The sequence below is a fragment of the Candidatus Pseudomonas auctus genome, from assembly GCF_048654275.1.
GTDB classification, from domain to species: domain Bacteria; phylum Pseudomonadota; class Gammaproteobacteria; order Pseudomonadales; family Pseudomonadaceae; genus Aquipseudomonas; species Aquipseudomonas pharyngis.
The window spans coordinates 282507-339568 of sequence record NZ_JBJYZK010000005.1 but is presented as its reverse complement, the minus strand read 5'-3'; the positions used below and the strand labels follow the sequence as shown (position 1 = coordinate 339568).

Here is a 57062-nt window from a genome sequence, read left to right as displayed (position 1 = left end):
TGATCCAGAGCGTTCTGCTCAACTTTTTTATCGCTCACACTGCATGCGAAAGCATTTCGCGGTGTTTCCTGGCGACCGTATATCGAGAAAGAGTCGATCGAATCAGTCGGACATTTAGTTTCCGAACGTAGGCTTTTTCCTAAATTTTTCGTCGAAATCACTCGTTCAAAAAATAACCAACCTACGCTGTAATGGCCGGTTCACGGCACTTATGCCTGCCGAAATGTCGTATTCGAACCGGTTGGGACGCCAGTTTCATAAAAAAAAGCTCATGCCGATTCGGCATAGGGTAGGCGTTTACGGCATTAGACGGCGCAACCTTGCATCGGAATAGTTGCGCCTTTTTTCGCCTGCCGGAGAGCCGTAAACACGCGCTTCGGGGCACCTTATACGGAGGCAGATGCACAGACTTTTCCGCTGATGAGCGTTCCAGTTCCTGCATGTGCCTGAGTCAAACGCAAGTAAGGGTAAAGATAATGAAGAAGGCAAAGCTTAGCCTCGCCTGGCAGATCCTCATCGGTCTGGTATTGGGGATTGCAATCGGCGCGTTGCTTAACCATTTCAGCGCCGAAAAGGCCTGGTGGATCAGCAACGTCCTGCAACCGGCAGGCGATATCTTTATCCGTCTGATCAAGATGATCGTGATCCCGATCGTCATCTCTTCCCTGATCGTCGGCATCGCCGGCGTGGGCGACGCCAAGAAACTCGGGCGCATCGGCCTGAAAACCATCATCTACTTCGAAATCGTCACCACCATCGCCATCGTCGTCGGCCTGCTGCTGGCCAACCTGTTCCATCCGGGTGCCGGCATCGACATGAGCACCCTGGGCACTGTGGACATCTCCAAGTACCAGGCGACCGCCGCCGAAGTGCAGCATGAACACGCGTTCATCGAGACCATCCTCAACCTGATCCCGTCGAACATCTTCGCGGCCATGGCTCGCGGCGAAATGCTGCCGATCATCTTCTTCTCCGTGCTGTTCGGTCTCGGTCTGTCGAGCCTGCAGTCGGACCTGCGCGAGCCGCTGGTGAAGATGTTCCAGGGCGTATCGGAAAGCATGTTCAAAGTCACCCACATGATCATGAACTACGCGCCAATCGGCGTGTTCGCCCTGATCGCGGTGACCGTGGCCAACTTCGGTTTCGCCTCGCTGCTGCCGCTGGCCAAGCTGGTGATCCTGGTTTACGTCGCCATCGCCTTCTTCGCCTTTGTGGTGTTGGGCCTGATCGCCAAGATGTTCGGTTTCTCGGTGATCAAGCTGATGCGCATCTTCAAGGATGAGCTGGTCCTGGCCTACTCCACCGCCTCCTCGGAAACCGTGCTGCCACGGGTGATCGAGAAGATGGAAGCCTACGGCGCACCAAAAGCCATCTGCAGTTTCGTAGTGCCGACCGGTTACTCGTTCAACCTCGACGGCTCGACCCTGTACCAGTCCATCGCGGCGATCTTCATTGCCCAGTTGTACGGCATCGACCTGTCGATCAGCCAGCAACTGCTGCTGGTCCTGACCCTGATGGTTACCTCCAAAGGCATCGCCGGCGTGCCGGGCGTGTCCTTCGTGGTGCTGCTGGCCACCCTGGGCAGCGTGGGTATTCCGCTGGAAGGCCTGGCCTTCATCGCCGGTGTCGACCGTGTGATGGACATGGCGCGTACCGCCCTGAACGTGATCGGCAACGCCCTCGCCGTACTGGTCATCGCCCGCTGGGAAGGCATGTACGACGACGCCAAGGGCCAGCGCTACTGGAACTCGCTGCCGCACTGGCGCAGCAAGGAAAAACTGCCGGCCGGTGACGTTTCGAACAACTGATCCCCGCCCGCAAGGCACCCTGACAAACCCCGGAGAAATCCGGGGTTTGTCGTTTCTGGCGACCCCGCTATCATTCGCCGCATCTTCCGGGGGATTTGACTGATGCTTAATGGCCTGTGGCTTGGCTTCTTCATCGTGGCAGCCGTTTCGGCGCTGGGGCAATGGCTGATCGGCGGCAATGCCGGGATCTTCGCGGCGATGGTGGAAAGCATTTTTGCCATGGCCAAGCTGTCGGTCGAAGTCATGGTGCTGCTGTTCGGCACGCTGACCCTGTGGCTGGGTTTCCTGCGCATCGCCGAGAAGGCTGGCATCGTTGAATGGCTGGCCAAAGTGCTCGGGCCACTGTTCCTGCGGCTGATGCCGGAAGTTCCAGCCGGACATCCCGCGCTGGGCCTGATCACCCTGAACTTCGCCGCCAACGGCCTGGGCCTGGACAACGCCGCCACGCCGATCGGCCTTAAAGCCATGAAAGCGCTGCAAGAGCTCAACCCCAGCTCGACCATCGCCAGCAACGCGCAAATCCTGTTCCTCGTACTGAATGCCTCGTCCCTGACCCTGCTGCCGGTGACGATCTTCATGTATCGCGCCCAGCAAGGCGCGCCGGACCCGACGCTGGTGTTCCTGCCGATCCTGCTGGCCACCAGTTGCTCGACCATCGTCGGCTTCCTGTCGGTGGCGTTCATGCAGCGCCTGCGGGTTTGGGACCCCGTGGTGCTGGCCTACCTGATTCCCGGCGCGCTGATCCTCGGCGGCTTCATGGCGTTGCTCGCGACAATGTCGGCCACTGCGCTGGCGGGCCTGTCGTCGATCCTCGGCAACCTGACGCTGTTCGGCCTGATCATGCTGTTCCTGGTGATCGGCGCCTTGCGCAAGGTGAAGGTCTACGAAGCGTTCGTCGAAGGTGCGAAGGAAGGTTTCGACGTCGCCAAGAACCTGCTGCCGTATCTGGTGGCGATGCTCTGCGCGATCGGCGTATTGCGCGCATCGGGCGCACTGGACTTCGGCCTCGACGGCATCCGCCATCTGGTGGAGTGGGCAGGGTGGGACACGCGCTTCGTCGATGCGCTGCCGACCGCCATGGTCAAACCGTTCTCCGGCAGCGCCGCCCGGGCGATGCTGATCGAAACGATGAAGACCTCGGGCGTGGACAGCTTCCCGGCGCTGGTGGCCGCAACGATTCAGGGCAGCACCGAAACCACGTTCTACGTGCTGGCGGTGTACTTCGGCGCGGTGGGCATCCAGCGCGCCCGGCATGCCGTGGGTTGTGCGCTGCTGGCCGAGCTGGCGGGTGTGCTCGGCGCTATCGGCGTCTGCTACTGGTTCTTCGGTTAAGCCTCAAGGCCGGGCAGGTGGGGCAACTTTCTGCCCTTGCTCCACCGCCCACGCCACGACTTTCGCGGTGAGACGATCACTGGCCTGCCCGAATCCGGCCACCACCGCCGGAACCTTCACATCACTGAGCGGCTGACGCTCTTCGAAGCGGCGACTGGCGAGAATCCGTTGGTCATAACCGCGCACCAGCAACGCATCGACCCGCACCACCACGCTGGCCTGCGTGCCCTGATACTCGGTCTGAAACGCCTGCAGGCTGCCGCCCAATTCCAGGTCTGCCTGGAAGTTGCTGTCGTCGGTGCTCAACAGCGATACCCGGCCATCGCGCTGGAATCCATCAAGCAACCGATTACGCATCAGCACCGGTGCCGGATCGCTCCAGCGCGAGGCCTTGTAGCTGCTGATCACATCTCCCTGAGGAATCACCGCAATGCTCGGCCGGTTCAGCGCTTCGCTGGCCTGCAGTTTGTTCAGGCGCAGCGACCAGTGCTGAGCAGCCGCCGAACCGGCCGAGGCGGGTGCCTGTGCCGCCGGCAGGCGATAGACATCCGACGGTTCGGACTTGGGCAGGATCGAGCACGCGCTGATCAGCGTGAAGCCGGCGAGGAGGGCGAGGCGAGTCAGCTTCATGGCGTGAACTCCTTGTTCTTGTCACTGCCCAGCAGGTAACCGCTGGGGTTGGCCTCCAGGCGTTGGGAAATGGCGCGCAGCGAATTCAGAGTCTCCCTCAGTTCGCGAATCGCCGGGGCCAGGCCGTTGAGGCCCTGCATGCCGCTGTCGAGGGAATTCTGATTCTTGCTGAGCAGGCCGTTGATGGTGACGCTGCTTTGCTCCAGGGATTTCATCGCCTGTTCGGCACTGCCGAGCGCCTGTTTGCCCTGATCGTTGAGCAGGCCGTTGGCGTTGCGCATCAGCGCGGACGTCTGTTCGAGCATGTTGCCGGCCTGTTTGCCGACCGTCGCCAGTTGCTGCATGGCCTGACGCAGGTCGCCGCGCTGATCGTTGATCGAACCGGTGGTCTGCTCCAGATGCTCGAGGGTCTTGCTCACGCGCTCGATGTTGTCGGCAGAGAACATCTGATTGGCATTACTGAGCAACGTCGTGACCCCGCTCATCAAATCGTTGCTGTCGCTGAGCAGCCGCGAGATGGGCGAGGGCGATGCGACGATGGTCGGCAGGTTGCCGTCATGGCCCTTGAGTTTCGGACTTTGCGGCGTGCCTCCGCTGAGCTGGATGATCGAGGTGCCGGTGATCCCGGCCAGAGCCAGTTTGGCTTCGGTGTCTTCCTTGACCGGCGTGTCGCCGGCCAGACGAATGCGTGCCAGCACCCGACGTGGGTCCTGCGGGTCGAGGCGCAGGCTGACCACGTCGCCGACCTTGATCCCGCTGTACTGCACCGGGCTGCCCCGGGACAGGCCGCTGACCGCCTCGTTGAACACGACTTCGTAATCCTTGAACTCGGTGTCGACACTGGACTTGGCCAGCCACAGACCGAAGAGCAGGGCGCCTGCCACCACAATCACCGTGAACAGGCCGATCAACACATGATGGGCTCGGGTTTCCATGTCAGACCTCGTTGAGCTGTTTGGCGGCGTCCAGCGCCGAGCGGCCGCGAGGGCCGTGGAAGTATTCGTGAATCCACGCGTCGTCGGTTTCCGAGACCACGTCGATGGGACCGGCCACCAGCACCTTCTTCTGCGCCAATACCGCGACGCGGTCGGTGATGGTGTAGAGCGTGTCGAGGTCGTGGGTCACCAGAAATACGCTCAGGCCCAGGGCATCGCGCAGGGTCAGGATCAATTGGTCGAACTGCGCGGCGCCAATCGGATCGAGGCCGGCGGTGGGTTCGTCGAGAAACAGGATGTCCGGGTCCAGCGCCAGCGCTCGGGCCAGCGCCGCGCGCTTGATCATGCCGCCGGACAGCGAGGCGGGGTACTTGTCCGCCGCCGACAGCGGAAGACCGGCCAGCGCCAGCTTCACCGCCGCCAGATGCTCGGCGTCGTCGCGGCTGAGCCCGGCGTGTTCGATCAGGGGCAGGGCGACGTTCTCGGTGACGGTCAGCGACGAAAACAGCGCGCCTTTCTGGAACAACACACCAAAGCGCCGCTCGATCAGCGAACGCTCATGCTCCGGCAGGCTCGGCAGGTTCTGGCCGAACACCTTGACCATGCCTTCGCTGGGCTGGCGCAAGCCGACGATGCTGCGCAGCAACACCGATTTGCCGCTGCCGGAACCGCCGACCACGGCCAGGATTTCGCCCTTGTACAAATCGAGGTCGAGGTTCTCGTGCACGCTCTGGCGGCCGAAGCGATTGCACAGGCCACGAACTTCGATCACCGCCTCGGAGGGCGCGCGGGGTAGACGACTCACCAGCCCATCTCCATGAAGAACAGCGCGGCGACCGCATCAAGCACGATCACCACGAAAATCGATTGCACCACGCTGGAGGTGGTGTGGGCGCCGACCGATTCGGCGCTGCCGCTGACCTTGAAGCCTTCGAGACAGCCGATGGCGGCGATCAGGAATGCAAAGATCGGGGCTTTGACCAGGCCCACCAGGAAATGTTGAATCCCTATGTCGCTTTGCAGCAGCGACAGGAACATCGCCGGCGAGATATCCAGCGACACCGCGCAGACCACCGCGCCGCCGACGATCCCGCAGATCATCGCCAGAAAGGTCAGCATCGGCAGCGCCACCAGCAGCGCCAGCACCCGTGGTACCACCAGTAATTCCATGGGGTCGAGGCCAAGCGTGCGAATCGCGTCGATTTCCTCGTTGGCCTTCATCGAGCCGATCTGCGCGGTGAAGGCACTGGCCGTGCGGCCGGCCATCAGGATCGCTGTGAGCAACACGCCGAACTCGCGCAGGAAGGCGAAGCCCACCAGATCCACGGTGAATACGCTGGCACCGAAACTGGCCAGCACCGTCGCCCCGAGGAACGCCACCACCGCGCCCACCAGAAAGGTCAGCAACGCGACGATGGGCGCAGCGTCGAGGCCGGTCTGTTCGATGTGGGCGATCATCGGCGTGATCCGCCAGCGCTTGGGCCGGAACAGGCTGCGGGCGATGGTTTCGAGAATCAGGCCGACGAAGCCGAGCAATTGCAGGGTGTCTCGCCAGACCGTGTCGACGGCCCGACCGATGCGCGTCAGCAGTTGCACGCTGACGCTGATTTCCGGTTCCTTGATCGGCACGCAGAAATCGGTCAGCGAGCGATACACGGTCTGCAGCAGGGCGCGGTCGGCGCTGGAAATCGTGCAGTCGGGGTGTTCGGCGGACTTGCCCAGCCGCTCCGAGCCGAGCAGCTCCACCAGCAGCGACGCACCGGCGGTGTCGAGGGCGCCGAGGCCGTTGAGATCGATGGGCGTGTTGGCGTCGTACTGGCCGTGGAGCGTTTCGCTCAGTTGCTTGAGGTCGGCGTAATGGGCAAGCGTCCAGTCCCCGGTGACCCGCAGGCGGGCAGGGGTGATCGAGGTGTCCAGGCGGGCACTGCCGGTCGTTGGGCTGCTGGTCATAAGCTCCGTGCTTGTTCGGCTTTTGAGACGAACCTACGTAATAGCACGAACCCGGTTACTTTTCTTTGGTCGGTGTGCTGTCCGTGACCTCGAAGCGCAGCACGCCAATCACCTGACCGTCTTCGGTCAACACCCGCACCTGCCACTTGCCTGCCGGGTTGCCGGGGAAGTTCTGCTTGTGGGTCCAGGCCCGGTAGCCTTCCTTGCGCCCCCCGTGGATGTCGAGGGCGATGCGGTCGACCTCTTTGCCGTTGAACTGCCAGACGTGATAAATCCGCTCGTCGAGCCCGCGCGGCGCGTTAATCGCGGTGTAGGCGTAGAGGCCGCCGCCACGGATCTGTTCGGCGCTGACTTCCTTGAGGCTGGCCCCCGGCACCCGGTCCTGCACCTGAGTGCTGATCGCCACGTCGGTCATCCACAGCGTCGCCGGCGGCACCCACGAACGCAGGACCCAGCCCACACCACCGATGCCGACCGTAATGCACAGGATCGCCAGGGCATTGCGCACGGTGCGGATCGGGAAGATCGACGCCAGGCTCGGGAACGACAACACCACCGCAATCCCCAGCGCCCATTTGAAGCTCTGCGAAGTGGTCAGGTGCATGATCACCGGCAGCGCCGTGAGCAGGGCGGCGAACAGGGTCAGAGTGTGCAGCGCGAGGAACGCCCAGCGCCGTGGCGCCAGCCACTTGTAGTAGAGCGGGTCGACGATCGAGATCAGCGCCGCGATGCACAACAGCCCGGTGAAAAACAGCTGGCCACTGTTCCAGGTGGTGGTGATGAAGAAGAACGGCAGGACGAAAAACAGGCTTTCCTGGTGAATCATCTGCGTCGCGTAACGCAGCAGCGGCTGGGGGATTTCCCGTTTGAAGATCCGCGTGAACAGTTTGGTCAGGCTGTTTTCCAGCATCAGCCAGATCCAGCTCAGCAGCATGATCGTGGTGATCCAGCTCGCCAGCCCCTGTTGCCGGTCGACCAGAATGAAGCTGCCGACCCCGGAGATGAAACCGCCGAGCGCAATGACCCCGGGGTAGCGCTTCATCAGTTCGAGAATGCGCTGGATCAGGAGGGTCAGTTTAGACATTTGGGCGGTTCACGAGAGTCGAGGAAAAAACCCCGACAGAGTACCGCCCGCCGGGCCGTGTGGCGAGGCTGCCGGTCATTCCGGATGCACGGACTTGCGCCGATGCAGGCGCCAGCCGAGCAGAATCAGCACCAGCACGCCCAATCCGCCCGCGAGCAGCCACAACACCTGATCGTCGCTGAGCAGCGGTTTCTCGATCCGCAGATAACCCGGTTGCAGCAGCAACTCGCGCATGGCCTTGTTCGCCGCCTCCAGCGTCACGCCTTGCAGCTCCCGCGCAGGATCGGCAAAGCGGCCATCCTCGTAGTCCCCCAGCGCGCTCCAGTAATAGTCGGCCATGGCGCTGGTGCCTTGCACGGCCCAGGCCTGGTGGGCGATGTCGGCTTGTTTCAAGCGATTGAAGGTGTCGGCGTCGAGGCCGTTTTTCAGCAGGTCGGCCTTGAGGTCTTTCAGCACCTGCTCGGCTTCGGCGATATCGCCGCGATCCAGGTCGGCGTTGAGGCTCATGAAACCGACGCCGCCGAACACTTCGCGTTCGGCCCATGGCCCGTAGGACAAACCGTGGTTCAGGCGCAACTGGCGGTACAGCGCCCACTCCAGGTATTCCTTGAGCAGGTCGAAGGTTTCGTCGTACTGATCGTCCAGCACCGGCTCCGGCACCAGCCAGTGCAGCTTGGCGCTGTTGCCGATGAAACCGCGAGTGATCGTGCGTTCGTGAGCGGCGCTGGCGCGGATGTCCGGCAACGGGCGGTGTTCGCTCGGCTCGACCGCTTCCAGCGCGCCCCACGCCCGTTCCAGATAGGCCGGCAGCAGTTTGTCGAGGTCACCGACGACGATCAGGGTCATGTTGTTCGGCGCGTACCAGGCCTTGCGCACCTTCTCCAGCTGTTCGCGGGTCAGGCCATCGACTTCAGCCCGCTGCGGACATTTCAGGCCCAGTTCGACCGCCAGTTGGTTGCTCGCGGTGTGGCCCAGGTCCTGCCGGTCGAGGAAGCGTTGCAGGCGGGTGTAGTGACCGCCGTCCTCGCGCTCGACCACGCGTTTGGCGGCGTTGATCGCGTTGTCGTCGAAGCGGGTCTGGGTCAGCAGGTCCAGCAACAGGTCGAGTACCTTGCGCTGGTTTTTCGCCGGGGCTTCGATGACGAACGTGGTGTCGGCGTTGCTGGTGAAAGCGTTCCAGTCGCCGCCGAGTGCCTGCATGCGCTCTTCGAGACCACCTTCACCGGTGGCGTCGATGCCGCTGAACAGCAAGTGTTCGAGCAGGTGCGGCAGCTCCTTTTCATTGCAGTCGAAATCGTCGAGACCGACGCCGATCACCAGCCGGATCGCCACGTGCCCACGCTCGGTGCCGGGCTTGAGCAGCAATTGCAAACCGTTGGGCAGCGCATAGCCTTCGACCTGAAAACGATCCAGGGCGAAGGCGGGCAGGGAACCGAGCAGCAGACAAGCGAACAACAGGCAACGCATAACGAGCTTCCATACGGCTGAATTGGAGATCCGTGTCGTCAGTCCGGCCGCGAGGCCAAACCTTGAGTTACTGACTGACCACAACCCCAGACGTTCAAGGCGAATGCGTGATGTCCGCCATATCGTCCGCCGCCAGCGCGCCGGTATCGGAAGTTTCCAGCACCACATAGGCGCTGCTGCAGAACAGCGAGTTCAAACGTTTCATGTCAGCAATCAGCTCCAGGTGCAACGAACTGGTCTCGATACTCTGCACGATCTTGCGTTGCAATCGGCTGACATGGGCGTGGGCCAGACGCCGTTCCTGGGCGCGAAAGCGACGTTTCTCGCGCAGCAACTGGCGGGCGCTTTCCTTGTCGCCGCTGAGGAACACCGAAAGCCCCAGCCGCAGATTCGCGATCAATTGCTGTTGCAGGCCGGCCAGTTCTTCCAGTCCGTCTTCGGAAAACGACCGGCGTTGCGAAGTCTTCTGCTGCTGCACTTTGCGCAGCATGCGTTCGATCAGGTCGCTGGCCAGTTTGAGGTTGATCGCCAGCTCGATGATCTCCGCCCAGCGCCGACTGTCCTGTTCGCCAAGATCTTCGCGGGGCATTTGCGCCAGGTACAGCTTGATCGCGCTGTACAGCGCTTCGACGTCATCGGTCAGCTTGCGCATTTCCTGGGTGACGGCGGTCTGCTTGCCGCGCAGCACGTCGAGGGTCGCGTCGAGCATGTTGTCGATCAGGTCGCCCATGCGCAGGGTTTCCCGGGCGGCGTTGGCCAGTGCCAGGCTCGGCGTGACCAGCGCGGTGGGATCAAGGTGGCGGGGCTTGGCGGTGCCGTTGACCTCCGGCCGCTCCGGCAGCAGCCAGGCGCACAGCCGCGCCATCGGCCCGACGCTCGGCAGCAGGATCAGGCAGCGCGCGGTGTTGTAGAGCAGGTGGAAACCGATGACCATTTCCTGCGGGCTGAAATCCAGGCTGTCGATCCAGTGCACCAGCGGGTCGAGCACCGGAATGATCAGCAGCAGCCCGATCAGCTTGTACAGCAGGCTGCCCAGCGCCACCTGCCGGCCGGCGGCGTTCTGCATGCTGGTGCTCATGAACGCCAGCACGCCGCTGCCGATGTTGGCGCCGATCACCAGACCGATCGCCACCGGCAGGCTGATCACCGCAGCGCCGGCGAGGGTAGCGGTCAGCAGCACGGCCGCCAGGCTGGAGTAGGAAATCATCGCGAACAGCGCGCCGACCAAGGCGTCGAGCAGGATATCGCCGGTCAACGAGGCGAAAATCACCTTCACCCCTTGGGCATGGGTGATCGGCGCAGCGGCCTCGACGATCAATTGCAGCGCCAGAATGATCAGCCCCAGCCCAATGGACACGCGGCCCATCTGCCCGAGCCGCGTCTGTTTGCGCGACAGAAAAAAAATCACCCCGATAAAAATCAGCAGCGGCGACAGCCACGACAGGTCGAACGTCAGCACTCGCGCCATCAGTGCCGTACCAACGTCGGCACCGAGCATGGTCGCCAGGGCCGGGGTCAACGCCATCAGGCCCTGACCGACAAACGACGTCACGAGCATGGCGGTGGCGTTGCTGCTCTGCACCATCGCGGTCACGAGAATGCCGGCGATGAAGGCGAGCCAGCGTTTGGACATGTTCTGGCCGATCACGTGGCGCAGATTGGTGCCGTATACCCGCAGGATGCCGGTTCGAACGATATGCGTGCCCCAGATCAGCAGGGCCACGGCAGACAGCAAATTGAGCAGGGTGAGCATGCAGACCCCCTGTAATGGCAGCGCCCCAGAGGGGCAAGTTGACGGTACCGCGCAATTTCTACGTTCTGATACTTAAGCTGTAGTTGGCTAACGGTCTGGGCGCCAGCATTGCACAGCTAAAGCGGGGATTGAAACAAAAGTGTCATGAAAACAGGTTCATGCGGCCATGAAAAAAGGGCCCGAAGACCCTTTGATCATCAGCGCTGCGTTCGGGTTACTGACCCGGAATATCCTTGCGCAGCTTCACCGGATTCTGCTGTTTGCGTTTTTTCGCGATGGCGGTGCGCATCTTGATGTTGATCGCTTCGACCGCCAGCGAGAACGCCATGGCGAAGTAGACGTAGCCTTTCGGTACGTGCACGTCGAACGATTCGGCAATCAGCACGGTGCCGACCACCAGCAGGAACGACAGCGCGAGCATTTTCAGCGACGGGTGCTTGTCGATGAATTCGCTGATCTTGCCCGAGGCCAGCATCATCACCAGCACGGCCACGATGATCGCCGCGACCATGACCGGAACGTGGGACACCATGCCGACGGCGGTGATCACCGAGTCCAGCGAGAACACGATGTCGATGATTGCGATCTGGATGATGGTGTAGAGGAAGTTGCCGCCCTTGCCCGAAGGCTCGTCGTCGCTTTCATCTTCACCTTCCAGTGCGTGGTACATCTCCTGGGAGCTTTTCCACAGCAGGAACAGGCCACCGAAGAACAGGATCAGGTCGCGACCGGAAATGCCCTGGCCGAACACTTCGAACAGGTCGGCGGTGAGGCGCATGACCCAGGTGATCGACAGCAGCAACAGGATCCGCGTGATCATGGCCAGGCCAAGACCGAAGATCCGGGTGCGCTGCTGCATGTGTTTGGGCATGCGGCTGACCAGGATCGAAATCATGATGATGTTATCGATGCCCAGAACGATTTCCAGGGCGGTCAGGGTGAAGAAGGCAACCCAGATCTCAGGGTTGGTCAGCCATTCCATGTGTATTCCTTTGAGCGAGTGTTAAACCAGGACGCCAGCAATCAGCTGGCGTCCGGGTGAGTTTGGTGCCGTTACAACGTGCTGAACAGCGGGAAAGTCCCCAACAACAGGGCGGCGACCAGTATGCACAGGCAGACCAGCACTGCCCACTTCAGGGTGAAACGCTGGTGATCGCCGAACTCGATCCCCGCCAGTGCCACCAGCAGGTATGTCGACGGCACCAGTGGGCTCAGCAGGTGAACCGGCTGACCGACGATCGAGGCACGGGCCATTTCCACCGCGGTGATGCCGTAATGGCTGGCCGCTTCGGACAACACCGGCAACACACCGTAGTAGAACGCATCGTTCGACATGAAGAACGTGAACGGCATGCTCACCAGCGCCGTGATCACCGCCAGGTACGGGCCGAGGAAATCAGGGATCACCGCCAGCAGGCTTTTCGACATCGCATCGACCATGCCGGTGCCCGACAGGATACCGGTGAAAATGCCCGCCGCGAAGATCAGACTGACCACCGACAGCACGCTGCCGGCGTGGGCGGCGACGCGATCCTTCTGCATTTGCAGGCAAGGGTAGTTGACGATCATGGCAATACTGAACGCCACCATGAACAGCACCGGCAGCGGCAACAGGCCGGCAATCAACGTGCACATCAGCGCCAGGGTCAGCAGGCCGTTGAACCAGATCAGTTTCGGACGGCGGGCATCCGGGAATTGCGAGACGCTGATTTCGCTGTGATCGATTTCGTCGCCGATCAGGTGCAGCTCACCCAGACGCGCACGCTCACGTTTGCCGTAGAAGTAGGCAATGATCAGGATCGCCACCACACCGGCAGCCATCGCCGGGATCATCGGTACGAAGATGTCCGACGGGTCCACATGCAGCGCACTGGCGGCACGGGCGGTCGGGCCACCCCATGGGGTCATGTTCATCACGCCACCGGCGAGGATGATCAGACCGGCCATGATCCGCGGGCTCATGCCGATGCGGCTGTACAGCGGCAGCATGGCGGCCACGCAGATCATGTAAGTGGTCGCGCCGTCACCATCGAGGGAAACGACGAGCGCCAGTACGGCGGTGCCGACCGAAACTTTCAGCGGGTCGCCCTTGACCAGTTTGAGGATCTTGCGCACGGCCGGGTCGAACAGGCCGGAGTCGATCATCAGGGCGAAATACAGAATCGCGAACATCAGCATCACGCCGGTCGGCGCGAGCTTGGTAATACCTTCGAGCATCATCGGGCCGATCTTCGGAGCAAAGCCACCGAACAGGGCGAACAGGATCGGGATGATGATCAGAGCGATCAGCGCAGACAGGCGCTTGGTCATGATCAGGAACATGAACGTGATGACCATGGCGAAGCCAAGGAAAGTCAGCATGGGAATACTCCAGGCGTAGCGCGGCTAGGTAAGTGAGCGGATCGGGTTGGATCAGCGCAGAACGGGAAGCACAAGGCGTACGAGCGGAGTGTCAGAAAAAAGGCGTGGGAGGAGGCGGGTTGCAGAGGACATCAGAATCACCATTGTTGTTGTTAATTGGGCCTGTCGTGCGAGCAATCACACGCGTTGGCCAACCGGTCTGTTGCCGGCAGTGGGGGCGATCCTAATCGGGGAACCTTTCAGCTACCTTTCGCGCAAGAAAGCTTTGGGCGAACGGCCAACCGGCCGTCGGATGCGGGCTAGAGTCAATGAACACGGGAAGCGGAGGGCAGGGCGATGACTGATTTGCACGGCGGTGGTTGCCACTGCGGACATATCCGCTATCAGTTCAGCGGAGCATTGCACGACATCGCCCACTGTCATTGTTCGATTTGCCGAAAAGTCAGCGGTGGCATCGTCACCACCTGGATCACGCTGCCGGCAGCGAACTTCCAGTGGCTGGCCGGAACACCTTTGCGCTACGACTCTTCAGACAGCTGCGCACGGTTCTTCTGCCCGAACTGCGGCGCACAACTGGCGCTGGTAACGTTGCTCAGCCCCGAGAGCATCGACCTGACGATCGCCACACTGGATCATCCGGAGCAGGCCGCCGCCGAGCGGCATATCTGGACCGACAGCCAGTTGCCATGGCTGCACCTGGACGAGCATTTACCTGGCGAACCCGAAGAAACCATCTGATTAAAAAACAGACAGATCCAGCGGCCGCATCGCGCCCATCCAGATTGCATGGTCGGTGTGGTCGAGCAAGTCATCGCCGGTGTCCGGGTGCAGGAACACCACCAATCCCTTGCGATTGAGCGCCAGCCACGGCAGCACATCGCCGATCAGCTCCGGGCCGAAGGCCAGCTGGCAGCTCCAATCCGGGTGCGGGCCGACCGGGCGTTCATGCACGCGGCCCATCTTCAATGGAAATAATTGCGCGGCCTGCTCACACAGTGCCCGCGCCTGTTCGATCGTGCTGGCGTCGTAATAAACGTGGGCGTGATAACCCTTGATCGTCTGCATCGCAAACCCTCTGAATCGGTTCGAACCCTCGGCGTTGCCCGTATGTCACACGCCATACAAGGGAAAACAAAAGGAACCTCAGCCATGAAAAATGCCGAAACCCCGGCGGTGAAAGTGGTGCTCTATGGTGCCATGAGTAGCCTGGGCAGCGCGTTGATGGCTGAACTGCTGCGTCGCCAGCATGAAGTCATCGCCATCCTCGACGATTTGACGGCGCTCGCACCACGGCCGGGGCTGCGCACCAAAAGCGGCGATCTGCTCGATGCCGAGCGGGTCAACCAGAGTGTCGCCGGCAGCTCGGCAGTGATCTGCCTGCTCAATGCGCCGGGCTTGCCGCTGAGCAGCGATCATGTCGAAAAATCCGTGGTGCTGGGGCCGGTGGAACAGGTGCTGGCGGTGGATGCGCTTATCGATGGGCTACAGGCGGCAAACGTCTCGCGGCTGTTTGTCATCGGCGAATTCGAAGCACTGGATGATCCGGAAAACGCCGAACCGCTGCAACGCCACGCCGCTCTGGAAGTGCGCGAAGCCCTGCAAAGCAGCCCGTTGCACTGGACGCTGGTGAACGCACCGCGCAGCGTCGCCGGACTGACGATCGAGCATTTCAGTCAGGTCGGCCGCACGCTGGAACCGGGACTGGCTGAACCGCTGGAACGCCTGAACCGGGTGGCGGTGGGGATTGCCGATGAGCTGCGACTGAATCTGCATATCCATCAACACGTGGATTTTGTTGCCGCCTCCTGATCGTTATACCGCAATTGACGGCAGCGGCAGCCCGGCCAGGGATTCGGCGCTGCTGGCCTGTTCGGCCATCAGCCAGTCCACGAACGTCTGAATCAACGCGCCCCGGCGCTTGCGCTGTGGCAGCACCACGTAATAACCGAGACGCGACAGGGTGGTTTCGGCGATCGGCCGGCACAATAGACCTTGAGTGAGCAAGTTATCCACAAGGTGCCGCCAGCCAATTGCCACGCCCTGACCGCCAATCGCCGCTTGAATCAGCAGGGTGTAATTGTCGAAGCGCAGTTGGCCCGGCGCTGGCGGCACGCTGATGTTCAGCGCGCGGAACAGACCGCTCCAGTCGAACCAGTTACTGCTGTTTTCTCCGCGCAGGTGCAGCAGCGGAAACTCCATCAATGCCTGGGCCGGCAAGGGCAGGGGGCGATCCTTGAGCAATTGCGGGCTGCACACCGGAAACACTTCTTCACTGAACAACCAGTGACTTTCGCCCTGTTTGAAGCGACCGTCGCCGAACAGTACGGCAACGTCGATATCCGGGCGCAACATGTTGTGATTGCGCTCGCTGGTAACCAGGCTCACGTCCACCTGTGGATAAGCCTCATGGAAACGGTGCAAGCGCGGCATCAGCCAATAGGCGGCAAAGGCGAAATCGGTGGCAACCTGCAGCACTTCATGTTGCTGCTGTGTGCTGATCGCGCTCAATCCTGCATCGATGTTCTGCAACCCGAGGGTAACTTGCTCGAACAGGATCGAGCCAACCTCGGTCAGTTCGATGCCCCGGTAGATGCGATCGAACAGCCGCGTGCCGAGCTGTTTTTCCAGCCGTTTGATTTGTTGGCTGATGGCCGGTTGCGTCGTGCCGAGCTCCACCGCCGCAGCGGTAAAACTGCGATGACGGGCCGCCGCCTCGAAGGCGCGCAGCAGGTCCAGCGACAGATCACCGAGGGCTTCATACATAAGCTGTGCTTATCCTAGTCATTGTCCGGCGCGGGCTTTACCGGATATTGCGTGGAATCCATGCTCGATCGCAGCAATGTCGCATAAATATTCACTATGGAATGCCGCGATCACATGAAGCGCAAGAACATTCTTTTCATCATGGCCGATCAAATGGCCGCGCCAATGTTGCCGTTCTACGGCCCGTCGCCGATCAAACTGCCGAATCTCAGCCGCCTCGCCGAACAAGGCGTGGTATTCGATGCCGCTTACTGCAACAGCCCGCTGTGCGCACCGTCGCGTTTCACCCTGGTCAGCGGCCAGTTGCCGAGCAAGATCGGCGCCTACGACAACGCCGCCGATTTCCCCGCCGACATTCCCACCTACGCCCATTACCTGCGCCGCCTCGGCTATCGCACCGCGCTGTCGGGCAAGATGCATTTCTGCGGCCCCGATCAACTGCACGGTTACGAAGAGCGCCTGACCAGCGACATCTATCCGGCCGACTACGGCTGGGCGGTGAACTGGGACGAGCCTGATGTGCGGCCGAGCTGGTATCACAACATGTCGTCGGTGTTGCAGGCCGGCCCGTGCGTACGCACCAACCAGCTCGACTTCGACGAAGAGGTGGTGTTCAAGGCTCAGCAATACCTGTTCGACCATATCCGCGAGGATGGCGATCAGCCGTTTTGCCTGACCGTGTCGATGACTCACCCCCACGACCCGTACACGATTCCCAAGGCGTTCTGGGATTTGTACGACGATGCGGATATCCCGCTTCCGACGACGCCGGATCAGCGTTCACTCGATCCGCACTCCCAGCGTTTGCTCAAGGTTTATGATCTGTGGGACAAGCCGCTGCCTGTGGATAAAATCCGCGACGCCCGTCGGGCGTACTTCGGTGCATGCAGCTATATCGACGCCAATGTCGGCAAACTTCTGCAAACCCTCGAGGACTGTGGGCTGGCGGACGACACCGTCGTTGTGTTCTCCGGTGACCATGGGGACATGCTCGGCGAACGCGGCCTCTGGTACAAAATGCACTGGTTCGAGATGGCTGCGCGGGTGCCCCTGTTGATAAGTGCACCTGGCCAGTTCCAATCAGGCCGTGTCAGCGCCGCGGTGTCCACCGCCGATCTGTTGCCGACCTTCGTCGAGCTGGCCGGCGGCAGCCTGGAGCCTGACCTGCCGCTGGACGGCCGTTCGCTGGTTCCGCACCTGCAAAGGCAGGGCGGTCACGACGAGGTGTTCGGCGAATACATGGCCGAGGGCACCGTCAGCCCGCTGATGATGATCCGTCGTGGCGCCTACAAATTTATCTACAGCGAATCCGACCCTTGCCTACTCTTCGATGTGGATAACGATCCACGCGAGCAGGAAGAACTCAGCCAATCACCGCAACATCGCCGGCTGTTCGACGATTTTCTCGCCGAAGCACGGGCCAGGTGGGACATCCCGGCAATCCACCGCGAAGTCCTCGAAAGCCAGCGTCGTCGGCGTTTCGTCGCCGAGGCGCTGACGATCGGCAAGCTGAAGAGCTGGGATCACCAGCCGCTGGTAGACGCCAGTCAGCAATACATGCGCAACCACATCGACCTCGATGACCTGGAGCGCAAGGCCCGTTATCCACAACCCTGCCAAAACCAATAACGTTAAGGGGAAGTCCATGGTCAAGTTATCCACAGTCCTGACGGTCAGCCTGCTGGCACTGGGCAGCGCATCCGCGTTCGCCGAGAGCTGCGACACGGTGAAAATGGCCGACCCCGGCTGGAGCGACATCGCCGCGACCAATGCCATCACCGGGTTTCTGCTGGATGGCATGGGCTACAAGGCCAAGGTCGACACCCTCGCGGTGCCGATCACCTTCGGCGGCTTGAAGGATGGCCAGGTCGACGTGTTCCTCGGCAACTGGATGCCGGCGCAGCAGGGTTTCTACGACAAGTTCGTCGCCACGGGTGATGTCACCCAACTGGCGAAGAACCTCGACGGCACCGAATTCACCCTGGCCGTGCCGGATTACGTGTGGGACGCGGGTGTGCATAACTTTGCCGACCTGAATAAGTACGCCGATAAATTCGAGAAGAAGATTTACGGCATCGGCTCCGGCGCGCCAGCGAACATCTCGCTGCAAGAGATCATCAAGAAAAACGACTTCGACCTGGGCCAGTGGAAGCTGATCGAGTCCAGCGAACAGGCGATGCTGGCTGAAGTCTCGCGGGCGGTGAAGAAACAGAAATTCGTCACCTTCCTCGGCTGGACCCCGCACCCGATGAACGTGCAGCTGAAAATGCACTACCTCAAGGGCGGCGAGAAGTACTTTGGCGACACCGGCAGCGTCTACACCCTGACCCGCAAGGGCTACGCCGAGGCCTGTCCGAATGTGGGTAAATTGCTGACCAATCTTTCGTTCACTCAAGAGATGGAGAACAGCATCATGGCCGAGGTGGTGAACAAGAAAGTCAGCAATGCGGAGGCGGCGAAGGCCTGGATCAAGGCGAATCCGGCGGTGTTGGATAAGTGGCTTGATGGCGTGAAGACGGTGGATGGCAAAGATGCGTTGGCGGCGGTTAAAGCGAAGCTTTGATCGTGCGGTTGCTGGAATTGTGCCTGGCTTGAGATTTTTGCCCCCTCACCCCAACCCTCTCCCCCAAGGGGGCGAGGGGGAAAGGGAGCCGATTTTCGTTGGCTTCAGAATTTGAGTTCGACTCAGGACTTGCAGGTCGATGTATTCAAACCTAACACCTCGGTCAGTCCCCTCTCCCTCCGGGCGGTCCGACGTTTCGGGAGGGTTAGGGTGAGGGAAGGATTCAACTGACACACAACGACATCCGAAACTACCCTGTTACCCTTGCACCATTCCCGCAAACCGAGAGGATCCATGGCCCTCCCCAGCCGTCGCTCACTTTTCCCCTTCCTGACCTGGCTGCCCCGGCAGACCCGCGCCAGCGTCGGGCGGGACCTGGTCGTCGGACTCAGCGGTGCGATTCTCGCTTTACCCCAGTCGATTGCCTACGCGCTGATCGCCGGTCTCCCACCGGAATACGGGCTCTACGCCGCCATCGTTCCGGTATTGATCGCCTGCCTGTGGGGCTCGTCGTGGCACTTGATCTGCGGCCCGACAGCGGCCATTTCGATTGTGCTGTTCGCCAGTGTCAGCCCACTGGCGGTGCCTGCGTCACAGGACTACATCACCCTGATTCTGTTGCTGACCTTCCTCGCCGGGATTTTCCAGTATTTGCTTGGGCTGCTGCGCTTCGGCGCGCTGGTGAATTTCGTCTCACATTCCGTGGTGCTGGGTTTCACCCTCGGCGCTGCGGTGGTGATTGCCATCGGTCAATTGCCGAACCTGCTGGGACTGGATCTGCCGGCCAAGGCCACGGCGCTGGCCAGCCTGATGGATCTGCTGCGCCATCTCGGGGCTGTGGATAAACCGTCGCTGGTCCTCGGTGTCGCCACGGTGGTGGTCGGTGCGCTGCTCAAACAATGGCTGCCACGCTGGCCGACGCTGTTGATGACCTTGGTGCTCGGCAGTCTGGTGGTGTGGCTGTGGCCGGCGATGTTCGGCCACGTTCAGTTGGTCAGCGCGTTTGTCGGGCGCTTGCCGCCGTTCAGTGGACTGCCGCTGGATATGGATCTGATCCTGCGCCTGCTGCCCAGCGCCGTGGCGGTGGGCATGCTCGGGCTGGTCACCAGCCTGTCGATTGCCCGTTCGATTTCCGCGCGCTCGCAACAGCTGCTCGATGCCAATCAGGAAGTCCGCGCGCAAGGGCTTTCGAACATTGTCGGGGCGTTCTTTTCGGGATCGTTGTCCGCCGGCTCGTTCACCCGTTCCGGGCTGAGCTATGAAGCCGGGGCGTGTTCGCCACTGGCCGGGGTGTTTTCGGCGTTGTGGGTGGCACTGTTCGCGATATTCGGTGCGGGGCTGATCGCGCATATTCCGATCCCGGCCATGGCCGGCAGCATTCTGCTGATCGCCTGGGGACTGGTGGATCATCGCGGCATTCGTGCACTGCTGCGGGTCAGCCGGGCGGAATTCGTGGTGATGGGCCTGACCTGCATTGCCACGTTGCTGCTGGAATTGCAGACGGCAATCTATGCCGGCGTGCTCGCCTCGCTGTTTTTCTACCTCAAGCGCACCTCGCAGCCGAGAGTACAACACTGGCGTGATGGCGAAGATGATGTACTGCGGGTCGGCGGCTCGATCTTTTTCGGCGCCAGCCACTACCTGCAAGTGCGCCTGCAACGGATGCACGGCGCGCGGGTGGTGATCGAGGCGCAACAGATCAACTTCATCGACTATTCCGGCGTGGAAATGCTCCATCAGGAAGCCCGGCGCCTGCTGCGCCAGGATCGCAGCCTGACCTTGCGTCAGGCGCGACCGCAGGTGGTGGAGGAGTTGCGCAAACTCGAAGGGCCGGAGAAATGCCCGATCCGCTTTGAAGATTGAAGAAGAACCCGTTGTGGGAGCGAGCTTGCTCGCGATGGCGGCCTGTCTGTCAGATTGATGCTGGATCTGGCGACGTCATCGCGAGCAGGCTCGCTCCTACAGGGTTTACTGCGCCAACTGCCGACGCAATTCCGCCAGGACCGGCGCAGTGTCCGGACGTACGCCGCGCCACAGGAAAAAGGCTTCGGCAGCCTGTTCGGCCAACATGCCCAACCCGTCCATCACCACGCCCGCGCCATGCTCGCTTGCCCAGCGGCAGAACGCGGTCGGTTCCTTGCCGTACATCATGTCGTAGCACAGTGTCTTGCCGGGCTCGATCAGGCTTGGGGCAATCGGCGGTACATCGCCGGTGAGGCTGGCGGACGTGGCGTTGATGATCACATCCACCGGCTCGCGCAACCAGTCGTAACCACTGGCCGACACCGGCCCCAGATCACAGAACAGTTCGGCCAGTAGCTCGGCCTTGTCCACCGTGCGATTGGCGATGATCACCGAGCCTGGTTTCTCCGCCAGCAACGGCTCCAGCGCACCGCGCACCGCGCCACCGGCGCCGAGCAGCAGAATGCGTTTGCCGGCGAGGCTGACCCCGGCGTTGACCGTCAGATCGCGCACCAGCCCGGCGCCGTCGGTGTTATCGCCGAGCAGGCTGCCGTCGGCCAGTTTGCTCAAAGTATTCACCGCACCCGCGCGTTTGGCGCGGGCAGTCAGGCCGTCGGCCAGGCGATAGGCGTCTTCCTTGAACGGCACGGTCACGTTGGCGCCGCGACCTTCCTGGAAAAACGCCGTGGCGCAGCCGGAAAAGTCCTCGAGCGGCGCCAGCAGGGTGCTGTATTCGAGACGCTGCCCGGTCTGTTCGGCGAACAGTTTGTGAATCATCGGCGACTTGCTGTGGCCGATCGGGTTACCGAAAACGACGTAACGATCCATCACAAGTCCTCAGGCCTGAGCCAGCCAGTCGCGGTCTTGCAGGAAGTACTCGGTCAGGCGCGCTTCTTCGCTGCCCGGCTCGGCTTTCCAGTCGTAGGCCCAGCGCACTTGCGGTGGCAGCGACATCAGGATCGACTCGGTGCGCCCGCCCGATTGCAGGCCGAACAAGGTGCCACGGTCGTAAACCAGGTTGAATTCGACGTAGCGGCCACGGCGGAATTCCTGGAACTCGCGCTGTTTGGCGGTGAAGGCGTCGTTCTTGCGCCGTTGCACGATCGGCAAGTAAGCGTCGATGTACGCATCGCCGATGGCGCGCATGAAGGCGAAACTGGTGTCGAAGTCCCACTCGTTCAGGTCATCGAAGAACAACCCGCCGATGCCGCGCGGTTCGTGGCGATGCTTGATGTGGAAGTAGGTGTCGCACCAGGCCTTGTAGCGCGGGTAGACGTCCGGGCCGAACGGCGCGCAGGCCTGCTCGGCGACGCGGTGCCAGTGGATGCAGTCTTCTTCGTTGCCGTAGTACGGGGTCAGGTCGAAGCCACCGCCGAACCACCAGACCGGTTCTTCACCTTCCTTCTCGGCAATGAAAAAGCGCACGTTGGCGTGGGACGTCGGTACATGCGGATTGTGCGGGTGGATCACCAGCGACACGCCGAGGGCTTCGAAGCCACGCCCGGCCAGCTCCGGCCGATGGGCACTGGCGGACGGTGGCAGGCCACTGCCGAAGACGTGGGAAAAGTTGACGCCGCCCTTTTCGATCACCGTGCCATTCTCGATCACCCGGGTCCGACCGCCACCGCCGGCCGGACGGGTCCAGGCGTCTTCGACGAAGCGCGTGCCACCGTCTTCGGTTTCCAGCGCGGCGCAGATGCGGTCTTGCAGGTCGAGCAGATAGGCCTTTACGGCGTCGGTGCGGGTCGTCATGGCTTCACCTTGGATCGGGCGGAACTGCGCGGCGCCCCGCGCAAATGGGCGCGTAGCATACCATCGCAAACCGGCACGCCGCAGTTGACGAAGATCAAGCATGAGCGTTCGATAGGGACCTTCCCAAATGACCCAAGGAGTAGGCAGATGGCCAAGCGAATCCAGTTCCGCGCCCACGGCGGCCCCGAAGTGCTCGAGTACGTTGACTATCAACCGGCCGAACCCGGTCCGCAGCAGGTTCGCGTGAGCAACAAGGCCATCGGCCTGAACTTCATCGACACCTACTACCGCAGCGGTCTGTACGCGCCACCGGCGTTGCCTTCGGGCGTGGGTGCGGAAGGCGCCGGCATTGTCGAAGCAGTGGGCAGCGAGGTCACCCGGTTCAAGGTCGGTGACCGTGTGGCGTACGGCAGCGGCCCGTTGGGCGCGTACAGCGACGTTCACGTTCTGCCGGAAGCGAATCTGGTGCACCTGCCGGACGCCATCAGCTTCGAAACTGCCGCCGGCGTGATGCTCAAGGGCCTGACCGTGCAGTACCTGCTGCGCCAGACCTACGAACTCAAGGGTGGCGAAACCATTCTGTTCCACGCAGCGGCCGGCGGCGTCGGTTTGCTCGCCTGTCAATGGGCCAAGGCCTTGGGCGTGAAGCTGATCGGCACCGTCAGCTCGAAAGCCAAAGCCGATCTGGCCAAGGCCCATGGCGCCTGGGAAACCATCGATTACAGCCACGAAAACGTCGCCCAACGAGTGCTGGAATTGACCGATGGGAAAAAAGTCCCGGTGGTCTACGACGGCGTTGGCAAGGACACCTGGCCGGCTTCGCTGGACAGCGTGGCGCCCCGTGGCCTGCTGGTGAGCTTCGGCAATGCGTCGGGCGCGGTGGACGGGGTGAACCTGGGGATTCTGGCGGCGAAAGGTTCGCTGTACGTCACCCGTCCGACCCTGGCGACCTACGCCAATAACGCCGAAAACCTGCAGCGCATGGCCGACGAGCTGTTCGGGATGATTACCAGCGGCAAGCTGAAAGTGGATATCAGCCAGCGTTATCCATTGGCTGACGCGGCGAAAGCGCAGACCGAGCTGTCGGCGCGGCGCACCACGGGCTCCACTGTCCTGCTGCCCTGAACACCAATGACCTCGGCGCATCTTCATGACGGTACCGGGGTCTTTTCCGTCGTCACGAAAAACGGCGTCTTGCCGGCCAGGGTAGTTTCGAATTCCTGACGGGCAAGACGCTTCACCTCCAACCCCAAAACGCCCGGCAGCCTGAGCAATGCACTGGCCTGTCCTTCGACTTGCAACGCATCTTCAATGACGCTCTGTGTGTTGGCTGTCAGTGCGTCCTCGGCTATGACCAGACGCATGCGTGCCCCCTCGGGCTGTCGATCAATCTGCACCTGGACATCGGTGTTCTGCAGCTGCGGCAAAAGCTGTCGGAGTACGTGCAACACCTGTGACTGAGTGATGATCGCGCCCCCCAGTTTGATCGATGTTTCCACCCGCCCCTCAAGCGCCAGTACCGGCATGGAACTGCCACAGTCGCACTTCGTCACTGTGCGCAGGATTCGCCCACGATCGCCGATCCGGTAACGCAACAACGGTACATGATCAGGAAGCAATGGCGTCAGCAGAAACTCACCGGCTTCCCCTTCAGTTACAGCTTGCAGGGTCAGAGAATCAACCACCTCGAGCAGCATGGCGTCCGCATGCAGGTGAAAAAAACCGTGCTCCAGATGGGCACACTGAAAACCGATGGGACCGGTCTCCGTCGAGCTGTAGCCCAGCGAGCGGATCTTCAGCATCGGCCAGTCCCGGGCCAACTGGTCGCGCAGCGTTTGACTGCAAGGTTCTCCAATGTAGTAAAGCCACTTCAGGCTGCACAATTGCACAGCGCCGACTTTCTCATGATTGAACAACGCGGCGGCGAAGGAGGGAGTGCATATCAACGCATCAGCCTTGTGTGCCTCAATAAGCTCGGCAACGCGCTGCACGCCCATCTGTGAACCGGCAGGCAGCAGGCGTGCGCCAATGTGCTGGACGATAGCTGCCGCGTATTGAAAGGCACCCTGCATTTCCCCGGCTGTCAGGCAGTTGACGACCACCTCGGGGCGTTCGTCCGTCGAACCGACCATCCGTGCCCCCAAAGGCACGATTGCAGCGTTGAACGCCCAGGAATGGGTGATCTGTTTGCGATTGCCGGTGCTGCCTCCCGAGGTCAGGGTCAGCCCGCCGCCCGGTGCTCGATGGGAGGCTTCACCGAGGGTGGAAAACAATACGCCGCCGGACTCGTCTTCCACCGCCAGAACCGGCAATCGATGGAGATCGGCCAATCCCCGCACTTCCAGGATTCGCGGATACAGCGCACGGAACCACGACAGTGAGCGTGCGTGAGCCAATTTATTCGCAAACGCCTCGGCCAAAACATCGGTGATCGGTTCATTGCTCATTACCGCGCCCTCCCTGACGAATGCCCAACTCATCGAATCCGCTACGGACGGCGTTCGCCAGAGACTCCAACTGGAGCTGACTGTGGCTCGCGCTGATGGCCAGACGCAAAATGGCCTCGCCCTTGGCCACCACCGGAAACACCGCGGTGGTGACCGCCATGCCCTGCCGGCGCAAATGCTGCGCCAGGCTTATCGCATCTCTCTCGGCCCCGACACGGATAAAACGAATGGAAGACGCGACGTGATGATTGCCCAGCACTGGCCCCAGCAACCTGTCGACCGTGGCGATGTTTCGCCACAGCGCTACCTGCAAATGACCCAGCTCCGGCGACAAATGGATTTTCCCCGAAGCGACTGCCGCGCCCACCCCGCCAACGGATAATGGTCCGCCAAACGTATAGGTCGATGCATGGCGCCGAATCATCTCGGCATCGGCTTCGGTACGCACAGTGATTGCCCCACCGGTTGCGCCGAACGCCTTGGACAGCGATGACAGGAGGATCAGTCGGCCGCGGTGTCGTTCATCTGCCGCGTCCAGCGCGTAACCTCCTCCGGCCACGCCATGGATCGAGGTACCGTGGGCATCATCCGCATAGAGATAACCGTCGAAACGCTCCGCCAGTTGCAACAGGCGATTGATCGGGTAAACACCGCGCATCGAGCCAATGCTGTCGGTCAGGATGATGGGCGTATTACCCGCCGCGACTGCCGTTGAACACGCTTCTTCGACCTGCTCTACATCGCTGCAATCGCGGCGCTGTATCGGGCCGAATTGCCAGAGAATGCCTTGCAGCACTTGCATCGAAGCATGAGCGGCACGGTCGACAATCCAGCACGGGCCACGACGCATGGGATAGGAGGGCATCTCACCGGAACCAAGCAGCGGCAGACAGCCAAGATGTGCACTGCCCACCGAGTTGAAGGTGACTGAATGCCCCTGAAATATCCGGTTCAGCAGTTCATCCAGCTCACGCATGGGTGGCAACAGCGCTCGGGTCCGTGCGGCGGCGAATTGCACGCCGAAGGACTCGACGGAGTGCATCGCCCCCTGAATCAAGCGAGGATCACACTCCAGCCCCAGATAAGAACACGAGAGAAACTCGGTCAGCCGCTCGCCGCTTTCGAGTTCGATCTCTTTGCCTTCACGTTTAGCCAGCTTCAGGCCATTCAGCCCTGCATCGAACAGCTGCTGCTGATCGTCACGCGCTTGCCGGACACGGTTTTTGACCCAATTGACGGTCGGTTGAAAGGTGTTCATCGAGATACCTGCAAAGAGGGAGAGCGGCGATAGACCTGGACATGCCAAAGCTGGGTTCTTTCTCGTGCAATGTCTGCCTGGTACTGGTGGGTGATATCGCAGAAGCCTGCGCAGTCAGGCCGCACTACATGCAAATGCCCCCGCATGACCACCTGTGCGTTTTCCGAAAGGACCGGTGCCAGGCGCAGCAAAACGTTCTTGCCGGCCACTTCGGGCATGAAGGAAGGCACGTCCGACAGCGATACGAAATCGATGGCTGTTTCCCCGGCAACGCAGTCGAGGATGTCAGCCTGCACCACGCGTAACTCGCACTGCCGAAGCCCCTCACGGGCCTGCTGGAAAATTGCCGGATCACACTCCAGCGGAAAGCCTTGTGGATAACGCAGCTCACCAAAAAACAGCATTTGCAGGAAAAAGCTCTCTCGGACCACCTGAGTGGTGAACAACGTATGGAAAATTTCCAGATACGCCGCGCGGGAACTGATCCCCAGGTTGTTGGGTGGAAACGCGCCCTTGTACAGCAGCGAATTGAGGACTGCTGCGTTTCCCAGCAACGCGATCACGGCTTTCCAGCGCTTGAGCGGAAAGCGGTTTCGGTAATATTCCGTTTGTTCGTCAAGCTGACTGAACTGAAAAATGCCCCGGCCGGCCTTGCCGGTGAACAGTCCGGTGATCTTCGCCAAGCGCTTCAGGGTCTGCTCGAATGCGCCCATGTAGATCGGCGCTTCCCAACTTCGGGACTGAAAAAACACGGACAGCCAGCGACGATCCGCCGGCGGTAAAACCAGTTGCTGGAAGATGGAGCGGCGTCGCGCCCTCATACTTTCCATTCGATAGCCCATGAACGCCATGAACGACTCGTGATCAGTCTGTTCCAGCAGGGCAAAACGCAATCGGGTAAACGCCAGTTGCGGCGCGCTGATATCGGTACAGGTCATGCGTGCCGGGGCGGCGGCCAATAACGGCAAGAGCCGGCCGCCGCATCCGGCGATACCCAGCACGTGACCGGCATGTCTGGGCAGGATCGCGTACTCAAGCGCGGTGTCCTCATCGCCGAGCGTGTAGTTGAGCCGGTCGAAATAATCAGCCATGTCTGCCCCCAGCCTTCTGATCTGAACATGGGTGTGAGGCTGTCATTGGTTGTCCAGCGCATGGAGGAAGTCATAGCGGGGCGCCAGCCCGTTTTGCCAGGCCTCGAACTGCTCATAAACCGCCTCGAGCATGTTGCCGGTCAGACGCAGGCTGGTTTCCATCACAGTGGCTATCGCATCCCAGTCTTCCTGACGCTTGCAGGTGCGTTGCAGCATCAGTTTGATTTCGTTGAAGTGCTCGATATCAATGTCGGAATGTGCAATGAAGAATGTAAGTTGAGCGGGTTTTAGCGACAGTGTTTCACTCAGGCTATCAATGAGCGGAGTAATGAACTGATAGGCATTTTCTGCCCAATAACTATAACCAAGCCGTTGTAACGGGTTACCGGTAAAGGAGATCCAATATAAATAAGCGATCAGCACATCAGTAGCCGGAAGTGCAGGCGGAATATCAAACACTTCATTCTTCAAACCAAGACTCATGACATCGTGCAGTGCCATTTTTTCATGGCCGACTTCCTGTGCCGCATGTTCAAAACAGAACTTGGCATACACCGGATTATCCGCATGTCGGACACCGACCAATCCTTGATTTCGCGCATTGTGCGCCGTGTAGTGAAAAGTCTGAATCATATAGATCGCGTACAAGGCTTTGGAAACGCTGCCCTCACGGATGGCTTTCACCAGCCGCGAACTTTCCAGAATATCGGTCCATGACTTTTCGATTCGCTCATCGAGCAGGCTTAATTGTTGTTCAAAACTGAGAGGCGTATTCATCAATGGGGGTCTCCAATGGGTTGGCGAGCAGGTGGGCAGACTGTTGAAGTGCCGTGAGGATTTGCTGCCATTGAGCCGAGAGCAGCCAGTAATCGCCGCGTTGACGCTGTTCGATGCGAAGGGCGTCGGTGGTGATGGGCGTCAGGCCGAAGCGCTGGAACAGTCGCCGCTGCGGTGATCGGCAGAGCGCGGTAACGCCCTCATAACCCCGCGTGACCGCCCATTCCGTGGCAGCGGCCAGCAGGCCGTTGATCGACATGGGGAACTGAGTTTGCGAGTGACTGATCAAGCGACTGAACTCGACATGGCGCGACAGCGTCGTGGCGGGAGACAGTTGCTGCTGCGCCAGTGAGGCCCATTCGAACGGCGCAGGGGTCACTCTCAATACGGCCGTGGGCCTGTCGTGCTGATACAACAGAAAGTGGGTACTGCGCGAAATAATCGCCAGGCGTGTTTCAAGTGACCTGGCTCTGGGTGTCAACATGTAGTGTTGCAATCGCAATCGAAAATGACGGGAAACAAACCGTTCAAACTCTCGTGTGTCTGATCCTGCTTCAAGAATAACGATGCGATAGTTTTCATGACGCCTTTTAAAGGTCGTCTGAATCTCCTGCAGATAATCCGTTAATTGCGAATCCCTGATATCCATTTCTTCTCCGCAGCCGTTAACTTTTCGAAGTTTTCTGAGAGCATTGAAATAATGAATGGTTTTAGAAAAATCGCCACTGTGTGGCTTCTGAGAATAACGTCGGAAAAATTACAACAATTGAATACTTAAAGATTCATCTGACGTAGAAAGGAAAAATTCAAACAAAACGCGGGGCTATAACTTCAGCTAAATGAAGGAAAAATCGCAGGCACGCGTAGTACCCCTCGCCGTGAAAGCCGAGGAGTACTCACGAAATCAACCAAGGGTGATATCAGGCCGGGCGCACGATCTTGCCGGTGGCCAGATCCCGAATCAGACTCGGATTCTTGCGACCGCCCAGCGATCCGCCAAGCACCAGATCGACCTGACCACGGAAATACTGCTCGACCCGCAAGCGACTCTTCGCCGCCGGCCGCCCTTGCGGATTGGCCGACGTCGAAATCAACGGCCCTACCAGCGAGCACAGATCCCGCACCTGCGGATGATCGCTGACCCGCAGCGCCACGGTGTCATGCACCCCGGTCACCCACTCCGGCAACAGGTTCTGATGCGGCACCAGCCAGGTGTTCGGGCCCGGCCAGGTGCTGGCCATGCGGTCGATCCAGTCCTGCGGGAAATCCTCGAACAGAAAATCGAACTGACGAATGTTGTCGGCGACGAGGATCAAGCCCTTGTCCACCGAACGGTTCTTGATCGCCAGCAGGCGATCCACCGCTTCTTCATTCCAAGGATCGCACCCCAGCCCCCAGACGGCTTCGGTTGGATAGGCAATCACCGCCCCGGCGCGAATCTCTCGTGCGGCTTGTTGCACACGCCAACTGTTGACCATGAAAAACTCTCCGCAAACAGGTTTCGCGCAGTTTACCGATCTTCAATGTAAAACCTAGCTTACGCGCGCAAACCAGCGGCCGTTTTCGCACACGGCGCGGCCATCCATCTCCAGTTCGGTCAATGCGGCCAGCACTTTGGGCAACGCCCAGCCACTGCTGTCGGCCAGACCCTCGCTGGTGTGCGGTGCGGCGTGCAACAGATCCAGTAGAGGATGATCGGGATCCGGCGCCGAGGCGGACAGCGGCAACTGCTGCCAGCCGCGCAGGGCTTCGAGAATATGCTCGATGGTTTCCACCAACACGGCTCCGTCGCGTATCAGTTGATGACAGCCCCGAGCGCCGGGGTGATGGATCGAACCCGGAATGGCGTACACCTCGCGCCCCTGTTCCGCCGCCAGCCGTGCGGTGATCAAGGAACCGCTGGCGACACTGGCCTCGACCACCAGCACGCCGAGGGACAAGCCGCTGATGATGCGGTTGCGTCTCGGGAAGTTGCTCGCCGTCGGCCCGGTGTCCAGAGGAAATTCCGAAAGCACCGCACTGCCGGACGCAATCATCGCGTCCGCCAGCCGACGGTTGCGCTGTGGATAAAAGTTTTCCAGGCCGGTACCGAGCACGCCGACCGTTTGCCCACCGACATCCACAGCGGCTTGATGCGCCGCCGCATCGATGCCCAGCGCCAGGCCACTGGTGATGACAAATCCGGCCCCCGCGAGACTGCGGGAAAACGCAGCGGCAGTGTCCATGCCCGGGCGAGAAGCGCGGCGACTGCCGACCATCGCCAGTTGCGGTTTTTCCAGAATCCGCGGGTCGCCAGCGACGAACAGCAGGGGCGGAGGGTCAGGAATCTGCGCCAGCAAGGCCGGGTAATCCGCTTGGTCCCACATCAGTAAATGTTGATCCGGACGCTCTAGCCAGCGCAATGCGTGGCTGGCGCCGTCGCGAACTTCAGAACAGCGTCGGGCCTCGGCGCAAGCCGCCGGCAAACCCAGCGAGCGCCAGGCGCTGGCCGGCGCGCCGATCGCCTTCGAGGCGCAGCCGAAGGCTTCGAGCAATTTGGTGAAACGCTTGGGACCGATTTCCGGCAAGCGGTGCAGGCGCAGGCGCGCTTCCAGTTCTGCCGGCGAAACCGACGGGGAGACAGGCATCATCATGGATCATCCTTGATCGTTATAAGGCCCGAACCTTTCGGAACAAGCTGTGGATAACTCTGTTGGTAACTTGTGAAGCCAGCTAAGGATTTCGCACCTTGTCCAGCACCGCCAGCGAGCGCGATGCGTTCAGCACGAGGCCGTAACTGAGTTTGTCGTAGGTGCGGAACACCATCAGCAATCCGGCACGTTCATCCGGGATTTTCAGCGGCTGGCCGGTGATCCGGTCGCGCACGGTTTCCCCGGTTTTCATCACCACCAGCACGTTGCCTTCGGCCAGACCGTCGCGTTTGCCTTTGTTCAGGGTCACCACGTCCATCGCGCCGATCTGCGTGACGCCGCGCGGCACATCGATGATCAGGCCGTTGATGTCGGTGGAGGGCGCGCTGGGCATGAAGGTCGAGTTGATCGAACGCTCTTCGCCGCTGAACAAGCGGTCGCCGAGGCGCACTTCCTGGGTCGTGCGTTGCAGGGCGAGGGTGGCGACGTCGCCTTCGGTTGCGACGATCTCACCACCGCCGATGTCGTCGGCGTTGATCCCCAGAAACTCCTTGCTCTGCGGATCGGTGTAGACCTTGCCCTGGCGGAAGATGCCGTAGACCGGCTGGTTCGGATCGAAATGGCCACGGGCGAAGATCCGGTCACCGGTGCCGCTGAGCACCCGTTCGGCATCGCCGGCGACGATGTACGGCGCCTTGTCGAAGTCCTCGACCTTGTCGACGATGCGGTTGCTCAGCAGAAAGCTGTTGATCGATTTGAGCGGAATGCTCGGAATCGCATCGGCCACCGGACTGGTGCGGATGCGCGGCGACAGCTTGATGGTGCCGCGTGACTCGCCGCGATTGACGGTCAGGCGCGGCTGGCCGTTGACGTAACTGAGCGTCAGCGTGTCGCCCGGATAGATCAGGTTGGGGTTTTCGATCTGCGGATTGGCCCGCCACAACTGCGGCCACTGCCAGGGTTCGCGCAAATATTTACCGGAGATGTCCCAGAGCGTATCCCCCGAAACCACCGTGTATTGCTGTGGAAAACCTTCCTTGAGTTGCACTTGCCCGTGCGCGGTACTGGCCGAGGCCAGAAACAGCAGGGCGAGTAGTGATTTCCTCATGCGGTGAATCCCTTTATTATGTGCGTTCGCGTGAAACGCCAGAGCCCCCGTGGCTCGCTCCCTGCTCTATGCTGAAAATCAAGGAGCTACGTTTCACAACGGTAGCCTGCATCTTCGGACCCGCCAGGCCATCGCCCGACTTTACCTCACACGTGCAGCAATCAAGCTTATGGCCATTTTGAACATCCTCGAATTTCCGGACCCGCGTCTGCGCACTATCGCCAAACCTGTGGCTGTAGTGGACGACGAAGTGCGTCAGCTGGTCGATGACATGTTTGAAACAATGTATGAAGCGCCGGGCATCGGCCTTGCCGCGACCCAGGTCAACGTGCACAAACGTATCGTCGTGATGGACCTTTCCGAAGACCGCACCGAACCGCGGGTGTTCATCAACCCCGAGTTCGAATCGCTGACCGACGAAATGGAGCAATACCAGGAAGGCTGCCTCTCGGTGCCGGGTTTCTACGAAAACGTTGACCGCCCGCAGAAGGTCAAAATCAAGGCTCTGGACCGTGATGGCAAGCCTTACGAACTGATCGCCGAAGGCCTGCTCGCAGTATGCATCCAGCATGAATGCGACCACCTCAACGGCAAGTTGTTCGTCGATTACCTGTCCACGCTCAAACGCGACCGGATCAAGAAGAAACTGGAAAAGCAGCACCGCCAGAACGCTTGATGCCCCTCTCCAAAGGCTTGCTGCGGCAAGCCTTTTTCTTTTTATGAGACTCCCCCATGACTGAGCCACTGCGCATCGTTTTTGCCGGCACCCCGGAATTCGCCGCCGAACACCTCAAGGCCCTGCTGGACAGCCCTTACGAGATCGTTGCGGTCTACACCCAACCGGATCGTCCGGCCGGTCGTGGGCAAAAACTGATGCCGAGCCCGGTCAAACAGCTCGCCCTGGAAAACAATATCCAGGTGTTGCAGCCGCCGACCCTGCGCAACGCTGACGCTCAAGCCGAGCTCGCTGCGCTGAAGCCTGACTTGATGGTGGTGGTCGCCTACGGCCTGATCCTGCCGCAAGCGGTGCTGGATATTCCGCGCCTGGGCTGCATCAACAGCCACGCCTCCCTGCTGCCACGCTGGCGCGGAGCGGCGCCGATCCAGCGCGCCGTGGAAGCGGGCGACGCCGAGAGCGGCGTGACCGTCATGCGCATGGAAGCGGGCCTCGATACCGGGCCGATGCTGCTCAAGGTCGTCACCCCGATCAGCGCCGAAGACACTGGCGGCAGCCTCCACGATCGCCTGGCCGAAATGGGCCCGCCAGCCGTCGTGCAGGCGATTGCCGGTCTGGCCGCCGGCACCCTGGAAGGCGAAGTGCAGAACGATGAGCTCGCCACCTACGCGCACAAACTGAACAAGGACGAAGCACGCCTCGACTGGAGCCGACCGGCCGTTGAGCTGGAACGTCTGGTCCGCGCCTTCAATCCATGGCCGATCACCCACAGCACGCTCAACGGAGAAGCGCTGAAAGTGCTGGCGGCGACACTGGCCGAAGGCAAAGGCGCACCGGGCACCATCCTCGGCGCCAGCAAGGACGGTCTGCTCGTCGCTTGCGGCGAACAGGCGCTGTGCCTGACCCGCCTGCAATTGCCCGGCGGCAAGGCGCTGAACTTCAGCGATCTGTTCAACAGCCGCCGTGAGAAATTCGCCACCGGCACCGTGCTGGGCACAGCGGTGGACGCGCAATGAACCCGCGTCTGGCCGCCGCCAAGGCACTCGCCGCTGTCCTCAGCGGCAAGGCTTCGCTCAACAGTTCCCTGCCGACGCAACTGGACAAGGTCGAGGATCGCGATCGCGGTTTCACCCAGGACCTGGCGTTCGGCACCGCCCGTTGGCAGCCACGCTTGTCGGCGCTTGCGGAGAAACTGCTGCAGAAACCGTTCAAGGCGGCGGACGCCGATGTCGAGGCGCTGCTGCTGGTGGGTCTCTATCAACTGCTCTACACCCGCGTCCCGCCGCACGCCGCCATCGGCGAAACCGTCGGTTGCGCCGACAAGCTAAAAAAACCGTGGGCCAAAGGCTTGCTCAACGCCGTATTGCGCAGTGCGCAGCGCGAACATGAGGCGATCTTCGCCGAACTGGAACGCGATCCGGTGGTGCGCACCGCTCACCCGCGCTGGCTGCAAAAATCCCTGAAGGCCTTCTGGCCTGAGCAATGGGAAGCGATCTGCGAAGCCAACAACGCGCATCCGCCGATGATCCTGCGGGTCAATCGCCGTCATCACAGCCGCGATGCCTACCTGAGTCTGCTGACTGAAGCGGGTATCGCCGCACAGGCATGCACCTTCAGCCGCGACGGCATCATCCTCGACACTGCCGCCGACGTACGCAGCCTGCCGGGCTTCGCCGAAGGCTGGATCAGCGTACAGGACGAAGCCGCGCAACTGGCCGCCGACCTGCTCGACCTCGCGCCGGGCCAGCGAGTGCTGGACGCCTGCTGCGCGCCGGGCGGCAAGACCTGCCACATCCTCGAAGCCGAACCGGCACTGGCCGGCGTGGTGGCGGTGGACCTGGAAGCCAAGCGGCTGGTGCGAGTGAAGGAAAACCTCGAACGTCTCGGTCTGAACGCCGAACTGATCGCCGCCGACGGTCGCGACACGGCAGCGTGGTGGGACGGCAAACCGTTCCAGCGCATCCTGCTCGACGCGCCATGCTCGGCCACCGGGGTGATTCGCCGTCATCCGGACATCAAGCTGACCCGTCAGGCCGACGACATCGCCGCCCTCGCGCACCTGCAAGGCGAGTTGCTCGACGCGATGTGGAAAACCCTCGAAGTAGGCGGCATCCTGCTCTACGCCACCTGCTCGACCTTGCCGACCGAGAACACCGAAGTGATCGCCGCGTTCCTTGAGCGTACGCCGGGCGCGCGGGAGCTGGATCTGGCCACCGCCGCCGGGATCAAGCAGCCCCATGGTCGCCAATTGCTGGCCCAGCAGGGCGGGCATGACGGGTTCTACTACGCCAAGCTGATCAAGATCGCTGCCGCGCGCGGCTAAACGGATTCAATGGAGTGACTGGATGAAAATCATCATCCTCGGTGCGGGACAGGTCGGCGGTTCGCTGGCTGAACATCTGGCCAGCGAGGCCAATGACATCACGGTGGTCGACACTGACGGCGACCGTCTGCGCGATCTTGGCGATCGCCTCGACATCCGCACCGTGCAGGGCCGAGGCTCGCTGCCGAACATTCTGCGTCAGGCCGGTGCCGACGACGCCGACATGCTGGTCGCGGTGACCAACAGCGACGAAACCAACATGGTTGCCTGCCAGGTCGCTCACACCCTGTTCCACACCCCGACCAAGATTGCCCGGGTGCGCGAAGCGTCTTATCTGACCCGCGAGGAGCAGCTGTTCCAGAACGAGGCGATTCCGGTCGACGTGCTGATCAGTCCCGAGCAGGTCGTCACCAACTACATCAAGCGTCTGATCCAGCATCCCGGCGCATTGCAGGTGATCGATTTCGCCGAAGGCCAGGCACAACTGGTCGCGGTGCGCGCCTACTACGGCGGGCCGCTGGTAGGCCAGCAGCTGCGCCAGTTGCGCGAACACATGCCGAATGTGGAAACACGGGTGGCCGCGATTTTCCGCCGCGATCGACCGATTCTTCCCCAGGGCGACACGGTGATCGAGGCCGACGACGAAGTCTTCTTCATCGCCGCCCGTGCGAACATTCGCGCGGTGATGAGCGAAATGCGCCGGCTAGACGAAAGCTACAAGCGCATCGTCATCGCCGGTGGCGGGCAGATCGGCGAACGGCTGGCCGAGGCCATCGAAAGCCGCTATCAGGTGAAGATCATCGAGATGAATCCGGCGCGCTGTCGTTATCTCTCCGATACCCTCGACAGCACCGTGGTGTTGCAGGGCAGCGCGTCGGATCGCGACCTGCTGCTGGAAGAGAACATCGCCGACGCCGACATCTTCCTCGCCCTGACCAACGATGACGAAGCCAACATCATGTCGTCGCTGCTGGCCAAGCGCCTGGGCGCGAAGAAGGTGATGACGATCATCAACAACCCGGCCTACGTGGACCTGATCCAGGGCGGTGACATCGACATCGCCATCAGCCCGCAACTGGCAACCATCGGCACCTTGCTGGCGCATGTGCGGCGCGGCGATATCGTCAGCGTGCACTCATTGCGCCGTGGCGCGGCGGAAGCCATCGAAGCGGTGGCCCACGGAGATTCGAAGTCGAGCAAGGTCATCGGCAAGACCATCGAAAACATTGCGCTGCCGCCGGGAACTACCATTGGCGCGATCATCCGCGATGAAGAAGTGATCATCGCCCATGGCGACACGGTGATTGCCGCCGGCGACCATGTGATTCTGTTCCTTGTGGATAAAAAGCATATTCGCGATGTGGAGAAGCTGTTCCACGTGGGCCTGAGTTTCTTCTGACCGACCAAGAGGCGAGACAGATGATCGAATCACTGGAAAAAATGCTCGCCAAGGGTGTGGATAACTCGCTGCTGCGCTTCGGCTTGGGCAAGGGTTATCTGGATCAGGGGGAGAACACGAAGGCGGCCGAGCATTTCCAGCATTGCGTCGGCTTTGATCCGAAGTATTCGGCGGCGTGGAAGCTGTTGGGCAAGGCGCAACTGGCGCTGGGTGATCTGGCGGCTGCTCGCCAGGCGTGGGAGCAGGGGCTGGAAGCGGCGCGGGCCCATGGCGACAAGCAGGCCGAAAAGGAAATGACGGTGTTTCTGAAGAAGCTGGATCGGCGGAAGCCATGACGGCTGTGGATAACCCGTTTGTTCAGGTTATCCACAAACGCCCATCGCCGATCAGTACCAGCGCGCCTCGCCCGGCGGACGCTTCTTGAAGCGTTTCATGCTCCACATGTACTGGCTCGGATAAGCCGCCACATAACGCTCGACTACCTGACTCATCGCCGCGCAGGACGTTTCGGTGTCGGTGCTGTACATGGCTTCTGGGGCTGCTTCCAGGATCACCTTGTAGCCGGAACCGTCCGGTAGACGCAGGGCATGCAGGAACACGCCGACAGCTTTGCCACCGGCGAGCATGTTCGGCACGAACTTGCTGGTCAGGGCCTGGGTGGCGAAGAACGGCACGAAGATCCCGGCGGATTCGGCCGGCTCCGGGTCTGCTGGAATCCCCACCTGACCGCCCTTGCGCACTTCCTTGATGACACTGAGGATGCCTTCCTTGGTCGACGCGGCGACTTTGTTGCCCAGTTGCACGCGCTGTTTGCGCAGCAATTCATCCACAGCCTTGAGCTTCGGCGGCCGGTAAAAAATGATCGGTTTGCACTGGCTGCAATAGAAGTGGTTGAGCACTTCCCAGTTGCCCAGGTGGCTGGTGATGCCGACCACGCCCTTGCCCGAGGCCAACGCGTCTTTCAGCACCTCGAGGCCTTCGACTTCGCGCACCAGGTCGATGGAACGCTGGGCCGGCCAGATCCAGGCGCAGGCGCTTTCGGTCAGGGACTTGCCGATGTCTTTCAGGGTCTGGCCGACCAGACGCTCGCGTTCGGCCGGGTCCATCTGGGGAAAACATTTGGCCAGGTTGATCCGCACCACATCGCGGGAACGATTGGGGGTTTTCCACATGATCCAGCCGATCGCCGAACCCACGGCCTGTACGGCCCGCCAAGGAAGCAGGGCAAACAGCCGCAGAGCGCCAACCAGCATGGCGCCTTTAAACTTTTCCACAGGTCACTCCTGATCTTGTGCTGTGCGCGAGGCGGCCATTCTAACCGCCGTTGACGAGCTGCGCGTAGCGGTCGCAGTCCTGAGTGTGATCCATGACCATGCCCGAGGCCTGCATCAGCGCGTAGCAGATGGTCGGGCCGACGAAGGTGAAACCGGCCTTTTTCAGGCCTTTGCTCATGGCCACGGCTTGCGGGGTGATCGCCGGGACTTCGCTGCGATCCTTGAAATGATTGATCACCGGGCGGTTATCCACAAACGACCAGAGGAAGGCCACCGGATCCTCCAGCGCCAGCCAGGCCTGGGCGTTGCGCCGGGCGGCATTGAGTTTGAGGCGATTGCGGATGATTCCCGGATCGAGCATCAATTCATCGATTTCCGCGTCGCTCATTTGCGCCACGCGCTGTACGTCGAAGCCGAACAACACCTCGCGATATCGCTCGCGCTTGCGCAGCACGGTGATCCACGACAGCCCGGCCTGGAACCCTTCGAGCAAAAGCAACTCGAACAAACCCTGCGCATCGCGTAGCGGCGTACCCCACTCCTGATCGTGGTAAGCCATGTACAGCGGATCTTCGTTGCACCAAAAGCAGCGTGGCATAAGGCTCCAGGGGGTGGAGGTGCGACTGAATCGGGTATACTCCCGCTCTTTAAATCGCAGCCCAAGAAACAGGTGAATTTCGTGAGCCAGCCTACGCCAGCCGTGCGTACCTTCCAAGACTTGATCCTCGCGCTCCAGCAGTACTGGGCCGAGCAAGGTTGTGTGGTACTTCAGCCCTACGATATGGAAGTAGGCGCCGGCACTTTCCACACCGCGACATTCCTGCGCGCCATCGGCCCGGAAACCTGGAACGCCGCCTACGTGCAGCCAAGCCGCCGTCCGACTGACGGCCGTTACGGCGAAAACCCGAACCGTCTGCAGCACTACTATCAGTTCCAGGTGGTTCTGAAACCGAACCCGGACAACTTCCAGGAACTGTACCTGGGCTCCCTCAAGCATGTCGGCCTGGACCCGCTGGTCCACGACATCCGCTTCGTCGAAGACAACTGGGAATCGCCGACCCTCGGCGCCTGGGGTCTGGGCTGGGAAGTCTGGCTGAACGGCATGGAAGTGACTCAGTTCACCTACTTCCAGCAAGCGGGCGGCATCGAGTGCTACCCGGTGACCGGCGAGATCACCTACGGTCTCGAGCGTCTGGCCATGTACCTGCAAGGCGTGGATTCGGTCTACGACCTGGTCTGGGCTGACGGTCCGTTCGGCAAAGTGACCTACGGCGACGTGTTCCACCAGAACGAAGTGGAGCAGTCCACCTACAACTTCGAACACGCCAACGTCGACAAGCTGTTCGAACTGTTCGACTTCTATGAAAGCGAAGCCAAGCGCCTGATCGAACTCCACCAGCCGCTGCCGTTGCCAAGCTATGAAATGGTCCTGAAGGCCTCGCACACCTTCAACCTGCTGGACGCACGCCGGGCGATCTCGGTGACCGCGCGTCAGCAATACATTCTGCGCGTACGCACCCTGGCGCGTTCTGTCGCCCAAGCCTACCTGCTGGCCCGCGCCAAGCTGGGCTTCCCGATGGCAACCCCGGACCTGCGTGACGAAGTACTGGCCAAGCTGGAGGCTGCACAATGAGTGCTCAAGATTTTCTGGTTGAACTGGGCACCGAAGAACTGCCACCCAAAGCCCTGAACACCCTGGCCGAAGCGTTCCTGGCCGGTATCGACAAGGGCCTGCAAGCCGCTGGCCTGAATTACGAGAGCAAAACCGTTTACGCCGCGCCGCGCCGTCTGGCTGTGCTGATCACTGCGCTGGCCACCCAGCAGCCGGATCGCAGCATCAACCTCGACGGCCCGCCGCGTCAGGCCGCGTTCGATGCCGAAGGCAACCCGACTCAAGCGGCACTGGGTTTTGCCAAGAAGTGCGGCGTCGAGTTGAGCGAAATCGACCAGAGCGGTCCGAAACTGCGCTACAGCCAGAACATCGCCGGCAAGCCGACCGCCAGCCTGCTGCCGACCATCGTCGAAGACTCGCTGAACGACCTGCCGATCCCGAAACGCATGCGTTGGGGGGCGCGCAAGGAAGAGTTCGTGCGTCCGACCCAGTGGCTGGTGATGCTGCTCGGCGATCAGGTCATCGACTGCACGATCCTCGCGCAGAAGGCTGGCCGTGAATCCCGTGGCCACCGTTTCCACCACCCGCAAAGCGTGCGCATCGGTTCGCCGTCGAGCTACCTGGCCGACCTGCGTGCCGCCTACGTGCTGGCCGACGCCAACGAGCGTCGCGAAATCATCAGCAAGCGCACCGAAGAGCTGGCAACCCGTCAGGAAGGCACCGCGATCGTGCCCCCTGCGTTGCTCGACGAAGTGACCGCGCTGGTCGAGTGGCCGGTGCCGCTGGTGTGCTCGTTCGAGGAACGCTTCCTCGACGTGCCGCAGGAAGCGCTGATCACCACCATGCAGGACAACCAGAAGTATTTCTGCCTGCTGGATGCCGACGGCAAGTTGCTGCCACGTTTCATCACTGTGGCCAACATCGAATCCAAAGACCCGCAGCAGATCATCGCCGGTAACGAGAAGGTGGTTCGCCCACGCCTCACCGACGCCGAGTTCTTCTTCAAGCAGGACAAGAAGCAGAAGCTCGAAGCGTTCAACGATCGCCTGCAGAACGTGGTGTTCCAGGAAAAACTCGGCAGCGTCTACGACAAGGCCGAGCGCGTGTCGAAACTGGCGGCCTACATTGCCGCACGCATCGGCGGCAACGCTTCGTGGGCTGCCCGTGCTGGCCTGCTGTCGAAGTGCGACCTGGCGACCGAAATGGTCGGCGAGTTCCCGGAGATGCAAGGTGTCGCCGGCTACTACTACGCCCTCAATGACGGCGAGCCGGAAGACGTCGCCCTGGCGCTGAACGAGCAGTACATGCCGCGCGGTGCCGGCGCTGAACTGCCTGCCACCCTGACCGGTGCGGCCGTGGCCATCGCCGACAAGCTCGACACCCTGGTCGGCATCTTCGGCATCGGCATGCTGCCGACCGGCAGCAAAGACCCGTATGCCCTGCGCCGTGCGGCATTGGGCGTGCTGCGGATCCTGATCGAGAAACAACTGGATCTGGACCTGAACGACGCCGTGGCATTCGCCGTGAATGCCTTCGGTGCCAAGGTCAAGGCTGCCGGCCTGAACGACGCGGTGCTGGAATTCATCTTCGACCGTCTGCGTGCGCGTTACGAAGACGAAGGCGTGGATGTCGCCACCTACCTGTCGGTGCGTGCCCTGAAGCCGGGTTCGGCGCTGGACTTCGACCAGCGTGTGCAAGCGGTTCAGGCCTTCCGCAAACTGCCGGAAGCGGCAGCACTGGCGGCGGTGAACAAGCGCGTATCGAACCTGTTGAGCAAGGTAGAAGGCTCGGTGCCGACCGAAGTCCAGGCCAAGTACTTCGATAACGCCAACGAGTTCTCGCTGTACTCGGCGATCCAGCAAGCGGACCAGGCTGTACAGCCAATGGCCGCGGCGCGTCAGTACAACGAATCGCTGGCACGCCTGGCTGCACTGCGCGAGCCGGTGGACGCGTTCTTCGACGCGGTGATGGTCAATGCCGACGACGCCAATGTGCGGGCCAACCGTTACGCGCTGCTGGCGCGTCTGCGGGGCCTGTTCCTGGGCGTTGCCGACATTTCGCTGCTGGGTTGAGGGATTGCTGTTGAAACTGCTGATTCTCGATCGGGACGGAGTGATCAATTACGACTCCGACGCTTACATCAAGTCGGTGGAGGAGTGGATTCCGCTCCCCGGCTCGATCGAAGCGATTGCGCAGTTGAGCAAGGCCGGCTGGACGGTGGCGGTCGCCACCAACCAGTCGGGCATTGCTCGCGGCTATTACGACCTCGCCACCCTCGATGCCATGCACGCGCGCCTGCGCGAACTGGTGGCGGAGCAGGGCGGTGAAGTCGGGCTGATCGTGTATTGCCCGCATGGGCCGGATGAGGGTTGCGACTGCCGCAAGCCGAAACCGGGGATGTTGAAAACCATCGCACAGCATTACAACGTCGCGCTGACGAGTGTCTGGTTCGTCGGCGACAGCCTTGGTGACCTGGAGGCCGCCAAAGCCGTCGATTCACAGCCCGTTTTGGTAAAGACCGGGAAAGGCGAAAAGACTCAGGCCAAGACCTTGCCGGTGGGCACCCTGATTTTTGACGATCTCGCGGCGATTGCCGCAGAACTTATCCACAACTAGAGTGCTTCTGAAGTTCCTGACCAGGGATTGATCGGGAGTGCGCTTGAACAGTCGGGCATTGCCCGTAACGGTAAACGTCGCCATGTCGATACTGCAGGCCATCAGAATCTTCCTCTTTTACCTGCTGCTGGGTACCACCGCTCTGCTGTGGTGCAGCCTGAGCTTTTTTATCGCGCCCTTTCTGCCGTTCAAGGCGCGCTATCGTTTCATCAACGTGTACTGGTGCCGTTGCGCCTTGTGGTTGACCAAGGTGTTCCTCGGTATCCGTTACGAAGTCAAAGGCGCGGAAAACGTGCCTGACCGGCCCTGCGTGATTCAATCGAACCACCAGAGCACCTGGGAGACGTTTTTTCTCTCCGCTTATTTCTCGCCCTTGAGCCAGGTGCTCAAGCGCGAATTGCTGTATGTGCCGTTCTTCGGCTGGGCCATGGCCATGCTGCGGCCGATCGCGATTGACCGCGACAACCCGAAAGCCGCCCTCAAGCAGGTTGCGGCGAAAGGTGACGAGCTGCTCAAGGACAATGTCTGGGTGCTTATCTTCCCTGAAGGCACTCGCGTTCCCCACGGCACCATCGGCAAGTTCTCCCGCAGTGGCAGCGCATTGGCGGTGAATGCGGTGCTTCCGGTACTGCCGATTGCACACAATGCCGGCAAGTTCTGGCCGAAAATCGGTTGGGGTAAAAAGCAGGGTGTGATCACCGTGGTCATCGGTGAGCCGATGTACGCCGAGGGCAGTGGCCCGCGCGCCATCGCCGATCTGAATGACCGGGTGCAGGCGTGGAACGAGAAGACGCAGCGGGAAATGGGCTCGCTGCCTCCGGCCCCTCAGGCACCGGCTGCGAACGATCAGATCGCTGTCTGAGATTTGTGGATAACCTGTGTACGGTTTGTTCGCAAAATCCCGAATTATCGAATTAACTTACTGATTTACTTATATATTTCCGAAGCTGATAAAACACCGTAAAAGGTGCATAAGTTTTTTTCGGAAGTAAGGAAACCGGCTGATATAGCCGGTTTTTTTATGCCTGCTCTTCAGGAATCAGTGGCAGTTCCAGACGGAACGTCGTGCCTTGATCGACCACGCTCAGGCATTCGATTCGGCCGCCATGGTGATCCACAACGGCTTTGACCATCGACAGTCCAAGCCCCACGCCATCGATACCCTGCGCAGAGGAAAACCGCCGGTACTGGCTGAACAGGTCAGGCAGTTCTTCTGCAGCGATGCCTTTGCCTTGATCGGACAGCTCACAACGCAGCCAGTCGTTGTCGCAACTGACATGCAGATTCACTGTGGATCCGGCCGGGCTGTACTTGATCGCATTTTCCAGCAGGTTGAACAGGGCCCGGGTCAACAAGCCTTGATCGGCCAGAATCAGACGCTCCTGTGATTGTTCGTCCATGTCGCTCAAGAGCTCGATGCGTTTTTGCTGAGCGATGGGCAACGCCTGATCCAGAACGTCCATGACCAGCATCCCGAACAGGCTCGGTTGAAACTGGTACGCCTCGGATTCCGCACGGGCCAGCAAAACGAAGCCGTCGGTGAGTTCCAGCGCCCGGCGTACCTGGCGCTCAATCTGTTCGAACAGCGGCGAATCCGTTCCTGTCTGATGCCGGTGCACCTCGAGCAGGGCAAGAATCGCCGAATGGGGGGCACGCAGGTCATGGGACAGAAAACGCAGCAACACACCGCGCTGCTCCTCGGCGGCGCGTTCGGCGCTCAGGTCAGTGAGGCTCAGCAGCCAACCGATCGGCAAGTCGCCATCGACCGGCAATAAAGCGGCGCGCTCCAGACGCAGGCTACGTTCCTTGTGGTCACGAAACTCCAGCAGAGGCAGCTCGGAGAGCGGTGGGCGCGACTCTGTGGACAACTCCGGATAGCCCAGGCTCGCCAGTTGATCGAGCACATCCTCGCCCACCAGATTGTGATCGAACAGGCTCCGGGCCTTGCGGTTGCCCAACAAGACTTGACCCCGTGGATCGCTGATCAGCGTCGCGACCGGCAGATACTCCAGCCCGTCGGCAATGAATCGGCGGGTATCGCGGGTACGGCTCATGGCTTGCTCAAGCGCCATGATCTGCCCCTGCAAGCGGTCGGCGCTGGGAAACTGCGCCCGACGCCGTTCGGGAAAGACTTTCGGTTCACTGTCCAGCCGCGCCAGCTCCCAGCCGAAGTAGGTCAGCACCACACTCAGGCGTCGCCAGTTCCAGATCAGATAACCGAATAACATGCCCAGCACCGCCGGCGTGGGTGACCACCAACGCCGCATTTCAGCCAGGCCTGCACTGGTCAGCAGCACACAGGCCATCCCGCCCAATGTCAGCCAGAGTGCCAGACGCGGGCGCCACAGCAACAACCCAAGTACGCACGCGACCAAGGCAACTGAAAGTCCCGCGCCCATCAAGGGCGCCGGATCATGCAAATTGATCTGCGCACGCCAGGAAAGCAGTGCAGTCAGCGGCAACAGCACTAGACTTATCCACACCCACTCGCGCACCAGTTGCCGGAACAAACGCTGAACCTGGCTGGGTACGCGGCTTTCGCGTCGGCGGTGGTTATTCATGGGGAACAGGGCAGGGCGGGTTGAATGGTTTCATAGGCGGCCGGTCTGAGGACGTAGACCCGAAGAATCATAGCGGCTCACCCCTCGGCGTGCCGCTTACTTTCAATGCATGGAGTGAGCCGATCCGGTCGGCACCCATTGCCCGAGCGACAAGGAACCACCGCGTATGCGCGTTGCGATACTGGACGATGAACCCGCCGAACTGCGCCGGGTCGAGCAGACCCTGCAACAAATGGCCGAGGCCGGAGGACAGCCCTGGTCACTGCACAGCTTCGAAAGCGGTGAAGACCTGCTGCGACAGTTGCGCCGGAAAACCTTCGACCTGCTGATCCTCGACTGGCAACTGCCCGACCTCACCGGCCTGGCGCTGCTGCGCTGGACCCGCGAACACATGGAAGCCCCACCAGCCGCCATCATGCTCACCAGCCGCGATGGTGAGAGCGATATCGTCCAGGCCCTGAATGCGGGTGCCGACGATTATGTCAGCAAGCCGTTTCGGCCCAATGAACTGAAGGCGCGCGTGGCGGCGGTATTGCGCCGGCACAGCCTGCAACGAAGCGCACCGGCCGAGGTTCTGCGTTTCAACGACCTGGTGTTCGACGACGCCGAACTCACCGTTACCCGCGACGGGAAACCGATTGTTATGACTGAACGTGAGTATCGCCTCGCCCATTGTCTGTTCAGCAACCTCGGCCGACCACTGTCACGGGATTACCTGTACGAACGATTCTGGCCCCACGAAGAGATGTCCACCTCGCGACCGCTGGACACGCATATCTATCGCCTGCGCAACAAGCTCGGGCTGACGGCGGATCGAGGTTGGCAATTGCTGACGATTTATGGGTATGGGTATCGGTTGGAGAGTGTGGCGGCGGGGGAGTGAATCGCAGGCAATAAAAAAAGGCCAACGCTGGTGCGTTGGCCTTTTCGTTGGTGCTGACCGGGATCAGAAGTCCAGGTTGGACACCGCCAGGGCATTGCTCTCGATGAAGTCACGGCGAGGTTCGACCGCATCACCCATCAGGGTGTTGAAGATCTGGTCTGCGCCAATGGCGTCTTCGATGGTGACTTTCAGCATGCGGCGCACGCTTGGGTCCATGGTGGTTTCCCAAAGCTGATCCGGGTTCATTTCGCCCAGACCTTTGTATCGCTGGATGGTGTGGCGCTTGGTGCTTTCGGCCATCAGCCAGTCCAGGGCTTCCTTGAACTCGGTGACCGCTTTCTTGCGCTCGCCGCGCTGGATGTACGCGCCTTCGTCGAGCAGGGTGCTCAGTTGAGCGCCGAGGGTGACGACGGTCTTGTAGTCGTTGCTGCCGAAGAAATCGCGGTTGAAGGTGACGTAGTTCGACAGGCCGTGGGAGATCAGTTCGACCTCTGGCAGCCACACGCCACGCTCGCGGTCTTCACGCAGGCTGGCCTTGTAGACCAGGCCCGACTTCTCGACGGTGCGCAGACGGACTTCGTACTGGGCCAGCCAGTCCTGCATCTTTGCGTGATCGCCGAGCATTTCCAGGCTGACGGCCGGCAGGTAGATGAAGTGCTCGGTCAGCTCCTGCGGGTACAGGCGCGACAGACGCTTGAGGGTCTTCATCACCATGCGGAAGTCATTCACCAGACGTTCCAGCGCTTCGCCGGAAATGCCCGGGGCGTCTTCGTTCAGGTGCAGGCTCGCATCTTCCAGGGCCGACTGCGTCATGTACTCTTCCATGGCGTCGTCGTCTTTGATGTATTGCTCTTGCTTGCCTTTCTTGACCTTGTACAGCGGCGGCTGGGCGATGTAGATGTAGCCGCGTTCGATCAGCTCAGGCAACTGACGGAAGAAGAAGGTCAGCAGCAAGGTACGGATGTGCGAACCGTCGACGTCAGCATCGGTCATGATGATGATGTTGTGATAGCGCAGCTTGTCGATGTTGTACTCTTCACGACCGATGCCGCAGCCCAGCGCGGTGATCAGGGTGCCCACTTCCTGGGACGAGATCATCTTGTCGAAACGGGCTTTCTCGACGTTGAGGATCTTGCCCTTCAGCGGCAGGATGGCCTGGGTCTTGCGGTTACGTCCCTGCTTGGCAGAGCCGCCCGCGGAGTCACCTTCCACAAGGTACAGTTCGGACAGCGCCGGGTCTTTTTCCTGGCAGTCAGCGAGCTTGCCTGGCAGGCCGGCGATGTCCAGCGCGCCTTTACGGCGGGTCATCTCACGGGCCTTGCGCGCCGCTTCACGGGCACGGGCGGCGTCGATCATCTTGCCAACGACCAGTTTGGCTTCGTTCGGGTTTTCCAGCAGGAAGTCGGAGAAGTACTTGCCCATTTCCTGTTCGACCGCGGTCTTCACTTCGGAAGACACCAGCTTGTCTTTGGTCTGGGAGCTGAACTTCGGATCCGGCACCTTCACCGAGATGATCGCGGTCAGGCCTTCACGGGCATCGTCACCGGTGGTGGCGACTTTGTGCTTTTTCGCCAGACCTTCCTGCTCGATGTAGTTGTTCAGGTTACGCGTCAGCGCGGAACGGAAGCCCACCAGATGGGTGCCGCCGTCGCGCTGCGGAATGTTGTTGGTGAAGCACAACAGGTTCTCGTTGAAGCTGTCGTTCCACTGCAGGGCGATTTCCACGCCGATGCCGTCTTCACGCTGGATGTTGAAGTGGAACACCTGGTTGACCGCAGTCTTGTTGGTGTTCAGGTATTCAACGAACGCACGCAGGCCGCCTTCGTACTTGAATAGCTCTTCCTTGCCGCTGCGCTCATCCTTGAGGACGATGCCGACACCGGAGTTGAGGAAGGACAGTTCACGAATGCGCTTGGCCAGGATGTCCCAGCTGAAGTGAATGTTCTTGAAGGTTTCGCTGGAAGCCTTGAAGTGGATCTGGGTACCGGTGGTTTCGCTGTCGCCAACGATCGCCATCGGTGCCTGAGGTACGCCGTGGACGTAGGTCTGTTCCCAGATCTTGCCGCTGCGGCGAACGGTCAGGACCAGCTCTTCGGACAGCGCGTTCACAACCGAAACGCCTACACCGTGCAGACCGCCGGATACCTTGTAGGAGTTGTCGTCGAACTTACCGCCGGCGTGGAGGACGGTCATGATGACCTCGGCGGCGGAAACGCCTTCCTCTTTGTGCACGTCTACCGGGATGCCACGGCCGTTGTCTTTAACGGTGATGGACTCATCCGGGTGGATGATGATGCTGATGTCGTCGCAATGGCCGGCGAGGGCTTCGTCGATCGAGTTGTCGACCACCTCGAACACCATGTGGTGCAGACCGCTGCCATCGTCGGTGTCACCAATGTACATACCGGGACGTTTGCGCACGGCATCCAGGCCTTTCAGCACTTTAATGCTCGATGAGTCGTACGTATTTTCTTCGCTCAATGCCTTCACTCCCGATGGTCGTGGGTCTGGGTGATACGGCCCTGTTCCACGTGGAACAGAGCGACTGGCGTTTCCGTCTGCCAGCCTTCCCTCAATAATTCGTGATCTACACAGGTGATAAAAACCTGGCAGCGTAAGTCTTCCAGCAAGCGGCACAGCGCGCGACGGTGGCTCTCGTCCAGCTCGGACGGCAAGTCATCCACCAGATAAATACACTGGCCGCGTCGGGCCTGGCTCACCAGATGCCCCTGGGCAATCCGCAAGGCACAGACCACCAACTTCTGCTGACCCCGGGACAAGATGTCCGCGGCGTTGTGTGCGCCCAACCTAAGACGCAAGTCAGCCCGTTGTGGCCCAGCCTGGGTGTGACCCATCTGCTGGTCCCGTTGCAAGGATCCAGCGAGTACAGCGCTCAATTCCCGGTCTTTGTCCCAGCCTCGGTAATAGCTGAGCGTCAAACCTTCGAGCTCAACCAGTTCGCTCAAGGTTTGTTCAAAGACTGGTTTCAAGGCTTTGATGTAAGCGCGGCGGTATTCATCGATTTCAGCGCTGGCCTGACACAGTTCCCTGTCCCAAACCGCTTGCGAAACGGCGTCAAGTGTACCATGCCGCAGCCAGGAGTTTCTCTGGCGCAAGGCCTTCTGCAAACGCTGCCAAGTGGCCATGAACCGCGGTTCGACGTGGAACACGCCCCAGTCGAGAAACTGCCGGCGAATCTTCGGCGCGCCTTCCAGCAGGCGGAAGCTGTCGGGGTTGATCAACTGCAGCGGCAGGATCTCCGCCAGTTGTGCCGCACTGCGGGCATTCTGACCGTCAATGCGAATCTGGAACTCGCCCTGACGATCGCGAGATATCCCCAATGCACTATGGCCACCCTCGGCAAGTTCAACCTGACCGAATACGGTGCAGGCGAGTTGTTCGTACTGGATGACCGGCAACAGCCGCGTGCTACGAAACGAACGGGCAAGCCCCAGCAGGTGAATGGCTTCCAGAACACTGGTTTTGCCGCTGCCGTTGGCGCCGTAAAGAATGTTGATTCGGGGAGAGGGGGAGAAGGTCACCGGGTGCAGATTGCGCACCGCGGTGACCGAGACGCGACTTAGCGACATCCAGAGTCAGCTGATTACAGACGCATCGGCATGACAACGTAAGCCGAATCGTCGTTGTCGGACTCCTGCACCAGCGCACTGCTGTTGGAGTCGGACAGGATCAGACGAACCTGCTCGGTGGTCATCACGCCCAGCACGTCGAGCAGATAGCTGACGTTGAAGCCGATTTCCAGGGAGCCGCCGTTGTATTCCACGCCTACTTCTTCTTCCGCTTCTTCCTGCTCCGGGTTGTTGGCCTGGATCTTCAACTGACCGCTGGCCAGTTGCAGACGGATACCGCGGTACTTCTCGTTGGACAGAATCGCGGTACGGCTGAACGCTTCACGCAGCGCCTGACGATCGCCCAGTACCAATTTGTCGCCGCCTTTCGGCAGAACACGCTCGTAGTCCGGGAACTTGCCGTCGACCAGCTTCGAGGTGAAGGTGAACTCGCCGGTGGTCGCGCGGATGTGGTGCTGGCCCAGCACGATGCTGACATTGCCATCCGGCTCGGTGAGCAGACGTGCCAGTTCGAGAATACCTTTACGCGGCACAATCACCTGATGGCGATCCTGCTGACCGATGTCGGCTTGCATCGAGCACATGGCCAGACGGTGACCGTCGGTGGCCACGGCACGGATCACACCGGTCGACACTTCCAGCAACATACCGTTGAGGTAGTAACGCACGTCCTGTTGAGCCATGGCGAAACTGGTGCGTTCGATCAGGCGACGCAGCTTGCTCTGTTCCAGGCTGGTGGTCAGCGAACCCGGGCCTTCTTCCACAGTCGGGAAATCGTTGGCCGGCAGGGTCGACAGGGTGAAACGGCTACGGCCGGCTTTCACCACCAGCTTCTGCTCGTCGACCTTGATGTCGATCAGCGCATCGTTCGGCAGGCTCTTGCAGATGTCCATCAGCTTGCGCGCCGGCACGGTGATGGAACCTGTTTCAGCCGGCTCCTCGAGTTGCACGCGACCGACCAGCTCGACTTCCAGGTCGGTACCGGTCAGCGACAGTTGCTGGCCATCGACAACCAGCAGCACGTTGGACAGTACCGGCAAGGTCTGTCGGCGCTCGACGACGCCTGCGACCAGTTGCAGGGGTTTCAACAGGGCTTCGCGTTGAATGGTGAAATGCATGGTCTAGTCCCTTGCCTTAATAAGCTGCGCTGGTGTTCATCAAGTGGTCAGTGTACGCAGCAGGTTCTTGTAGTCCTCGCGGATGTCCGCGTCGGATTCCTTAAGTTCATTGATCTTGCGGCAGGCGTGCAACACGGTCGTGTGGTCGCGACCGCCAAACACATCGCCGATTTCCGGCAAGCTGTGGTTGGTCAGTTCCTTGGACAATGCCATGGCGACCTGACGCGGACGAGCGACCGAACGCGAGCGGCGTTTGGACAGCAAGTCGGAGATCTTGATCTTGTAGTACTCGGCGACGGTGCGCTGAATGTTATCCACAGAGACCAGTTTGTCCTGCAACGCCAACAGGTCTTTCAGGGATTCGCGAATCAACTCGATGGTGATGTCGCGGCCCATGAAGTGCGAGTGGGCGATCACGCGTTTCAGCGCGCCTTCCAGCTCACGGACGTTGGAGCGAATGCGCTGGGCAATGAAGAACGCCGCATCGTGTGGCAACTCGACTTTGGCCTGGTCGGCCTTCTTCATCAAGATCGCTACGCGGGTTTCCAGCTCCGGCGGCTCGACGGCAACCGTCAGGCCCCAGCCGAAGCGGGATTTAAGGCGCTCTTCAAGGCCTTCGATTTCTTTCGGGTAGCGGTCACTGGTGAGGATGACCTGCTGGCCACCTTCAAGCAGGGCGTTGAAGGTGTGGAAAAACTCTTCCTGGGAACGTTCCTTGCGGGCGAAGAACTGAATGTCGTCGATCAGCAGGGCGTCCACCGAACGGTAGAAACGCTTGAACTCGTTGATCGCGTTCAGTTGCAGCGCCTTGACCATGTCGGCCACGAAACGCTCGGAATGCAGGTACACGACCTTGGCATTCGGGTTCTTCTTTAATAGATGGTTACCCACCGCGTGCATCAAGTGCGTCTTACCCAGACCCACGCCCCCATAAAGGAAGAGCGGGTTGTAGCCGTGCTTCGGGTTGTCTGCCACTTGCCAGGCCGCTGCTCGGGCGAGCTGGTTGGATTTACCTTCGACGAAGTTCTCGAAGGTGAAAGTGCGGTTCAGGTAGCTGGTGTGCTTGAGCGCGCCTTCGACCTGCACAGTGCGCTGTTCGGCACGAACCGGGGCCTGTTGCGAAGCGGCACCGGCCATCGGATCGAAGCTGTCGCGGGACGGCTCTTCACTGATTTCTTCGGTTTTCTGCGTCGAGCGCTTGGTCGGTGCAGGCGTGGGAGCTGGCGCTGGAACGCTGGCCGGCGCGGCATTGGCCTGAGCCTGGGACACTTGCGCAGCAGCCAATGGCGCATTCGGTGCGGCACGCGGCGCTGAACTGCGTTTGCTGCCTATTAATAAGGAGAGCGACGGTGCCAGACCGTTGCCATGCTCATCCAGCAGTTCAAGGACGCGCCCCAGGTACTTTTCGTTGACCCAGTCCAGAACAAAACGGTTCGGTGCGTAGACGCGCAACTCGTCGCCTTCGGCTTCGACCTGTAGTGGACGGATCCAGGTGTTGAATTGTTGGGCAGGCAGCTCTTCGCGCAAAAGCTCCACGCACTGCTGCCAAAGTTCCACTGACACGGATATCCCCTAAGTTGAAAGCCGGTGAGGCAAAAACAAGCGGCCATTGTAGCGGCCAGTCGTCCACTTATCCACATGCAGGTTGCCCGGTGGACATGATTTATCAATGCGTTAAAAGAGAAAAAGGCGACCGACGGTGTGTGCATAAGCTTTGTGGATAACCCTATCTGAGCACACTGGACAACTAGGGGCGAAACTCGGTGGATAACCAGCCTGTGGATAACAACCCATTCCACACACAGGTTATCCGACAGCGCAGCACAGGCTGAACACGGTTTTCCACTGTAGTTGTCATTCTCTGTACATCGCTTGAAACAAGGCCTTGAGCTACTTATCCACAGAAGACGGTGGTCCTAGCTTTTACAAGCTTTACAGAAAAGCTTTAAATAATTCCCTTCTTTATTTTTATTTCTGGCAAACGGGTAATCAGGTCCTGGACGCTCTGAAGATCTATTTATAAGTAAACGTTGGTTGGAAATTGACCTATTGGCTTGCTTTCTCTAGAATCCCCGGTCTCTTAAAACGGGGGCCATTCCGGCCCGTTGTGGACGAACCAGGTAACACGACATGAAACGTACTTTCCAACCAAGCACTATCAAACGCGCTCGTACCCACGGTTTCCGTGCTCGCATGGCTACCAAGAACGGTCGTGCCGTACTGTCGCGTCGTCGCGCCAAAGGCCGCGCACGTCTGGCAGTTTGATAATCCGGCACTGGAGGTGAGTCAGGACTTCAGTCGGGAAAAGCGTCTGCTTACACCCCGGCATTTCAAGGCAGTCTTTGACTCCCCTACCGGCAAGGTTCCGGGGAAAAATCTCCTGCTCCTTGCGCGCAACAACGATCTCGATCACCCCCGTCTCGGGCTGGTTATCGGGAAAAAGAGCGTCAAGCTCTCCGTCGAGCGCAATCGCCTCAAACGTCTGATGCGCGAATCGTTTCGCCTGCACCAGGATTCACTGGTCGGCTGGGACATCGTTATCGTCGCGCGCAAAGGTTTGGGTGACGTAGAAAACCCCGAATTGATTCAGCATTTCGGCAAACTCTGGAAACGTCTGGCACGCAACAAGCCGGTACCAGCAGTCAAAACCGAAACTGTAGGGGTAGACAGTCCAGATGCGTAAACTGGCACTCGTTCCGATCCAGTTTTATCGCTACGCCATTAGTCCCCTGATGGCCAGTCACTGTCGTTTCTACCCCAGTTGTTCTTGCTACGCGTATGAAGCCATCGAAAATCATGGCCTTCTGCGCGGTGGCTGGCTGACCTTTCGTCGTTTAGGTCGCTGTCATCCGTGGAATCCCGGTGGTTATGACCCGGTTCCACCTATCCCTACCTCCCGTTCTTCTTCGATGGCCGAGTAATCATGGATATCAAACGCACGATCCTGATCGTCGCCCTGGCAATCGTGTCCTATGTCATGGTCCTTAAATGGAACCAGGACTATGGCCAGGCTGCCCTGCCGACTCAGAATGTTGCTTCCAGTACGACTACATCCGGTTTGCCGGACACCGCCACTGGCAATAACGCTGCCGCCAGTGACGATATTCCGCGCGCCGCAAGCGATACCAGCGCACCTGCCGAAACGCCGGTCGCCGCCAGCAAGGATCTGATCCAGATCAAAACCGACGTGCTCGATCTGTCGATCGATCCACAAGGTGGTGATGTTGCCCAGCTGACCTTGCCGCTGTATCCACGTCGTCAGGATCGTCCGGACGTTCCGTTCCAGCTGTTCGACAACGGTGGCGAACGTACCTATCTGGCACAGAGCGGTCTGATTGGCACCAATGGTCCGGATGCAAACCCGGCCGGCCGCCCGATCTACTCTTCGGAGAAGAAGACTTATCAACTGGCTGACGGTCAGGACCAACTGGTCGTCGACCTGAAATTCAGCAAGGACGGCGTCAATTACATCAAGCGTTTCACTCTGAAACGTGGCCTGTATGACGTGACCGTGACCTATCTGATCGACAACCAGAGCGCTCAGCCCTGGTCCGGTTCGATGTTCGCCCAGCTGAAACGCGACGCCAGCGCCGATCCTTCGTCGACCACTGCTACCGGTACCGCGACTTATCTGGGCGCCGCCCTGTGGACAAGTTCCGAGCCGTACAAGAAAGTGTCCATGAAGGACATGGACAAAGCTCAGCTCAAGGAAACCGTCACCGGTGGCTGGGTAGCCTGGCTGCAACACTACTTCGTGACTGCATGGGTTGCTCCGAAGGGCGAAAACAACATCGTCCAGACCCGTAAAGACAGCAAAGGCAACTACATCATCGGTTACACCGGTCCTTCGTTGACCGCTGCACCGGGTGCGAAAGTCGAGACCAGCGCTGTTCTTTACGCCGGTCCGAAAAGCCAGGCGGTGCTGAAAGAGTTGTCCCCAGGTCTGGAACTGACTGTCGACTACGGCATTCTGTGGTTCATTGCTCAGCCAATCTTCTGGCTGCTGCAACATATCCACAGCATCGTCGGCAACTGGGGCTGGTCGATCATCTTCCTGACCATGCTGATCAAAGGGATCTTCTTCCCTCTGTCGGCCGCCAGCTACAAGTCGATGGCCCGCATGCGCGCCGTGGCTCCGAAACTGGCTGCACTGAAAGAGCAACATGGCGATGACCGGCAGAAAATGTCGCAAGCCATGATGGAGCTGTACAAGAAAGAGAAGATCAATCCGCTGGGTGGCTGCTTGCCGATCCTGGTGCAGATGCCGGTTTTCCTTTCCCTGTACTGGGTTCTGCTGGAAAGCGTGGAAATGCGCCAGGCGCCATTCATGCTGTGGATTACCGACCTGTCGATCAAGGATCCGTTCTTCATCCTGCCGATCATCATGGGCGCGACCATGTTCATCCAGCAGCGTCTGAACCCAACACCTCCGGATCCGATGCAGGCCAAGGTGATGAAAATGATGCCGATCATCTTCACCTTCTTCTTCCTGTGGTTCCCGGCAGGTCTGGTGCTGTACTGGGTTGTGAACAACTGCCTGTCGATTGCCCAACAGTGGTACATCACGCGTAAGATCGAAGCGGCGACGAAAAAAGCCGAGGCGTAACTTACTCTGTGGATAACACCACTCAAAACGCCCCCTAGTGGGGCGTTTTGCTATCTGCCATTTTTGTCTGGATACCGGTTTATGAGCGCACCTCGTGAAACCATCGCAGCTGTCGCCACCGCCCAAGGCCGTGGTGGTGTGGGCATCGTTCGAATTTCCGGGCCGCTGGCCAGCGTTGCTGCCAAAGCCATCAGCGGCCGTGAACTGAAACCACGATTTGCCCACTACGGCCCGTTCTTAACTGACGATCAACAGGTGCTGGATGAAGGTCTGGCGCTGTATTTCCCCGGGCCGAACTCGTTCACCGGCGAGGACGTACTGGAACTGCAGGGCCACGGCGGCCCGATCGTTCTGGACATGCTGCTCAAGCGTTGCCTGGAACTGGGCTGCCGTCTGGCCCGTCCTGGAGAGTTCAGCGAAAGAGCATTCCTCAATGACAAACTCGACCTGGCTCAGGCCGAGGCGATCGCCGACCTGATCGAAGCCAGTTCTGCACAGGCTGCGCGCAATGCCCTGCGCTCTCTGCAGGGGGCATTTTCCCAACGTGTGCATAACCTCACCGAACAGCTGATCGGTCTGCGGATCTATGTCGAAGCGGCCATCGACTTTCCGGAAGAAGAAATCGACTTCCTTGCCGATGGCCATGTCCTGAGCATGCTCGACAAGGTGCGCGACGAGTTATCCACCGTATTGCGTGAAGCCGGGCAGGGCGCGTTGCTGCGGGACGGCATGACCGTGGTGATCGCCGGTCGTCCGAATGCCGGCAAATCCAGCCTGCTCAACGCTCTGGCCGGTCGTGAAGCCGCCATCGTGACCGAAATCGCCGGCACCACCCGGGATATCCTGCGCGAACATATCCACATTGACGGCATGCCGCTGCACGTTGTGGACACCGCCGGTCTGCGCGATACCGATGACCATGTGGAAAAGATCGGCGTTGAACGAGCATTGAAAGCCATTGGCGAGGCTGACCGAGTGCTGCTGGTAGTCGACGCCACTGCGCCAGAGGCCGCCGATCCGTTCGCCCTGTGGCCGGAATTCCTCGAAACCCGGCCGGATCCGGCGAAGGTCACATTGATCCGGAACAAAGCCGATCTGACTGGCGAAGCCATTGCCCTGGAAGTCAGTGACGATGGCCATGTGACGATCAGCCTGAGCGCCAAATCTGCGGGAGAGGGGCTGGATCTGCTGCGTGATCACCTCAAGGCCTGTATGGGTTACGAGCAAACCTCGGAAAGCAGCTTCAGTGCGCGGCGCCGGCATCTGGAGGCCTTGCGTCACGCCAGTGCGGCGTTGGAACACGGTCGCGCCCAGCTGACGCTGGCGGGCGCTGGCGAATTGCTCGCTGAGGATTTGCGTCAGGCCCAGCATTCTCTGGGTGAAATCACCGGGGCCTTCAGTTCCGATGATCTGCTGGGAAGGATCTTTTCCAGCTTCTGTATCGGCAAATGACAAAATGGGCTGTGGACATTTTATCCACAGCCCCTTTTTTGTCTTACCAGTTATAAGAAACCGTACCGAGCAAGGTGCGGTCCTCGCCCCAGTAGCAGCGGCCGGCATCGTTGCATCCAGACACATATTCCTTGTCGAACAGGTTCTTCGCGTTCAGGTCGACGCTCCAGTGCGTGTCGATCTGATAACCGATCGCCGCATCCACCAACGTCACATCGCCGGCGTCCAGCTTTCCGTATAGCGAAGGCGAGGTGTAGGCGAACGCACTGTCGAAGTAACGCACACCACCCCCTACGTACAATCCTTTCAGATCGCCATCAAGGAAGCGGTATTTGGCCCAAACCGAGGCCTGATTACGCGGCACGCCCGTCATCTGGTGGCCTTTGACCAATGATGTCGTCGCGTCTTTGGTGATTCGGGCGTCGGTATAGGTGTAGGCCGCAGTGAGATTCAGGTTCTGTGTCAGATTGCTGTTGAGTTCAAGTTCTACACCTTTGGAACGGCTTTCGCCCACCTGACGGTAACTCGACGTCGTGGCATCGAAGTAGGTGTCGTCCTTTTTGCGCAGGTCATACACCGACGCCGTGAATGCGGTGTCCCAGCCGATCGGTTCGTACTTGAGACCCACTTCGTACTGGCTGCTGGTGATCGGATCGAGAGGCGCGCCGGCGTTGGAGATCTGTTGCACTGGCACGAACGAGGTGGAATAGCTGACATACGGCGTCATACCGTTGTCGAACTGGTACATCACTCCGCCCTGATAGGTGAACTTCTTGTCCTCGGAACTGATGTCGCTGGAGCGGGCCACCTTGTCGCGGAAACCACTGTCGACCCAGTCCTGACGACCACCGAGCAGGAACAGCCAGCGGTCGTATTTGCTCTGGATCTGTGCATAAACACCTTTCATCTGTTGTTCGAGCAAGGTGTTTTGCACCGCGATCGGCGTGGTCGGATCGCGCAGGTAGACGGGGTTATACACATCAATCGACCCGACCAGCCCTGCATTCCAGTCCTGATTGAAGGAGGTACGATCATAGCTGGCGCCGACCAGCACCGTATTCTCCAGGCCACCGACCTGGAATTTGCCCTCCAGTTGGTTATCCAGCGAGTACACCATCGACTTATTGAAGCGATCGTAGGCGGTCATGTTCAGACGCGTGCCGAACCCGGCGTTGTTAAGGTTGCCCGGCCAGGTCTCATGTCGGGTGATGCGCGACTGCATGTAGCGAGAGTTCTGACGGAACTGCCAGTCATCGTTGAACGAGTGGCTGAATTCATAGC

At 60.4% G+C, this 57062-nt stretch carries 52 protein-coding genes (1 of these 52 only partly in view); 23 read left to right on the top strand and 29 right to left on the bottom strand.

Annotation, left to right across the window (positions count from 1 at the left end):
• Positions 1-476 precede the first annotated feature (476 nt).
• Positions 477-1808, top strand: coding sequence for a glutamate/aspartate:proton symporter GltP (gltP, locus tag ACKUG4_RS12920; RefSeq protein ID WP_064592462.1), 1332 nt, complete (start codon positions 477-479; stop codon positions 1806-1808).
• 102 nt (positions 1809-1910) lie between these two features.
• Complete coding sequence (locus ACKUG4_RS12915) at positions 1911-3140, top strand: spore maturation protein (RefSeq protein ID WP_085647178.1); 1230 nt, start codon at positions 1911-1913, stop codon at positions 3138-3140.
• A gap of 3 nt (positions 3141-3143) precedes the next feature.
• Here the strand turns inward: ACKUG4_RS12915 and ACKUG4_RS12910 are convergent, their stop codons facing one another.
• The 9 genes from ACKUG4_RS12910 to ACKUG4_RS12870 all read right to left on the bottom strand — a co-directional run bounded on the left by ACKUG4_RS12910 (position 3144) and on the right by ACKUG4_RS12870 (position 13320).
• On the bottom strand, positions 3144-3770 hold the full coding sequence (locus tag ACKUG4_RS12910; RefSeq protein ID WP_064592458.1) for an ABC-type transport auxiliary lipoprotein family protein: 627 nt from the start codon (positions 3768-3770) through the stop codon (positions 3144-3146).
• Complete coding sequence (locus ACKUG4_RS12905; RefSeq protein WP_039764886.1) at positions 3767-4705, bottom strand: MlaD family protein; 939 nt, start codon at positions 4703-4705, stop codon at positions 3767-3769. The genes ACKUG4_RS12910 and ACKUG4_RS12905 overlap by 4 nt, the downstream gene beginning before the upstream one ends.
• Position 4706: 1 nt before the next feature.
• Positions 4707-5510, bottom strand: a complete 804-nt coding sequence (locus tag ACKUG4_RS12900; RefSeq protein WP_064592457.1) for an ABC transporter ATP-binding protein — start codon at positions 5508-5510, stop codon at positions 4707-4709.
• Positions 5507-6655, bottom strand: a complete 1149-nt coding sequence (locus ACKUG4_RS12895; RefSeq protein WP_085647177.1) for an ABC transporter permease — start codon at positions 6653-6655, stop codon at positions 5507-5509. The genes ACKUG4_RS12900 and ACKUG4_RS12895 overlap by 4 nt, the downstream gene beginning before the upstream one ends.
• 55 nt (positions 6656-6710) lie before the next feature.
• Positions 6711-7739, bottom strand: a complete 1029-nt coding sequence (locus tag ACKUG4_RS12890) for a DUF5924 family protein (protein WP_039764894.1) — start codon at positions 7737-7739, stop codon at positions 6711-6713.
• Between the two features lie 75 nt (positions 7740-7814).
• Complete coding sequence (locus tag ACKUG4_RS12885) at positions 7815-9206, bottom strand: M16 family metallopeptidase (protein ID WP_445434144.1); 1392 nt, start codon at positions 9204-9206, stop codon at positions 7815-7817.
• Positions 9207-9300: 94 nt separating this feature from the next.
• Positions 9301-10959 carry a Na/Pi cotransporter family protein gene (locus tag ACKUG4_RS12880; protein WP_445434143.1) on the bottom strand — a complete coding sequence of 553 codons (1659 nt, stop codon included), beginning with the start codon at positions 10957-10959 and terminating at the stop codon, positions 9301-9303.
• A gap of 214 nt (positions 10960-11173) precedes the next feature.
• Positions 11174-11941: a TerC family protein gene (locus ACKUG4_RS12875; protein ID WP_445434142.1), complete on the bottom strand. Its 768-nt coding sequence runs from the start codon at positions 11939-11941 to the stop codon at positions 11174-11176.
• Between the two features lie 71 nt (positions 11942-12012).
• Positions 12013-13320, bottom strand: coding sequence for a CitMHS family transporter (locus tag ACKUG4_RS12870; protein ID WP_007954069.1), 1308 nt, complete (start codon positions 13318-13320; stop codon positions 12013-12015).
• A 336-nt stretch (positions 13321-13656) separates the two neighbouring features.
• Here ACKUG4_RS12870 and ACKUG4_RS12865 point away from each other — a divergent pair, with 336 nt between their 5' ends.
• Positions 13657-14058: a GFA family protein gene (locus ACKUG4_RS12865; protein WP_445434141.1), complete on the top strand. Its 402-nt coding sequence runs from the start codon at positions 13657-13659 to the stop codon at positions 14056-14058.
• Here the strand turns inward: ACKUG4_RS12865 and ACKUG4_RS12860 are convergent, their stop codons facing one another.
• Positions 14059-14385: a DOPA 4,5-dioxygenase family protein gene (locus ACKUG4_RS12860; RefSeq protein ID WP_039764906.1), complete on the bottom strand. Its 327-nt coding sequence runs from the start codon at positions 14383-14385 to the stop codon at positions 14059-14061.
• An 84-nt stretch (positions 14386-14469) separates the two neighbouring features.
• Between ACKUG4_RS12860 and ACKUG4_RS12855 the strand changes: the two genes are divergently transcribed.
• Positions 14470-15129 carry an NAD(P)-dependent oxidoreductase gene (locus tag ACKUG4_RS12855; protein WP_064592438.1) on the top strand — a complete coding sequence of 220 codons (660 nt, stop codon included), beginning with the start codon at positions 14470-14472 and terminating at the stop codon, positions 15127-15129.
• Between the two features lie 3 nt (positions 15130-15132).
• Here the strand turns inward: ACKUG4_RS12855 and ACKUG4_RS12850 are convergent, their stop codons facing one another.
• The gene (locus ACKUG4_RS12850) at positions 15133-16083 is read right to left on the bottom strand and encodes a choline sulfate utilization transcriptional regulator (protein WP_445434140.1); all 951 of its coding nucleotides are present in this window, start codon (positions 16081-16083) and stop codon (positions 15133-15135) included.
• 114 nt (positions 16084-16197) lie between these two features.
• On the opposite strand from ACKUG4_RS12850, the gene betC reads away from it, so the two are divergent.
• The 3 genes from betC to ACKUG4_RS12835 all read left to right on the top strand — a co-directional run bounded on the left by betC (position 16198) and on the right by ACKUG4_RS12835 (position 20509).
• Positions 16198-17712, top strand: coding sequence for a choline-sulfatase (betC, locus tag ACKUG4_RS12845; protein ID WP_445434139.1), 1515 nt, complete (start codon positions 16198-16200; stop codon positions 17710-17712).
• 16 nt (positions 17713-17728) lie between these two features.
• On the top strand, positions 17729-18646 hold the full coding sequence (gene choX / locus ACKUG4_RS12840; protein ID WP_445434138.1) for a choline ABC transporter substrate-binding protein: 918 nt from the start codon (positions 17729-17731) through the stop codon (positions 18644-18646).
• Between the two features lie 294 nt (positions 18647-18940).
• Entirely contained in the window at positions 18941-20509 is a 1569-nt protein-coding gene (locus tag ACKUG4_RS12835) for a SulP family inorganic anion transporter (protein WP_445434137.1), read from the top strand.
• 105 nt (positions 20510-20614) lie between these two features.
• Here ACKUG4_RS12835 and aroE read toward each other — a convergent pair whose 3' ends face one another.
• Together aroE and hemF are read right to left on the bottom strand one after the other, a co-directional pair.
• Positions 20615-21436, bottom strand: coding sequence for a shikimate dehydrogenase (aroE, locus tag ACKUG4_RS12830; RefSeq protein WP_445434136.1), 822 nt, complete (start codon positions 21434-21436; stop codon positions 20615-20617).
• A gap of 9 nt (positions 21437-21445) precedes the next feature.
• The gene (gene hemF / locus ACKUG4_RS12825; protein ID WP_007954079.1) at positions 21446-22360 is read right to left on the bottom strand and encodes an oxygen-dependent coproporphyrinogen oxidase; all 915 of its coding nucleotides are present in this window, start codon (positions 22358-22360) and stop codon (positions 21446-21448) included.
• A gap of 147 nt (positions 22361-22507) precedes the next feature.
• Between hemF and ACKUG4_RS12820 the strand changes: the two genes are divergently transcribed.
• Positions 22508-23485, top strand: coding sequence for an NADPH:quinone reductase (locus ACKUG4_RS12820; protein ID WP_011331749.1), 978 nt, complete (start codon positions 22508-22510; stop codon positions 23483-23485).
• A gap of 23 nt (positions 23486-23508) precedes the next feature.
• Here ACKUG4_RS12820 and ACKUG4_RS12815 read toward each other — a convergent pair whose 3' ends face one another.
• The 8 genes from ACKUG4_RS12815 to ACKUG4_RS12780 all read right to left on the bottom strand — a co-directional run bounded on the left by ACKUG4_RS12815 (position 23509) and on the right by ACKUG4_RS12780 (position 31671).
• Positions 23509-24807, bottom strand: coding sequence for a phenylacetate--CoA ligase family protein (locus tag ACKUG4_RS12815; RefSeq protein WP_445434135.1), 1299 nt, complete (start codon positions 24805-24807; stop codon positions 23509-23511).
• Positions 24797-26065: an aminotransferase class I/II-fold pyridoxal phosphate-dependent enzyme gene (locus ACKUG4_RS12810; RefSeq protein ID WP_445434134.1), complete on the bottom strand. Its 1269-nt coding sequence runs from the start codon at positions 26063-26065 to the stop codon at positions 24797-24799. Before ACKUG4_RS12810 ends, ACKUG4_RS12815 begins: the two co-directional genes overlap by 11 nt.
• A complete protein-coding gene (locus tag ACKUG4_RS12805; protein WP_445434133.1) occupies positions 26062-27156 on the bottom strand; it encodes a DUF3419 family protein in 1095 nt (364 codons plus the stop codon). Before ACKUG4_RS12805 ends, ACKUG4_RS12810 begins: the two co-directional genes overlap by 4 nt.
• Positions 27157-27198: 42 nt before the next feature.
• Positions 27199-27933 (bottom strand): iron-containing redox enzyme family protein, encoded by a 735-nt coding sequence (locus ACKUG4_RS12800; protein WP_445434132.1) that lies wholly within the window; start codon positions 27931-27933, stop codon positions 27199-27201.
• Positions 27911-28582, bottom strand: a complete 672-nt coding sequence (locus ACKUG4_RS12795; protein ID WP_064592414.1) for a GNAT family N-acetyltransferase — start codon at positions 28580-28582, stop codon at positions 27911-27913. Before ACKUG4_RS12795 ends, ACKUG4_RS12800 begins: the two co-directional genes overlap by 23 nt.
• A gap of 271 nt (positions 28583-28853) precedes the next feature.
• Entirely contained in the window at positions 28854-29411 is a 558-nt protein-coding gene (gene tsaC, locus ACKUG4_RS12790) for an L-threonylcarbamoyladenylate synthase type 1 TsaC (RefSeq protein ID WP_445434131.1), read from the bottom strand.
• 54 nt (positions 29412-29465) lie between these two features.
• Complete coding sequence (gene dprA, locus ACKUG4_RS12785) at positions 29466-30566, bottom strand: DNA-processing protein DprA (protein WP_236187648.1); 1101 nt, start codon at positions 30564-30566, stop codon at positions 29466-29468.
• Between the two features lie 79 nt (positions 30567-30645).
• Complete coding sequence (locus tag ACKUG4_RS12780; RefSeq protein WP_064592411.1) at positions 30646-31671, bottom strand: LysM peptidoglycan-binding domain-containing protein; 1026 nt, start codon at positions 31669-31671, stop codon at positions 30646-30648.
• A 169-nt stretch (positions 31672-31840) separates the two neighbouring features.
• Here ACKUG4_RS12780 and def point away from each other — a divergent pair, with 169 nt between their 5' ends.
• Genes def through ACKUG4_RS12755 form a run of 5 tightly spaced genes read left to right on the top strand, consistent with a single transcriptional unit; the run spans position 31841 to position 36404 of the window.
• A complete protein-coding gene (gene def, locus ACKUG4_RS12775; protein ID WP_007954104.1) occupies positions 31841-32347 on the top strand; it encodes a peptide deformylase in 507 nt (168 codons plus the stop codon).
• 56 nt (positions 32348-32403) lie between these two features.
• The gene (gene fmt / locus ACKUG4_RS12770) at positions 32404-33363 is read left to right on the top strand and encodes a methionyl-tRNA formyltransferase (protein ID WP_445434130.1); all 960 of its coding nucleotides are present in this window, start codon (positions 32404-32406) and stop codon (positions 33361-33363) included.
• The gene (gene rsmB / locus ACKUG4_RS12765) at positions 33360-34670 is read left to right on the top strand and encodes a 16S rRNA (cytosine(967)-C(5))-methyltransferase RsmB (protein WP_445434129.1); all 1311 of its coding nucleotides are present in this window, start codon (positions 33360-33362) and stop codon (positions 34668-34670) included. Before fmt ends, rsmB begins: the two co-directional genes overlap by 4 nt.
• Before the next feature lie 22 nt (positions 34671-34692).
• Positions 34693-36069: a Trk system potassium transporter TrkA gene (gene trkA, locus ACKUG4_RS12760; protein WP_064592408.1), complete on the top strand. Its 1377-nt coding sequence runs from the start codon at positions 34693-34695 to the stop codon at positions 36067-36069.
• Between the two features lie 20 nt (positions 36070-36089).
• Entirely contained in the window at positions 36090-36404 is a 315-nt protein-coding gene (locus ACKUG4_RS12755) for a tetratricopeptide repeat protein (protein WP_236187646.1), read from the top strand.
• A gap of 51 nt (positions 36405-36455) precedes the next feature.
• Here the strand turns inward: ACKUG4_RS12755 and ACKUG4_RS12750 are convergent, their stop codons facing one another.
• Positions 36456-37343 carry a lysophospholipid acyltransferase gene (locus ACKUG4_RS12750; protein WP_445434128.1) on the bottom strand — a complete coding sequence of 296 codons (888 nt, stop codon included), beginning with the start codon at positions 37341-37343 and terminating at the stop codon, positions 36456-36458.
• Between the two features lie 40 nt (positions 37344-37383).
• Positions 37384-37941: a DNA-3-methyladenine glycosylase I gene (gene tag / locus ACKUG4_RS12745; RefSeq protein WP_064592405.1), complete on the bottom strand. Its 558-nt coding sequence runs from the start codon at positions 37939-37941 to the stop codon at positions 37384-37386.
• A gap of 81 nt (positions 37942-38022) precedes the next feature.
• Here tag and glyQ point away from each other — a divergent pair, with 81 nt between their 5' ends.
• The 4 genes from glyQ to ACKUG4_RS12725 all read left to right on the top strand — a co-directional run bounded on the left by glyQ (position 38023) and on the right by ACKUG4_RS12725 (position 42433).
• The gene (gene glyQ / locus ACKUG4_RS12740) at positions 38023-38976 is read left to right on the top strand and encodes a glycine--tRNA ligase subunit alpha (RefSeq protein ID WP_445434127.1); all 954 of its coding nucleotides are present in this window, start codon (positions 38023-38025) and stop codon (positions 38974-38976) included.
• Positions 38973-41027 (top strand): glycine--tRNA ligase subunit beta, encoded by a 2055-nt coding sequence (gene glyS, locus ACKUG4_RS12735; RefSeq protein ID WP_064592404.1) that lies wholly within the window; start codon positions 38973-38975, stop codon positions 41025-41027. Before glyQ ends, glyS begins: the two co-directional genes overlap by 4 nt.
• A gap of 4 nt (positions 41028-41031) precedes the next feature.
• Positions 41032-41571 (top strand): D-glycero-beta-D-manno-heptose 1,7-bisphosphate 7-phosphatase, encoded by a 540-nt coding sequence (gene gmhB / locus ACKUG4_RS12730; protein ID WP_445434126.1) that lies wholly within the window; start codon positions 41032-41034, stop codon positions 41569-41571.
• Positions 41572-41653: 82 nt separating this feature from the next.
• A complete protein-coding gene (locus tag ACKUG4_RS12725; protein ID WP_445434125.1) occupies positions 41654-42433 on the top strand; it encodes a lysophospholipid acyltransferase family protein in 780 nt (259 codons plus the stop codon).
• 157 nt (positions 42434-42590) lie between these two features.
• Here ACKUG4_RS12725 and ACKUG4_RS12720 read toward each other — a convergent pair whose 3' ends face one another.
• Entirely contained in the window at positions 42591-44132 is a 1542-nt protein-coding gene (locus tag ACKUG4_RS12720) for a sensor histidine kinase (protein WP_445434124.1), read from the bottom strand.
• A 166-nt stretch (positions 44133-44298) separates the two neighbouring features.
• Between ACKUG4_RS12720 and ACKUG4_RS12715 the strand changes: the two genes are divergently transcribed.
• On the top strand, positions 44299-45015 hold the full coding sequence (locus tag ACKUG4_RS12715; RefSeq protein ID WP_445434123.1) for a response regulator transcription factor: 717 nt from the start codon (positions 44299-44301) through the stop codon (positions 45013-45015).
• Positions 45016-45078: 63 nt separating this feature from the next.
• On the opposite strand, the gene gyrB is transcribed toward ACKUG4_RS12715, so the two are convergent.
• From gyrB to dnaA, 4 genes are read right to left on the bottom strand one after another with little or no spacing between them, the layout of a single operon-like run.
• A complete protein-coding gene (gyrB, locus tag ACKUG4_RS12710) occupies positions 45079-47496 on the bottom strand; it encodes a DNA topoisomerase (ATP-hydrolyzing) subunit B (RefSeq protein ID WP_011331734.1) in 2418 nt (805 codons plus the stop codon).
• A gap of 5 nt (positions 47497-47501) precedes the next feature.
• Positions 47502-48605, bottom strand: coding sequence for a DNA replication/repair protein RecF (recF, locus tag ACKUG4_RS12705; RefSeq protein WP_007911886.1), 1104 nt, complete (start codon positions 48603-48605; stop codon positions 47502-47504).
• Positions 48606-48619: 14 nt separating this feature from the next.
• Complete coding sequence (dnaN, locus tag ACKUG4_RS12700; protein ID WP_011331733.1) at positions 48620-49723, bottom strand: DNA polymerase III subunit beta; 1104 nt, start codon at positions 49721-49723, stop codon at positions 48620-48622.
• Positions 49724-49762: 39 nt separating this feature from the next.
• Complete coding sequence (dnaA, locus tag ACKUG4_RS12695) at positions 49763-51286, bottom strand: chromosomal replication initiator protein DnaA (protein WP_085647154.1); 1524 nt, start codon at positions 51284-51286, stop codon at positions 49763-49765.
• A gap of 567 nt (positions 51287-51853) precedes the next feature.
• Here dnaA and rpmH point away from each other — a divergent pair.
• From rpmH to mnmE, 5 genes are all read left to right on the top strand, one after another.
• Positions 51854-51988 carry a 50S ribosomal protein L34 gene (rpmH, locus tag ACKUG4_RS12690; RefSeq protein ID WP_003213577.1) on the top strand — a complete coding sequence of 45 codons (135 nt, stop codon included), beginning with the start codon at positions 51854-51856 and terminating at the stop codon, positions 51986-51988.
• Between the two features lie 16 nt (positions 51989-52004).
• Entirely contained in the window at positions 52005-52406 is a 402-nt protein-coding gene (rnpA, locus tag ACKUG4_RS12685) for a ribonuclease P protein component (RefSeq protein ID WP_011336726.1), read from the top strand.
• Positions 52399-52644: a membrane protein insertion efficiency factor YidD gene (gene yidD, locus ACKUG4_RS12680; RefSeq protein ID WP_010465488.1), complete on the top strand. Its 246-nt coding sequence runs from the start codon at positions 52399-52401 to the stop codon at positions 52642-52644. Before rnpA ends, yidD begins: the two co-directional genes overlap by 8 nt.
• 2 nt (positions 52645-52646) lie before the next feature.
• Complete coding sequence (yidC, locus tag ACKUG4_RS12675; RefSeq protein ID WP_197868967.1) at positions 52647-54329, top strand: membrane protein insertase YidC; 1683 nt, start codon at positions 52647-52649, stop codon at positions 54327-54329.
• Between the two features lie 81 nt (positions 54330-54410).
• Positions 54411-55781 carry a tRNA uridine-5-carboxymethylaminomethyl(34) synthesis GTPase MnmE gene (gene mnmE, locus ACKUG4_RS12670; protein ID WP_064600643.1) on the top strand — a complete coding sequence of 457 codons (1371 nt, stop codon included), beginning with the start codon at positions 54411-54413 and terminating at the stop codon, positions 55779-55781.
• Positions 55782-55824: 43 nt separating this feature from the next.
• Here mnmE and ACKUG4_RS12665 read toward each other — a convergent pair whose 3' ends face one another.
• On the bottom strand, positions 55825-57062 hold the 3' portion of the coding sequence (locus tag ACKUG4_RS12665; protein WP_445434122.1) for a TonB-dependent siderophore receptor. Its footprint extends 1198 nt past the window's final position; only the last 1238 of its 2436 coding nucleotides appear in the window; its start codon lies beyond the right edge, outside the window — the gene reads right to left on this strand; the stop codon is at positions 55825-55827.

Coding starts and splice junctions, on each gene's coding strand:
- gltP (WP_064592462.1), top strand. CDS start 477: ATGAAGAAGGCAAAGCTTAGCCTCGCCTGGCAGATCCTCATCGGTCTG.
- ACKUG4_RS12915 (WP_085647178.1), top strand. CDS start 1,911: ATGCTTAATGGCCTGTGGCTTGGCTTCTTCATCGTGGCAGCCGTTTCG.
- ACKUG4_RS12910 (WP_064592458.1), bottom strand. CDS start 3,770: ATGAAGCTGACTCGCCTCGCCCTCCTCGCCGGCTTCACGCTGATCAGC.
- ACKUG4_RS12905 (WP_039764886.1), bottom strand. CDS start 4,705: ATGGAAACCCGAGCCCATCATGTGTTGATCGGCCTGTTCACGGTGATT.
- ACKUG4_RS12895 (WP_085647177.1), bottom strand. CDS start 6,655: ATGACCAGCAGCCCAACGACCGGCAGTGCCCGCCTGGACACCTCGATC.
- ACKUG4_RS12890 (WP_039764894.1), bottom strand. CDS start 7,739: ATGTCTAAACTGACCCTCCTGATCCAGCGCATTCTCGAACTGATGAAG.
- ACKUG4_RS12885 (WP_445434144.1), bottom strand. CDS start 9,206: ATGCGTTGCCTGTTGTTCGCTTGTCTGCTGCTCGGTTCCCTGCCCGCC.
- ACKUG4_RS12880 (WP_445434143.1), bottom strand. CDS start 10,959: ATGCTCACCCTGCTCAATTTGCTGTCTGCCGTGGCCCTGCTGATCTGG.
- ACKUG4_RS12875 (WP_445434142.1), bottom strand. CDS start 11,941: ATGGAATGGCTGACCAACCCTGAGATCTGGGTTGCCTTCTTCACCCTG.
- ACKUG4_RS12870 (WP_007954069.1), bottom strand. CDS start 13,320: ATGCTGACTTTCCTTGGCTTCGCCATGGTCATCACGTTCATGTTCCTG.
- ACKUG4_RS12865 (WP_445434141.1), top strand. CDS start 13,657: ATGACTGATTTGCACGGCGGTGGTTGCCACTGCGGACATATCCGCTAT.
- ACKUG4_RS12860 (WP_039764906.1), bottom strand. CDS start 14,385: ATGCAGACGATCAAGGGTTATCACGCCCACGTTTATTACGACGCCAGC.
- ACKUG4_RS12855 (WP_064592438.1), top strand. CDS start 14,470: ATGAAAAATGCCGAAACCCCGGCGGTGAAAGTGGTGCTCTATGGTGCC.
- ACKUG4_RS12850 (WP_445434140.1), bottom strand. CDS start 16,083: ATGTATGAAGCCCTCGGTGATCTGTCGCTGGACCTGCTGCGCGCCTTC.
- betC (WP_445434139.1), top strand. CDS start 16,198: ATGAAGCGCAAGAACATTCTTTTCATCATGGCCGATCAAATGGCCGCG.
- choX (WP_445434138.1), top strand. CDS start 17,729: ATGGTCAAGTTATCCACAGTCCTGACGGTCAGCCTGCTGGCACTGGGC.
- ACKUG4_RS12835 (WP_445434137.1), top strand. CDS start 18,941: ATGGCCCTCCCCAGCCGTCGCTCACTTTTCCCCTTCCTGACCTGGCTG.
- aroE (WP_445434136.1), bottom strand. CDS start 21,436: ATGGATCGTTACGTCGTTTTCGGTAACCCGATCGGCCACAGCAAGTCG.
- hemF (WP_007954079.1), bottom strand. CDS start 22,360: ATGACGACCCGCACCGACGCCGTAAAGGCCTATCTGCTCGACCTGCAA.
- ACKUG4_RS12820 (WP_011331749.1), top strand. CDS start 22,508: ATGGCCAAGCGAATCCAGTTCCGCGCCCACGGCGGCCCCGAAGTGCTC.
- ACKUG4_RS12815 (WP_445434135.1), bottom strand. CDS start 24,807: ATGAGCAATGAACCGATCACCGATGTTTTGGCCGAGGCGTTTGCGAAT.
- ACKUG4_RS12810 (WP_445434134.1), bottom strand. CDS start 26,065: ATGAACACCTTTCAACCGACCGTCAATTGGGTCAAAAACCGTGTCCGG.
- ACKUG4_RS12805 (WP_445434133.1), bottom strand. CDS start 27,156: ATGGCTGATTATTTCGACCGGCTCAACTACACGCTCGGCGATGAGGAC.
- ACKUG4_RS12800 (WP_445434132.1), bottom strand. CDS start 27,933: ATGAATACGCCTCTCAGTTTTGAACAACAATTAAGCCTGCTCGATGAG.
- ACKUG4_RS12795 (WP_064592414.1), bottom strand. CDS start 28,582: ATGGATATCAGGGATTCGCAATTAACGGATTATCTGCAGGAGATTCAG.
- tsaC (WP_445434131.1), bottom strand. CDS start 29,411: ATGGTCAACAGTTGGCGTGTGCAACAAGCCGCACGAGAGATTCGCGCC.
- dprA (WP_236187648.1), bottom strand. CDS start 30,566: ATGATGATGCCTGTCTCCCCGTCGGTTTCGCCGGCAGAACTGGAAGCG.
- ACKUG4_RS12780 (WP_064592411.1), bottom strand. CDS start 31,671: ATGAGGAAATCACTACTCGCCCTGCTGTTTCTGGCCTCGGCCAGTACC.
- def (WP_007954104.1), top strand. CDS start 31,841: ATGGCCATTTTGAACATCCTCGAATTTCCGGACCCGCGTCTGCGCACT.
- fmt (WP_445434130.1), top strand. CDS start 32,404: ATGACTGAGCCACTGCGCATCGTTTTTGCCGGCACCCCGGAATTCGCC.
- rsmB (WP_445434129.1), top strand. CDS start 33,360: ATGAACCCGCGTCTGGCCGCCGCCAAGGCACTCGCCGCTGTCCTCAGC.
- trkA (WP_064592408.1), top strand. CDS start 34,693: ATGAAAATCATCATCCTCGGTGCGGGACAGGTCGGCGGTTCGCTGGCT.
- ACKUG4_RS12755 (WP_236187646.1), top strand. CDS start 36,090: ATGATCGAATCACTGGAAAAAATGCTCGCCAAGGGTGTGGATAACTCG.
- tag (WP_064592405.1), bottom strand. CDS start 37,941: ATGCCACGCTGCTTTTGGTGCAACGAAGATCCGCTGTACATGGCTTAC.
- glyS (WP_064592404.1), top strand. CDS start 38,973: ATGAGTGCTCAAGATTTTCTGGTTGAACTGGGCACCGAAGAACTGCCA.
- ACKUG4_RS12725 (WP_445434125.1), top strand. CDS start 41,654: ATGTCGATACTGCAGGCCATCAGAATCTTCCTCTTTTACCTGCTGCTG.
- ACKUG4_RS12720 (WP_445434124.1), bottom strand. CDS start 44,132: ATGAATAACCACCGCCGACGCGAAAGCCGCGTACCCAGCCAGGTTCAG.
- ACKUG4_RS12715 (WP_445434123.1), top strand. CDS start 44,299: ATGCGCGTTGCGATACTGGACGATGAACCCGCCGAACTGCGCCGGGTC.
- recF (WP_007911886.1), bottom strand. CDS start 48,605: ATGTCGCTAAGTCGCGTCTCGGTCACCGCGGTGCGCAATCTGCACCCG.
- dnaN (WP_011331733.1), bottom strand. CDS start 49,723: ATGCATTTCACCATTCAACGCGAAGCCCTGTTGAAACCCCTGCAACTG.
- rpmH (WP_003213577.1), top strand. CDS start 51,854: ATGAAACGTACTTTCCAACCAAGCACTATCAAACGCGCTCGTACCCAC.
- yidD (WP_010465488.1), top strand. CDS start 52,399: ATGCGTAAACTGGCACTCGTTCCGATCCAGTTTTATCGCTACGCCATT.
- yidC (WP_197868967.1), top strand. CDS start 52,647: ATGGATATCAAACGCACGATCCTGATCGTCGCCCTGGCAATCGTGTCC.
- mnmE (WP_064600643.1), top strand. CDS start 54,411: ATGAGCGCACCTCGTGAAACCATCGCAGCTGTCGCCACCGCCCAAGGC.